The sequence below is a fragment of the Mycobacterium sp. DBP42 genome (assembly GCF_005924235.1).
GTDB classification, from domain to species: Bacteria; Actinomycetota; Actinomycetes; order Mycobacteriales; family Mycobacteriaceae; genus Mycobacterium; species Mycobacterium syngnathidarum.
The window spans coordinates 1-55897 of sequence record NZ_VCMY01000010.1 but is presented as its reverse complement, the minus strand read 5'-3'; the positions used below and the strand labels follow the sequence as shown (position 1 = coordinate 55897).

The following is a 55897-nucleotide window of genomic DNA, read 5'->3' as shown; positions in this document are numbered from 1 at the left end:
CGCTCATGTTCGTCGAAACGCCGGCCATCACCGCTGTGACGTCAGCGGTGGTGCAGTTGGGCGGTGCGGCCGAGGCGGTGGCCGCTGCTCCGAGCGCCGTCGCCGTCGCTCCCAGTACGGCGGCGACCCGACAAAGCGAATGCGTAATAGGCGTCACGGGACTCCTCAATCATCGGATTCGGATTACGAGCAGCGTGGTACGTGATTGCCCGCAACCATAACGCGGGTGAGGATAAAATACGGGACTTATGGCAGACCAGCGGGTCAAGGGTTGCCGTGACTATGCTTTGGCCAAAAGGAGAGGACTCTCGCAAATGTTGCAGCTGCGTAAGATTCTGATCGGGAGTGCTGTGTTGGTCGGTACGGCAGCCGCACTGTTGGGCGCGCCGAGCGCCATGGCGGACCCCTCGCTGTTGCCCCACTGTGAGGTGACGGGGGGAAGTTCGATCGCCGGCGGACAGACCACGGATTGCGCGTCTGAGGGAAACACTCAGATCGACGCCACTCCGGGGGTCTATCCGGGTGAGGAAGAGTTCTACGGCTTCCCGGGGTTCGGCTTCATCTGATCTGGTTCCAGCAGGCCAATCCTGTTGGAATTCACTGATTTCGCGCAACGGTCGGGTGCGGCGGAAGGATGATTGGTGTGCTGATCAGGCGATGCGTCGGGTTGGCAGCGGTCGCGATTGTCCTATCGTGGCTGGCCGTTGCGCCGGTAGTGGCGGCGAGCGCATCGGCCCAGCCGGTGCCCCCGCCCGAGCCGGACGGCACGGCGCAACCGGTGAGCGTCGCGGTTCATCCGTTGGACCCATTCGTGATGCGGACCAGCAGTGGGGAATTCACCGGGTTCAGTGTCGACCTGTGGGATGAGATCGCCCAACGAGCCGGATGGACCAGTGACTACCTGGTCACCGATGATGTGCGGGGACAGCTGGCGGCGGTCGCCGACGGACGCGCGGACGTTGCGGTCGGCGGTATCTCGCTGACCTCGGAGCGAGAGCGGGTGTTCGACTTCTCCCAGCCGACCCTGGACGCGGGTCTGCAGATCATCGTTCCGGTTCAGGACACGCGGCCCGCCGTACCCGGGTTGGGTGGTTACCTGGACTTGCTGCTCTCGCGCACCATGCTGGTCTGGCTCAGTGCCGCCGTGGTGATCAGTGTTCTGCCTGCCCACATCTTCTGGCTCGTGGAGCGGCGCAGTGCCCGCCCAGAGGTGTCACGGGCGTACTTTCCCGGCATATTTCAGGCGTTCGGCTGGGGCATCGGTTCTCTGGTGGGGCGCCAGAGCTCTACGGCAACTCAGACGATCACCAAAGTGCTGGCGATTCTGTGGGGCTTTGCCGCCATCGTGTTCGTGTCGTTCTATTCGGCCAGCCTCAGCGCCACGTTGACCGTGGCGAAGTTGGACGCGAAGATCAACGGCCCCGCCGATCTCTACGAGAAGTCCGTGGCCACCGTGGCCGGGACGACAGCAGCGGAGTTCCTCCGCTCCATGGGTATTGAGGCCACGGAGACCTCCACCATCGAGGGGTCCTACCACCTACTGCGCGAAGAAGGCTATGACGCTGTCGTTTTCGATGCACCGGTGCTGCGTTACTACGTCGCTCACCGTGGCGAAGGAGTCGCTGTCACAGCCGGGCCGGTATTCCAAGACGAGAACCAGGGCTTTGTGCTCAGCACCAACAGCGCGCTACGTAAACCGATCAACCAAGCCCTGTTTCGCATGCGTGAAGACGGCACCTACAACCTGATCAAAGAAAAATGGTTCGGTGACGACGCCGCGACCGCGGCGGGTGCGGGCTAGTCCAGCCAACCCATCTCCATCGGAAACTGGCCTTCGACCAGGTGCCGTTTCAAGACCTTGCCGGTGGCGGTGCGGGGCAGCTGATCCACGAACGTCACATCGCGTGGGATGGAGAAGCGGCTGAGGCGGTTGCGGACGTAGTTCTTGACGGTGTCTTCGTCTATCGAGGCCCCTTCGGTGCGGACGACGAACGCCGCGAGCCGCTGGCCGAACTCTGGATCGGGAACGCCCACCACGGCCACATCCGCAACCTGGGGCAACACGGCGATGGCTTCTTCGACCGGGCGTGGAAAAACGTTCTCACCGCCCGAGATGATCATGTCGTCGTCGCGACCGGCCACGAACAGGCGGCCACTGCCGTCGATGTAGCCGAGATCTCCGGTGTTCATCAGCTTGTCTTCGACGGCAGGTGATTTGGCATTCGTATAGCCCTCGAACAGCATGTCGTTGCCGACGAAGATGCGACCGACGGCACCGGCCGGCGCGACGCGGCCGGCCTCGTCCAGGATGGCGATGCGGGTGCCCAGCGGTGGCCGGCCAGCGGTGGTGGGGGCGACGCTCAGGTCGGCGGGGTCGGCGATCGTCGCCCACGACACTTCGGTGGATCCGTAGAAGTTGTAGAGGACATCGCCGAAGATTTCGATGAATTTGGTGACGGCGGCGCCCGGAATCGGTGACCCGCTGCTGGCGACCACCTTCAGCGACGATGTGTCGTATTGCTTGACCACCGCGGCGGGCAGTTCGAGGATGCGCTGCAACATCACCGGAACCAGGATCACGACGGTGCAGCGTTGGCGCTCAATTGTTTTGAGACATTCTTCGGCATCGAACCGCTCCATCAGCACCACCGTCGCGAGCAGCGGCGTGCTCACCTGCAGCGCAGCCAGCCCCCAGGTGTGGAACAGCGGCGCGCACAGCAGCATCACCTCGCCGTGCCGCAGCGGCATACGCGACAACATCGCTGCGATGGCGCCGAAACCGGGTGGCGTGGGCCGTCGGGCACCTTTGGGGGTGCCGGTGGTACCTGAGGTGAGCGCTACCAGTTTGCCGGGTTGTTTCGGTGGCGGTACCGGTGTGGCGCCGGTACCGGTGGAAATCAGATCCTCCATCGAACGCCGTTGCGGTACAGACGAATTGGGATGTATCGAGATTCGCGGGATGTCCGCGGCGACGTAGCGCACCTCGGGTTCGAAGCCGTTGTCGACGAATATGGCGTCGATGCGGTGCCGGTTGACGATCTCTTCGATCGCGCGAGCGGCCAGCCCGGTGTTGAGTAACACCAGGTCAGCGCCCAGCTTGCTGGTCGCCACCATGCATTCGACCATCGCGGAATGGTTGCGGGCCAGGACCGCGAACGTGCTGCTGCTGGTGAAACCGATGACCGCGAGGCCGGCTGCCAATCGGGTGGTGCGGTCGGCCATGTCCCCGTACGTCGAGGTCCCGTAGTTGTCGATCGACGCGGTGGTGCGTGGTGATCGCGCGGCGGCCGCCGCGAGTCCACCGGCCAGCGTGAACCCCCATTTGGCGAGCGAATTGAGTTGGCGAAGGCCGCGATCGGGGCGTGATGCGCGCACCACACCGCTGGTGATCATGGTCTTGAGGACGTTGAGTTGCAGCGATCGCCCGTCGCCCATGTTGACCAGCTGTGAGGTGGGGTTGCCTTCGAGATAGTCCGAGATTCGTTGCAGCCCTTCGCGGATCCAGCCCTCGACGGCGTTGTCGCCGGCTTTTGCGATGTCGGGGTGCAGCGTGCCGATCGCGAAGATCCTCAATGCGATCCGAGCGCTCCGGCCCTCGGGCGTCAGACGAATTGAGGCAAAACAGCGGCCTGTCTGTGTGGCGTCGAGGCGCAACTCCATGCCGGTGAGGCGCACCGTCCGGCGCATCTGGTGGACGACGACGGCACCGCGGGAGGTCGACAGCCGTACCTCGAAGAGCTGAGGGTCGCCGGCGGCCTGTTCGCACGAACCGACGCCGCGGAAGAACCGCGGGTACAGATGTGGTGCCTCCAGGATGGGCCAGATGTCCGGGCATGGGTGATCGAGCGTCGTGTCGACGGCGATCACGTCTCGTGCCACGGTGGTTTCTGCCAGGGGTTGGTAGTTAGCTGTGACTAACCATTGTGGTCCATTCGCCCCCGGTACGTGCCGGTTTTGCCGACGCAGGCGGATGTGACCGTTCCCCGAGCAACGTTCAGCGCTGAGCAGAGCCGAGCGGGTCCAGCTGGCGGGCGGTGGCATCGTCGGCGGCGGTGGACAAGCTGAGGGCTTCCCACCGTTCGTCGGCGGCGAGCAGGTCTCGCCCGGCTGCGGTGGCGTAGCGGTAGGCATCGGGTCCCACCAGCAGGCGGGTCGGCGGCTCGGGCATCTCGACGATTTCGAGCACCAGCGCGGCCACCTTGGCGGGGTCGCTCGCTCCGAGGTTGTCCGGACTGCTCATCGCGGCGGCCGCGCCTACCGTGGCGGCGTACTCGTCGCGCACGGGCGCGATACGCATCGAGGAACCGGCCCAGTCGGTGCGCATGCCGCCGGGTTCCAGCACCGTGACGTTGATTCCCAGCGGCGCGACCTCCTGCGCCAGGACGCCGGAGAAGCCGGTGACAGCCCACTTCGAGGATTGATAGGCAGACAGGCCCGGGCGCACCAGCCGTCCGCCCACCGACGAGACCTGGATGATGTGTCCGCTGCGCTGGGCGCGCAGAACCGGCAACGCAGCGCGGGTCAGGCGCACCACGCCGAGGAAGTTGGTGTCGACCTGGGCCAGGAAGTCGTCGAAGTCGACGTCCTCGATGGCGCTCATGTTGGCGTAGCCGGCGTTGTTGACCAGGACGTCGAGCCTCCCGAACCGATCGACGGTCGTATCGACGGCGGCGCGGACGGCGTTGTTGTCGGTGACGTCGAGTTCGACCACGGCGAGGTGATCAGGGTGCGCGCCGGTGAGGTCGTCGAGTGCCGAGGTCGAGCGGACGCCGGCGACGACGCGGTGTCCGGCATCCAGGGCGGCTTCGGTGATCGCCCGGCCAAGGCCGCGTGAGGCGCCGGAGACGAGGAAGACATGTGAGGGAGTCATGCCATCCATCAGAGTCCTCGATTATCATCGAGTGCAACGATTAGATTCAATAGATCCCATCTATCAGATAGATGAATCGGTCCGGTGGAATCGCGGCCATGCCGAGGGCTACGCTTCGGTCCGTGACGGGAGCCGCTTCACGGCGCGATGTCCTCAGGTACGCGGCGCTATTCGCCCCGGTGCTGGCCGCACCGGGCGCACTGGCCGCGACCACCGGAACCAAGGCGGCGTCGGCAGAGGGACTACAGCTCGTCGATTTCGCTGACCGGCTGGTCCAGCCTGAGCAGCTCAAGTCCGCGGGTTTCGGTGGGGCACTGGTCTATGTCTCCGAACTGCGGCCCGGGGCCACATTCGATTTCAAGCCCGTCACCCGTGATTACGCGGACCGGCTGCGGGCAGCGGGCCTGCAGGTCGTCAGCTGTTACCAGTTCGGCAAGCCGGGATGGCCGACGCCGTCGGATTTCACCCGCGGCTATGACGGCGGAGTGTCCGATGCCCGGACGGCGCTGCATCTTCATGGTGCCGCCGGCGGCCCGGCATCGGCTCCGATCTTCTTCAGCGTCGATGAGGACATCGATGCGTCAACCTGGAAAAGCCAGGCTGTTCAGTGGTTTAGGGGGATCAACTCGGTACTGGGGGTGGGTCGCACCGGAATCTACGGCGGTCGACGCCAGTGTGGCTGGGCCATCGGCGACGGCGTCGTCGGCGCCTCGACGAGTCGGGGCCATCGGTGGGCCTGGCAGACCAAGGCCTGGTCCCAGGGTGAGCGGGAGCCGGCCGCCGTGCTGTTTCAGCGGGAAGTGGTCACCGCGTCCGATCCGGGTTTCGTGATCGACGGCATCCACGTCGATGTGAATGATGTTCTCGCACCGGATTTCGGCCAGTGGGATCTGGCGAGATGATGCACCCACAGCCCTGGCGGCCACGCACCGGCAGGACCGCCTGAACCCGCGCTGACCCGCTGGATACCCTGGGCGTTGACATGCACCGGCCAGGAGGAACCATGACCAACACCGACATGCTGGGCGCCGTCGCCGACGGCGGAGCGGCGATGGAGCAGGCCGTCGCCATCTTCATGCTGCATCCGGAAAACTTCGCCGCCAGTATTGCTGCCGGCTATGAGAACCCGCTGGCCGGCTATGTGGCCGGCCGCGGCGGCGTGCTGGGCGAGGCCAGTGGCGCGACCGTCGGCGCGGTATTCGCGGTGTTCGAGCCCAGCGGGCTCGCGGCGATGTGGGACGAGGGCATTGCGGTGCGCGGTGCTGCCGGTGCCGCACAACAGTATTGGGCCCAGGCTGCGGACTTCGGACGCAAGTACCTGGCCGGAGTCCAGGGGCTGGATCGCCTTGCCGCATTGGGGGAGAAGGTGATCACCGCAACGCCGACCGCCGGATTGCCGTTGTTCGCCGGATGGCGGGAGATGCCATTGGCCGACGACGCTGCCGCCCGGGCCCTGCAGGTGATGTTCGTGTTGCGCGAACTGCGCGCGGGCGTGCACTTCAACGCGCTCACCATCTCCGGGATCACCCCGGTCGAAGCCCACATGCTCAACAAGGGCCATGACTACACCACGATGTTCGGCTGGCCCGAACCGTTCGCCGACGGGGCCGACAAGGCGGATCGCTACGCCGAGATCGAACAGGCGACCAACCGGCGGATGACGGAAGTCTTCACGGCCGCTCTTGATCCGGCCGAGGTCGAGGAAATCGCCCGACTCGGTGCGGAGGCGCTGAGCGCGTTGAAGGCCAACGTCCCCAGCTGACCGGCGCGAGCATGCGGTTGAGGCCGGAGGAACGCGAGCAGGTGTTCGCGGCGGTGGCCGGCGAGCGGAGGTCGATCGCCGATCTGATCGCCGGGCTGGATGCCGACCAGCTGGCCACGCCGAGCCTGTGCGCCGGTTGGGACGTCAAAACCGTTGCGGCACATCTGGTCAGCGATTTCGTCGACGGTTTCTGGGGTTTTCTGGCCAGCGGTGTTCGGCACGGGGGCATCGACCGCGGCATCGACGCACTGGCCCGTCGCCGTGCGCAAGCATCCGCGTCCGAGATCGCCCGCACTCTGCGTGAGCGGGCGGACCATCGACTCAGCCCGCCCGTCACCGGACCGCTGTCGGGGCTCACCGATGTTCTGGTGCACGGTGCCGATATTCGGATTCCCCTTGGGCTACCGCATGATCCGGACCCTCAGTATGTCGCGCGGGTGCTCGATTTCCTCACCAGCCGAACACAAGTCGGGTTCTTTCCGCACCGGCGCCTGCGGGGCATCCAGTTGCACGACGAGGTCACCGGGCGAACCTGGGGTCAGGGAGAGATGGTCACCGGGCCCGGCGATGCCGTGCTGTTGGCGGTGTGCGGGCGGACCGTCGCTCTGGACGGTCTGGCTGGGCCGGGGCTGCCTGTGCTGCGCTCGCGGCTTCTCAGCTGAAGCGGACGTTCATGGTGGCCAGCCCGAAGATCTTCTTGCCGTCGGCCTTCGCGGCGACGATGACGACACCGGTACGGGTCTCGGGGTCCAGCGACTTGACCTTGCCGCTGAACTCGATGTCGGCACCTTCCTTGGCCGACACGATGGCCGGCTGGGACAGCCGCACCGCGTAGCGCGTGACCGCACCGGGATCACCCGTCCATGTCGAGACGAATCCGGCGCCCAGACCCATGGTCAGCATGCCGTGCGCGATGACGTCGGGCAGCCCGGCCAGCTTGGCAATGTCCTCGTCCCAGTGGATCGGGTTGGCGTCACCGGCCACGCCGGCGTAATTCACCAGGTCGCCGCGGGACAGCCGGGTGTGGTGCACCCCGAGTTCGTCGCCGACCTTCACGTCGTCGAAGGACGGCGTGCCCGGCGTGCGGGTGGTGCCGCCGTCGGCGATCCGGATCTCACCTTCGGGACGCACCGTCTTCTGGTACTCGTCGTCGCCGACTCCGAAGATGTCGACGTCGTGCATCATTGCGCGCTGCACGGCGGTCTTGATCTCGGGGTTGAGGTCCTCGGCGGTCACACCGACGACGGTGGTGTGCAGGGTGTGCACCCGCTCGCCTGCGGTGTCGGTGAAGGTGTTGGTGACGGTGATCATGTCGCGCCCGGCGATCCGGCGCACCGAGGTCAGTTCGACGTCGACGTGCAGCTCGTCTCCGGCCACGATGGGGCGGTGCTGCTCGAAGACTTCTTCGGTCTGCAGGTAGGTGTCGTAGCCGACGACGATCGATTCGAACATGCGCCGGTTGCACGCCATGGCCGGGGTCGAGGTGAAGGTCAGCGGCGCGACCAGGCCCGAATAGCCCAGCTTCGCGGCGGCGTCGACGTCCCAGTGTGCGGGGTGGTAGTCCTGCACGGCACGGGCGTATTCGCGCACCTTCTCGCGGCCGACCAGGTAGAGGCTGTCGGCCTCGTAGTAGTGGCCGACACGGGCTTCGAGCGCCGATGCTTCTGGTGCTGCGGTCATGAATTTGCTCAACTTTTCTATCGGCCTGTTCGCTGAAGCCGACCAAAGCACACTAACGTCTGGCCGGAGCTACGCGTGCAACCGGCAGCGTTCGACGGGAGTCCACTACCCGAATATCTGCACGCAGGCCGATAGGGTTCGGCCAGGTTCAGCCGTCCGTTCGCTGTGCTGGCGTGGGGTACCGGTGTTCAGCGCCTGGGTCACCGAGCCACAGGACACCGTGGTCAACGAGGCCGGGCCGCCGCGGCCAGTCGCTGTTCGATGACCGCCAGCGCCAGGCCGGCCCAGTCGGCATTCTCTTCCTCGAACCGGATTCCGCGCAGCAAGGTCAGATACGGGCCGATGCGCTCGGCCTCGGCCAGGTATGCGGCTTCGGTGCGCCCGGCCAGTAGGTGCTCCTGCGTGCGCCGATAGCGCGCGAGCTTGGCGGTTGCCCACTGCAGGCGCTCGGCCAGCGCGTCGCGGACTGCCGCGATGTTGCCGGAATCCACGGCCTGGACCTGTACCAACAGGTCTTCTCGGATCGCCCCCGGTTTTGGCGGTGTCGCGGTGAATTCGAGCAGTGCCTGCCGGCCCGCTTCGGTCAGTGAGTAGAGGCGCTTGTTCGGTCGCCGGTCCTGTTCGACGAGCCGAGCCTCGATCAGTCCGTCTGCGGCCATGCGGTCGAGTTCGCGGTACAGCTGCTGGGGTGTGGCCATCCAGAAGTTGGCGACCGACGCGTCGAATCCCTTCGCCAGGTCATAGCCGGATGCTTCCCCGTCCAGGAGTGCGGCCAGGACTGCGTCGCGTAACGCCATGAGCCGATGCTAGCAGCGAAGTGATTAATCAAAATGTTGACTAGGTCATCGCGTCGCGCATAGCATCGCCGCTAGCCGATGAATCGAGTGAGGAAGGTGTCGCATGCACCCGTTCCGCGAGGCAGTGGAGGCCCGTGACGAGGCCGCGATCGAAGCACTGCTGGCCGACAATGTCGTGTTCACCAGCCCGGTCGCCTTCAAGCCGTATCCGGGCAAGCCGATCACCGCGGCGATCCTGCGCGGAGTCATGCGGGTGTTCAAGGACTTCCGCTACCTCCGCGAGATCGCCGATGCCGAGGGTCGCGACCATGCGCTGGTCTTCGAGGCCACGGTAGACGGTAAGAAGATCACCGGATGCGACTTCCTGCACCACGATGACGACGGCAAGATCGATGACTTCATGGTGATGGTCAGGCCGCTGTCCGGCGCGACCGCGCTGGCCGAGGCCATGGCCGCGCAATTCGATCGGATCAAACAGGAAGCCTCGGAAGAGATTCAGCGGCAAGCCGCTACTGCTTGATCATGGCCTGATCAACGTCCCCGCGTCCGACGCCGCCTTCTGCAGTTCCGGAATGGTCATATCGGCATAGTCGGCGTTGACCGGACCCGATGCGTTTCCCAGCCACGGCACTACGCCGGGGTCCGGGTTGACGCCCAGGTGGTAGGCCTGGATGCCGGGCAGGTGGTACTGCAGGAAGTTGACCGCGATGTCCACGACGAAGATTGCGGCGCCGATCGGCCCGGTGCTCAGCAGGGCCGCCGAGTTCATCAGCGGGTAGGCGGCTTCGGGATTACCGATCATCACGATCGACCCGTAGTGCGGCTTGGTTCCTCCGCCCGGCACGTACTCCGGCACGAATGGCTGGAGGCCGGGCAGGTCGGTGGAGAAATAGGCCGCGGTGTCGCCATAGGTCAGGATGTTGACGAAACCCGAGTCTGCGCCGTTGCCGGGCACCGTGCTGTTGAGGCCGGGGCTCTCAAATCCGATGCCGCCCACGCCCGTTTGTTGGGCGACATATGACGCTTCCCAGCCACCGAGTGAATGTCCGGTGACGAAGATGTCCTCCCTGCGGTAGCCCTGCTCGATGGCCGCAGCCTCGACCTCCTGCTGGAAGGCCACGGCGTCGGTGAATGCCTGCGGGGTGGTGTCGGTGAAGATCACCTGGGTGTCGGTTACCACCTGGGAAACCAGGATCAGTGGATTGTGGAGCAGATTCGTCCCCCCGGTGGTGCCCTGATAGGCGATGATGATCTGCCCCTCGGGCGTCACCCAGGCCTTGCCTGACATGCCGGTCAGCACATTGGTGGATTCCATCTGTTTGCCGTCGACGACGAACGGTTTCAGGTCGCCAGGGGTGCTGCCCCACGTGTACGCGGCGGTCGCGGCGTTGAGGAATTGCGACACCGTCGGGGTCTTGCCGGTGGTCGGGCCGTTGTAGGTCATGGCCGGCGGAACCGGTTGCACGTCAGGTGTTTTTGTGAGTCCCAGCTTGCCTTCGATCTCACGGAACGCCGCGAATACCGCGTCGTTGATCGGCGCGAAGTTGATCGGGCTCGTCGGGCCATTGGCCGAAACGGTGATGTCGAGAACCTGCAACACCGTGTTGACGATGCGGCCGGGCAGCTCGGCGATCTTGGCGATCGGCGACAACGGCTGTGGGGGCTCCGGCGTCGTCTTGGTGGTGGTGACCGCCGCGACCTTGGCGGTGGCCGGGACGGTGTTCGGGGCCGTTTCCGGGGCGGTCTGGTGGACCGCGATGAGCTGCGGAAGCGCGGGCGTGCTCGCCGGTGGCTCGATCTTGCGCGTCGGCGCCGCTATGGCCGAACGGATCTCATTGGTTTCGGTTTCGGGCGCCGCGGACGGGGCAACCGCTACAAGCCTCTTCGCTGTGTTCCGGTGCGAGAAGTCGGACTTGGCCGGCTTGGTGTCGCGGAGCTTTTCGCGCACGGCCTGCACGATTGATTCCTGCTGCGGCGCTGCCGAATTCGGCAGCGTGGTGGGGGAATCGTCACCGTCGTCCGCGGCGGTGTCGGGAGCTGTCTTGCCGGCTTTGCCGGCGGTGTCGGACGCGCTGGTCTTCGTCGGTGGTGAAGGCCGCTTCGGTCCTGTTCCACGCCGGTCAGCCGGCTTCTTGGGTCCGCGGCTGGTTCCCGCACTCGAGCGATTCGATGTCTGCCCCGATGAGGCCGACGACGTCGATGAACCAGACGACGTCGACGAACCGGTGGCGCCGGGATCCGCCCACGCCACCGGGTGCGCACTGGCGCCGGCGATGCCGATACCGATGGCGACGACCGACAGCGCGTACCGCAGCGGCAGACGTCTGGCGTTCTCCGGACAACGTGAACTGTGCGCCATTACCGATGTCCCCCTTGACATTCCCCGACGCTGTGAGCACCCGACGGTGATGGGGACACCGCCCGCAGCGAACACATGCCGGGTCAATATATGACATCGGCCGATGTCATTCAGGCGTTTTGCCCAGCCCGGTGAATGCTGCGAATTTCCGGTCCGGACCCACCTCAACCCGTCGTAGGGTCGGGTATGCGTTCGCTCAAGGGTCTGGCCGCGGTAATTGTCGGCGTCGCGCTGGTCGTCGGGTGCAGCACGACCACAGGAACGCCCGTGGCGCAAACCACCAGCGCCACAGCGTCCTCGCCGGATGCGTCCGAACCGACTCGCACGACAACCGAGTCGCCCACGGCGGCGGAGCCGACCGGCGCGCCGGTCGGTACGGCGGTAATGAGGGTCACCGGCGGCACCGCCCCCGTGACGATTCGCTACCGGATCAACGGCGGCGAGGAGCAGACCGAGTCGAGTGTGATGCTGCCCTGGGAGAAGCAGTACTCCGTCTACGAGAAGCTGGAGTCCGAAGTGGCCGCCGACGGCGGGAGTGAACCACTCGGCTGCTCGATCATCATGGACGGCGACAAACTGGTGTCGTTCAAGACCGAGGTCAAGCCGGTGTGCAGCTTCTCCTATTGGGGATAGCGATCTCGATTTGCCGACGCCGTCCGCCGCGGCCGTGGGATGGCTGCCAGACCGTTGCGGCGCACCGTCGTCATGAGGCTGAGCCACCACGGTCGGTCTGGATTGGGGTTGAGGCCGTTGGCGATCCGATGGATCTGGTCGGTATGCCACTGCACAATGAGCAACGCGTCGGCGCAGCCATGCAGGCCGCGATCAACTCTTGACAACATACAACCGATCGGTTGTATGTTGGACCTGTGACCGAGAGTGACGAGGACCGGGCGGACGCCCTGTTCCACGCGCTCGCCGATCGGACCAGGCGGGACATCATGCGCCGGGTGTTGGCGGGCGAGCACTCGGTTTCAGTGCTCGCGGCGAAGTACGACATGAGCTTCGCGGCAGTGCAGAAGCATGTCGCCGTGCTGGAGAAGGCCGGGCTGATCACCAAGCGACGCAATGGTCGTGAGCAGCTGGCCAGCGGTGACATGGAGGCGGTGCGGTCGGTGGCGTCCATGTTGACTGAGCTGGAGCAGGTTTGGCGTGGCCGCATCGCACGCATCGATGAACTGATCGCAACAGATCCCAAGGAGGACTGAACCATGCCCGTGACCGACGTTCAACACGATCTCGACAACCTCACGCTGACCATCACCGCTGACTTTGCCGCGCCGGTGCAGCGCATCTGGCAGGTGTATGCCGACCCGCGTCAGCTGGAGAAGGTGTGGGGCCCGCCGACATTCCCGGCGACGGTGGTCGACCACAGCTTGGCCCCGGGCGGACGCATGACGTACTTCATGACCGGCCCGGAGGGCGAGAAGTACGCCGGGTACTGGGATGTCACGGCGGTCGACGAGCCGACGAGCTTCGCATTCGATGACGGTTTCGCCGACGAGGATTTCAACCCGAACCCGGATATGCCGGTGTCCAAGAACGTCTACACCTTCACCGAGCACAACGGCGGCACCCGCGCGGTCTACGTGAGCACCTACGAGTCCGCCGAAGCGCTTCAGCAGGTGCTGGACATGGGTGTGGTCGAGGGCGCCTCGTCGGCGATCAATCAGATCGACGCGCTGATCGCCTAGCGGTGCGAGGGCTAGCGGTGCCGGCCGACCGGCGCCGCCACGGGGCGTGACTCGGCTTCGTCCTGCTCGGAGCTGCGATCGGGATCAGGCGCCAGCATCACGGCAGTGATCGGGACGCCGAGCGCGAGCAGGCCGATCACGAAGACCGGGAACAGGAACGAGAACACCTCGGGCCCACTGGGAACCGGCATCGTGTGATCGACGTTCACCCGCACCGCGGCCATACCGGTGTAATGCATGCCGGTGACGGCCACGCCCATCACCAGGCCGGCCACGAACCGCAGGCCGCGCGATTCGAGGACCAGGGTGAACCACAACGCCGCAGTAGCCGCGACCACGGCGATCACGAACGAGAGGACGACCAGGGTGGTGTCGTAGGTCATCGTGCCCTGCATCTGGACGGCCCACATGCCGGTGTAGTGCATGACCGCGACCGCCAGCCCGGTGATCACGCCGCCGGCCAGCAGCCGACGCAGCTCGAACTCGCGGCCGATGGTGATCAGCCCGACGAAGACCGCGACGATCGCGATGACCGCCGACGCGATCGTCCAGCCGAGGTGATACCGGACCGTACTGTTCGGGATCGTGAAGCCGAGCATCGCGATGAAGTGCATGAGCCAGATACCAACCCCGCCAATGGCGACCGAGGCCATGACCAGCCAACGGAGCCGATCGCGTCCGTTGGTTGCCCTGGCACCGCACCGGGTGCAGGCCAGCCCGACGACCGAGCCGGTGACCGAGACAACGTACGCCAGGAACAGCAGCCAGAGGCCCATGTCGAAGTGATGTACTTGGTGGTTCATGACAGGTTTCCTCGAGACTGTGAGACTGACGGGCGGTTGGATCTAGAAAGCGGAGGACGGAAGTCGTTCCAGCGCGAACGACGTGATGGCGATCAAGGCATTCTTGGCGGAATCGCGTTGCCGTGCATCGACGGTGATGATGGGCACGTTCGGGGACACCGAGAGTGCCTCACGCAGCTCCTCGATGTTGTAGCTCGGGGAGTCGTCGAACTCGTTGACAGCGATCAGGAAGGGCAGGCTGCGGGCCTCGAAGAAGTCGACGGCCGCGAAGCTGTCTTCGAGCCTGCGGGTGTCGACGAGCACCACGGCGCCGATCGCGCCATGGACCAGGTCGTCCCACATGAACCAGAACCGCCGTTGCCCGGGTGTCCCGAACAGGTACAGCACCAGGTCGTCGGCGATCGTGATGCGGCCGAAATCCATGGCGACCGTGGTGGTCTCCTTGCCGGGGATCGCCTCGAGGTCGTCGTGGCCCTGCGAGGCGTTCGTGACGAGGGCCTCGGTGCGCAGCGGCACGATCTCCGACACGGCGCCGACGAACGTGGTCTTGCCGACACCGAAGCCGCCGGCAATCACGATCTTCGTCGAAGACACCGTGGGGCCGGAGTCAGAGTGCGCGTAAGCCACTGAGGGTCCTTTCGATCAGTAGGCGCCGTTCTGCAACGGTCGAGCGGTCGGTCAGGGTGGCGTGTACACGAAGGTGACCGCTGTCCACCAGATCGCTCACCAGCACCCGGGTCACGCCGATGGGCAGGCCGGCATATGCCGAGATCTCAGCGATCGACGGACGGTTGTCGCACAACCGGACGATGACGGCCGGGATGTCGCCGGGCGCGCAGTCGAGCTCACCGGCCGGCAGCAGGGCCTCCACCGGAGCCTCGATCGGCACCTCGACCCGCGCGCGGGTTCGTCCGCCGGTCAGGGTGTACGGGCGCGCGCGACTGGCGGCCCGCTTCTGCTCGGGTCTGTCCATGCTCAGGGTCATCGAGCCCCATGCGTGCCGCGCGGCGTCGCCTCGACGGTCTTGCCCACCCGGTCGACCAGCAACGCCATTTCGTAGCCGACCTGCCCGATATCGCATGAGATCGAGGCCAGGGTGGCCAGATACGAGCCGTTGCCGACACCCATCAACAACAGGAACCCGTCGTCCATCTCGACGATCGACTGACGGACGTTGCCGGCCTCGAACAACCGCGCGGCGCCCGTCGACAAACTTGCCAAACCTGAGGTGACCGCGGCCAGTTGCTCGGCACGATCGGACGGAAGGTGAGAGTTCGAGGCCATCAGCAGACCATCGGCCGACACCAGGATCGCGTGAGATACACCCGGTACGTCGCGGACGAAGTTGGACACGAACCAGTCGAGGGTGCCGGAGGTCCCGGACGGTGTTGCAGCAGACCCCGCGGACCGTTCATGTGGTTGCGTGCCGGTGTTCATCGATCTCCTTCGATTCGGCTGTGTGCTGCGTCGGTTTCGGCTCGGCCCCTGCGTACGCCGGCCAACTGTCGGCTCAGGATGTCGCGGATGGCTGCGGGGTCGTTGGGCCCTTCGGCCCTGGCCTGCGATCCCGATCTTGCCTCATCCGGAACCAGGCGCGCTCCGCGTTCGCGAATCGGCAGCCCAGACGCGGTGTGCCGCTTGGGTTCCTGCTCGACGGCCTTCGCCGCGGCCGTCCAGCCGGCGTCGGCGGCGCTGGCCCACACGCGGTTTCGGTATTCCGGAGTGGTCGGATCCATCAGCCATTCCGAGGTCATCCGCTCGAAGATCGGTGCGCTCTCCAAACTGTCCGCCTCGATCGGCCATTGCTCGGATTCGGTAGCTTGGGCGGGTTCCGATGCCGGCGGCTTGGGGTTGCCAGAATGGGAATTGCCCGAGGTGAAGTAGGAGAGCGGATTTCCGCGCTGTGGACGCTCGGGTTCTTCAGGAGCTGCGGCCGGTGTCGGGGCGGTCAGCCCGTTCGGCGGTGCCGGGATGCCGGTTACACCGCTGGCGCCGGGCGAGCGTTTCGGCAGTCCGCTGGCAGTCGACCGGGCCGGGGCGTCCGGCCCACGTTCGGGCCGCTCCGACGCGGTGTGCGAGCCGTTGGTCGCGGCGAGTGCGGCGGTTCCGGCGGTGGTGTCCGCGGCCCGCCCGTTGGAGGCGGACCGTTGCGATGATTCGGTGAACGAGCCGTTGCGCAGATCGTCCAGCGTTTCGCCCACACCGAGGGGCGTGACCAGGGTGCCCGGCAGGTGCACGCTGGCGGTGACGCCGGGTCGCTCGGTCAACGCCGAGGTGGTCCGCAGCCGCACCGTGGCCTCGTGACGTCGGGCCAATCGGCCGACCACGAATAGGCCCATTCGCTTCGCGGTTTCGGAGGTCACCTCGCCACCGAGCGCCAGGCGCTCGTTCGCGGCGGTCAGGTCGTCCTTGGACATGCCCAGGCCACGGTCGGCCACCTCGACGAGCAGGCCGGCGTCGACGGCACGCCCCACCGTCACCATGACCGGTGAGTCCGGCGGCGAATAGCGCAGGGCATTGTCGAGCAGCTCGGCGATCAGGTGGCCGATATCGCCCGCGGCCGAGCCGGCGATCGAGACATCGGCCATGTGCCCGACCTGCACGCGGCGATACTCTTCGACCTCGGACATCGCGGCACGCAGCATGTCGGGGAGTGCGACGGGCGCCGAGGCACGGTGGCGTTCCACCGTGTCGGCGAGCACCAGCAGGTTGTCGCCGTTGCGGCGCATGCGCGTCGCAAGGTGGTCGAGGCGGAAGAGGTGGTCGAGCCGGGCCGGATCTTCCTCGTCGAGCTCGAGGGTCTCGATCAGGGCCAGCTGTTCTTCGACCAGTGACCGGCTTCGCCGGGACAGGGTCTCGAACATGTCGCCGATCTGCAGGCGGACACCGTGCTCGCCGGCCAGGTGAACGGCCTGGGAGTGGATGTCGTCGATCGCGCGCGCGAGCTGGCCGACCTCTTCATTCGTCCGGAACGGCAGCGCCTGGATCTCGGGCATGCGCCCGCCCTTGCTGAGACGTTGGATCTCTTCGGGGAGCTGGACTTGAGCGACCTGTAGAGCTCCCTGGCGAAGCCGGCCGATAGACCGGATCAGTGAGCGGCCGACCGCGAGGGCAAACACGAGGGCGGCCAGAACCGCACCGAGGATGATCGCGGTGTCGCGCAGGGCGTCGGACCGCAGCACGTTGGCTCGATGGTGCAGCGTGCCGTCGAGGTCGGCGGACAGGCGCTGCGTCATCGCGCGGTATTTGTCCACGCTGGCGCGCATGGCCTCGGTGAACGCGGGCGCGTGCACGCTGTCGCTGGACGGTTGCGTGTAGGTGTCGCGACGGATGTCGGAATCCTTGGACAACGCCGCGGCCTCGTCCGTGCCGGTCAGTCTGGCGAGGCGGTCGATGGCCGCCGCCTCTGCGCCTGCCGCGTCGGCCACCTCGGTACGCAGCTCGTCGGAATCGGCGAAATCGGGGGCGGCGATCAACACCCGCTGTGTCGTCAGCGCGCGTTGTGCCTCGAGGGTGTCCACGAGCTGGTCGGCAATTGGTCGTACGACGCGGTCATCGACCGTTGCCGTGGTCGTCGCGATCGCGGAGATTACTCCGGACGCCACGTCGGACGCTCGATCGGCGATCACCCGCTGCGGCAGAGGTCCTGCTTGGAGGTCGTCGCGCATCGTCTTGGCCGTCGAGGATGCCGTGGTGAGCCGTGCAGCGGCGGTCCCGTCGAACTCGGCGGACGTGATCAGGTTGTCGAGGGTCTTCGAGGCTTCGTCGAACTGTCCGAGTGGTTCCGCGAGCGGTGCGCCGGTTGCGGCCGCGTAGGCCAGCCCGTCGAGCCGGTCGACCAGCTCCACAGCGGGCACCACGATCACCGCGTTGTCGGAGGCGAGGTTCAATCGCGAGGCGGCCGACAACTCGCTGTAGATGCGGACAGCGCCGAATGTGGCCGCCAGCAGGATCGGCAACACCAAGGTCGCCGCGACCTTCCACCGCAGCGGCCAGCTCTCGATCGATGCGCGGGACGCCCGAGTCATGGTCGGACGCGCATGTTCTCCGACGCTCGGATCATGTGCATCCACAGCCGTACCACCCTTCACCGAGCTAATTGACGTTCCAGCAGGGAGCTCGGCCACGGGACAGGCTAAATGATAGGTAACGATTCCGCATCGACGGGGCTAACGGCGGCGCGTTCGCTGGCGTGCGCTCTTACTTTATGCGTGCTTCCCACGTGCGGGTTTCTTGCGAATGTAAGAAGATGCTGCGATTCTGGCCGCGCCATCAGGCGGGTTCTCCGCTTGGCCCCGGCGCGGGGGCCGAACTTCGGTAGCTGGCAGCGAAAGCGGCGATGATCTTGATCATTCGATCAGTTCGGCAGGTTCGCCCAAACAGCAAACATCGCCGCGAAAAATGTCAAATCCGTGAGTGTGAAATGCGTCTCTGTCGCGGTTCTTTCGGTGTGTAAAAGGTCATTAAGAGGGATCCTTAATGTGTCCACGGCCAACTCGATGCATTACCTCAGCTTGGCCGAGCACGCTTGGCACTGAACAGAAGTGCCGTGAAGCTCCACCGGAGGTCAGTGAAAATGGCGACAAAAGCTGCCGGTTCGACGGTCATCGAGCTGGCGACGCATCCGCTCTGGTGTTCGTCGCAGCGCTATTCGCGCGAGCTGGCCGCGGCCAAGCGCAGGCATCCCTCGTCCTACCGGGCCGAGTCTGACGACGACGCGCGCGATGCGGAATCTCAGCGCCCGCTGCAGTCAGGTCCGCGCACCAACGCTCTGGCGACTCCGCTGTCCTGCGCGCGGGTCCTCAAGTTGCTCGACGCCGTGGCTGAACCGTGATGAACGCTTGACCGAATTGTCTACGTGTGACTACACATTCGGACAGCTGCGGGCCCATACCATGATTACGTTCAAGATCATGGGGGCATCGCAGAGGGATCCAATTGAAGCGCGCGGTTTTTCAGGGTGTTCTGGTATTGGTCGTGGTCGTCATGACCTACTTCTCCGGCGGTGCCGATAGCGTCGACACGGCGGCGGTGAGCTTGCCGTTGACGTCGACCATCGAATCGGTCGCGCCGGCCCAAGGCGCCGTGGTCGGTGTGGGCCATCCCGTGGTGGTGACGTTCAAGAAGCCGATCACCAACCGGCCCTCTGTCGAACGCGCCCTCGGGCTGAAGTCGACGCCCGCGCGCACGGGAACCTATGAGTGGCTCGACACCAAGGTCGTGTCGTGGACCCCGGCACAGTTCTGGCCGGCGCACAGCACGGTGATGCTGTCGGTCGGCGGGCTGCGCACGGAATTCCAAACCGGCCCAGCTGTTATCGGCGTTGCCGACATCTCCGATCACACCTTCACCGTGACCATCGACGGACTCGGTGAAGACCCACCGATCGCGCTGCCGGCGCCTCACCACCTGCCGCATGCCGGCGAACCGGGCGTACTGCTGGCCTCCCTGGGGCGTCCCGAATACCCGACCCCGGTCGGCACGTACACGGTTCTCGGGAAAGACCGCACGGTACGGATGGATTCGAGCAGTGTCGGCATTCCTGTCGACGCCCCTGACGGTTATCTGCTCGATGTGGACTACGCGGTGCGCTTCACCCACCGTGGCCTGTTCGTGCACTCGGCGCCGTGGGCGGTCCCGTCGATGGGGCTGGACAACACCAGCCACGGTTGCGTCAGCCTTGTCCCGGCTGCCGCCGAGTGGTACTTCAACACGGTCAACATCGGCGATCCGGTCATCGTGCAGGAATAGTCGGGGGAACGAAAAGGCGCCCGGCTCGTGAGCCGGGCGCCTTTGTGGCGTCAAGTGGTGGGATTCGGGTCAGTTGCTCGCCGCATCTGCGGGACCGGGCAGTGTGGGCGTCCCGGCCACCGGGCCGCCTCCGGGTGAAACGGTCGGCACACCCTTTCCCGTCCCTGCCGCGGTCGCCACCGGAGCGGCCGCGGGGGCGGGCGCCGCCGCGGGAACGATGGGCGCGGCCGCCGGCACGACCGGCACAGGGGGCGCCAGGGGTACCGGCGGCGGCGCCAGGGGTACCGGAGGGGCAGCCACCGGAGGAGGCGCAAGTGGCACCGGCGGCACGGCTGCGGGCGCCGCAGCGGGAACCACCCCTGCGGCTTCGACGGCGGGAGCCGCACACGGAACGCCGGGCGCCGCACCGGCGGCCGCATCGACGCACTTGTACCCGCCTGTCTTGAGTTGCAGCGCTGCCGCGGCGTGCGGGCTCAGCGCCAGCGCAGCCACCGCTGCGGTCATGCACAATCCAGTGCTGACAACCGTTTTGACCGTAAAGTGAGCAAAGGTGGCCATCCCCGATCAGCTCCCTTGATTCGTGTGGAAAATTACATCGATGAAAATTGTGCCGAGCGCAACCGTAGAACCGTCGGGAATCGGTGTCCATACAGGTATTCAGATGGATGCGGGGTTGTCATGGGAGCGATTCGGAGTCGTGACCGCATCGTTTCCAACCGGGGGCGGGCGCCGTGATATCGATGCGCGGCAGCACCGCACCGTTGAGCGGCAAACTGTGATTCTCGCAAACATCACTGGCCGAGCTGCATCCGAATCCCCTTGGCCACAAGCTGTTCGAAGCTGTAACTGAACTCGCCGCGACGCCCGACGGACAACACGTAGCGATCCTCGCCTTCGGTCAACGGCACGCTGAACGTGAAGACGCAGCTGGCTGCGCTGCCCTTACCGGTCCCGAGTGTGGTGGTGGCCAGCACGTCGCCCCTGCCGTTCTTGACGATGACGATGGTGCCGGGGTTGACGTCGGAGTATCCGTTTGCGCCTTGGCATGTCGTTCCGTCGGACATGATCGCCTCCAGCCCGGCGTGGTCTGAAAGCGCGAAAGTACCTGTCACCGTGGTCTTCTCCAGTACACGGAAGCCCTTCGAGAAATTCGGGCAGAACATGTCGACGGCAATCTTGTCGGCCGGCAGCCCCTGCTGCGCCCCGCCGTCTTCCAGCTGACGACACACTCGGCGGGCGTGGGCGACGGCGTTGGCCTCGGAATTGAACTGATCGCTGAGTCCGGCGTCCCTCAGAGCGGCAAGGTATCCGGGTTCCGGTGGGGGCGGTGGCCTACGGCCCGCCACCAACAGGACCCACACCACCGCCGCGGTCATCACGATGATGGCGGCCGCCGCGGTGGTCCCCAGCCAGGTGGACCGGACGCCCGAGGTCTTCAACTCGAGGTAGTCGGGCAGCATCCGTCCCCCGGCGGGATCGGTCGAAACCTTCCTGCCGTCACGTACCCGGTTTGTCGGACGGCCGGTGACGAAGTAGCGGCCTTCATGGCGAGCGGTGGGGTCCGGCCGCCATCCGGTCGGTGTGGACGAGTGGATCTGCCCGCAGCGGCTGCAGGTGTCGGTTTCGTCGAGCGGGGATCCGCAGTACGGACAGGCCATCACTACCCGTTATATGCCGGTCAGGCCGTCTGCACAGCAACCCGTGCAGATTGCCCGCTGAGCAGTTGCACCAACCCCGCCGGTGCGCCGCCACGGATCCGACGTATAGCCTGCTGGCCATGACACGGGTGACGGTGATCACAGGCGGCGCAGGGGGCATGGGACTGGCGACGGCCAAGGTCGTCGGCCACGACCAGGCGGTGGTGCTGTGCGACGTGCGACAGGACCGGCTCGACTCCGCTGCGAGCACCCTGAGTGATCTGGGTATCGCGGCCACGATCGTCAATGCCGATGTCACCGATCGGGAAGCCGTCGATCGGCTGATGGCAACCGCGACCGGACTGGGCGACGTCGGCGCGGTCATACACGCGGCCGGGGTCAGCCCCAGCATGGGTGACGCCGAATACGTCATGAGAACGAATGCGCTGGGCACGCTGCATGTCAACGAGTCCTTTTTTGCCTCGGCAGCACAGGGCACGGCAATCGTCAACGTGGCATCGATGGCGGCACACCTGCTGCCCGAAGAAGTCGTTCCCGCGCAGTATTTTCCGCTGGCTATGCAGGACCAGGACCGTTTTCTGACCGAGATGCTGGCGGCGTGCGGCATGGCCCCGGAAGACATGAGGTCAGGCTTCTCCTATGCCATCAGCAAGGCATTTGTGAAGTGGTACAGCTCGGCGCAGGCCGAGCGGTTCAACACCCGAGGTATCCGGATCCTGTCGGTGTCACCGGGCTCCGTCGACACGGAGATGGGCCGGCTCGAAGAGCAAGCCGGAGCCGGGGCGATGGTGGCCGATGCCGCGATCCCGCGGTGGGGCAAGCCGGAGGAGATGGCGGATCTGCTGGCCTACTGTGCCAGCGAGCGGGCCGGTTATCTCACCGGTACCGACATCCTCAACGACGGCGGTGTCGTCGCCTCGATGCGTGAACGCGCCCGGGTGGCCGCCGGCAGCGGCTAGTCAGCCGAACTCGAGCAGCGTGTAGGCGCCGCGAAACTGCTTGGTGGGCTTGAACTGCCAGAACGCCGGGAAAACGGTGCCGAAAAACCATCCGCGGCCGTTGGGCATCGGCAGGTCGTGTACGGCCGTGATACCGGGCACGGTATCGGCCAGAGTTGCCAATTGCGCGGGTGAGAGGCTGAACGGCATCGGTGGCACGCGGTAGTGCCGCGAAGACCGCATGCCTTTCGGCGCGAACTTCTTCACCAGCACCGGCGGCAGGTCGAAGACCATCTGGCCACCGGGAAAGCGTTTGGCGCACTCGGCGATCAGATCCAGGGCTTCTTCGGGTTGCAGATACATCAGCAACCCCTCGGCAGTGATGAAGACTCCGCCGGCGGGGTCCACCGCGTCCATCCAGCTGTAGTCCAATGCCGATTGTGCCCGGGCGGCGATGCGATCGGTTGCGGGCAGAAGACGTTCGCGCAGCTCGATGATCGGCGCGAAATCGACGGTGAGCCAACGGAACTGCGCGCCGGGCAGTGCCGCATTGAGTCGCCAGAAACTGGTCTGCAGGCCTTCGGCCAGTGCGACCACGGTTGCCGACGGGTGCTCATCGAGGTAACGCCGGGCGGCCTCGTCGAAGGCCAGTGAGCGCAAGGCCATCTCCTGGCCCTTGCGCCGACCGAATTTGTCGAAGTCGAAGGCGATCGAATCCGCGAGCTCGACGGCCATGGGATCGTCGATGATGGCGTGGGGATGCCGCGCTTGATGGGCCCGGCCGTTGAGCGTCAGCAGTGCGGTTTCCGAAACCCCGGTCAAGCTGCCGGCGTCGACCCTGCCACCTTCTGGGAGTTCCACCACCGCAACCTACCCGCCGTCATCCGGCCATGGTCTGCGGATGGCGTCGCAGTGGTCCACGTGGTTGGTGCCGATCGAGCTGGGGTCATGGGCCTCCAGCAGGCTTTTGGTGTGCGCCACGATCCGGTCCTGCCCGCGCCCGTAGGGTGTCCGGGGGCCCCATGGATCGGCGATGCGGTCAGTCACCGTGAACAGGTACCCGTCGCCGGGGAGCTCAAACCACAGCGCCGTGCCGTGCAGTCGGTGTCCGCGTCGGGTACACCTCGAGTGGTGGGCACGTTGACCTCTCGCAGCATCCGTCAGTGCCGATGTTGGATACGAAATCTTAAGGAAGCCAGGTTGTTTGGTAGTTCGGTGCAGCACATCAGGCAGGCCGCGCATGGTCGGTTGGCCCGTCGGGCGGCGTTCAAGGTCCCGCTGGTCATGACGGCCGCCGCGGCCTTGGGCAGGGTGCCGTCGGCGCACGCGAAAATCGATGGCCACGGGGCCCGATGGTCACCCGAGCGGGCGCACCGCTGGTACGCAGCCCAGGGTTGGCTGGTCGGTGCCAACTTCATCCCGTCCAACGCGGGCAACCAGCTCGAGATGTTCCAGCCCGAAACCTACGATCCGCAGCGGATCGACACCGAGTTGCGCCTTGCTCGGCTGGCCGGGTTCAACACGGTGCGGGTTTTCCTGCACGACCAGCTGTGGGCTCAGGGCCACGTGGGTTTTCAGAATCGGCTGGCTCAATTCGTTGCCCTGGCATCCAGCCACGGCATCAAACCGTTGTTCGTGTTGTTCGACTCCTGCTGGGACCCGTTTCCTCGGTTGGGGCGTCAGCGACGGCCGCGGCCCGGGATACACAATTCGGTGTGGGTGCAGAGCCCGGGCGCGCAGAGACTCGACGATCACCGGTACCGGCGAACGTTGCGTGAGTATGTCGTCGGCGTGATCAGCCAGTTCCGTCACGATGACCGGGTTCTGGGGTGGGATCTGTGGAACGAACCGGACAATCCCGCAGCCACCTACCGTGAGGTGGAACGGCAGGACAAGATCAGCTTGATCGAAGAACTGTTGCCGCAGGTTTTCGCCTGGGCCCGCTCGGCCGACCCCGTGCAGCCGTTGACCAGCGGGGTATGGGACGGGGCCTGGGCTGACCCGAAGCTGCGGAGCGCGATGGCGACCATTCAGCTCGACCACTCGGATGTGCTGACCTTCCACAGCTACGACCACCCGGCCGGGTTCGAGGCCAGGATCGGCGAACTGGCACCCATGGGACGCCCGATCATGTGCACCGAATACCTGGCACGAGGTGAGGGCAGCACGGTCGAGGGTGTCTTGCCGATCGCGAAACGGCACAATGTCGGGGCCTACACCTGGGGCTTGGTGGCAGGCAAGACGCAGACTTATCTGCCCTGGGATTCCTGGGACCACCCCTACAAGGCGCCCCCGCGGGAGTGGTTCCACGACTTGTTCCACGAGGACGGGCGTCCGTACCGAGACGGCGAGATCCGCACGATCCGGAAGCTGACCGGACGGCCGTATCCCTGAGACGTCATCGCGTGCTCATGCGGCTGACGTCGGCGATCGCGGCAGCGAACCGTTCGGGTGCCTCCTGTGGCACGTTGTGTCCGATGCCGTCCAGCACGCGGTGCTCGTAGGGTCCGGTGTAGAGCGCGCGATAGCCCGCACCGTCTTTGGCCGCACCGTCGAAGTCGGATCCGATCGTGATGGTCGCGACCGTGACGGGCGGTCTGCCGGCCAGCCGTGCCTCGTCGGCTGAGGAAGCCGAAGTTCCTTCTGCTCGGGCTGGTGGTCTCCATCCCACCCGCACCGGGCCATCAAGTCCAACGATTGGAACTGATGGACATCATCCATCAGATAGATAAGGTGGCTCCGTGGAGTTACGGCAGATCGAACACTTCATCGCCGTGGCAGGCGAGATGAGTTTCACCCGGGCCGCTGAGCGGGCGCATGTCGTGCAATCGGCGTTGTCGACCTCGATCGCGAAGCTGGAACGTGAGCTCGGGGTGGAACTGTTCGACCGGTCGCGGCAGCGGATCAGCTTGACCGCCGCGGGCGAGGCCTTCCAGGTTCGCGCCCACGACGTGCTGCACGCGGCTCGCGCGGCAGCCGAGTCAGCGGGGCAGTTCCGTGGATCTCTCATGGGCACTGTCGAATTCGGGTCCCTGATCTCCTACGGCCCGGTCGACGTCGGCGGTGCCCTCGGTGACTTTCACCGGGCCCACCCGCATGTCCGGTTGCGGTTGAGGCTCAGCCAGTCCGGCGCATCGGCCTATCTGGCCGCACTGCTGGAGGGCTCGCTGGATCTGGCCCTGGTGTCGCTGCCCAATCGATTCCCGCCGCAGCTTGAGATGAAGCTGCTCTTCGAGGAGCCGATGTCGTTCGTCTGCCGTGCGGACCATGCCTTTGCCCGGCGCCGCCGCCTCGACCTGGCGGACCTGGCCGACGAGGATCTGGTCGGCTTCCCGCCGGAATTCGGTCTGCGCCGCCTGATGGACGAGGCGTTCCATCTTGCCGGGGTGGAGGCGCACACGCAGTACGAAGTTCCGGCCGGGTTCGCCGCGATCGCCGAACTGGTCGGCAACGGTCTGGGCACCGCCTTCATGCCGGCGTCGGAGGCGCGCCGCTTCAGCGAGCTGCGGACCGTTCCGTTGCGCGAACCGGCGGTGTGGCAGGTCTACCTCGCCGCACCACCGATGGAGCGGATGACCCCGGCTGCAGCGCGTCTGGCCGAAACCTTGCTCGCCGCAGCGGCTTCGGCCTCCGGCTAGCGCGCCAGCGGTTTGTAGAACACCAGGCCGTTGCCCTTGTTGTCGTAGACCACGGCGCGGCGCTCGTGAGCGTCGTCGTAAGGCTGTTTGATGATCCCGCCGCCGCTCTCCTCGATGGCCTTGGCCGCCCCGTCCACGTCGTCGGTTTTGATGCCGACCACGACCTGGCCGGGAATCGGGTGGTCAACCGAGGTGGCGAGGGCCAGCGTGAGGGATCCACCGTCGAGGGCGGCGAAGTGCGCGCCGTCGCGGAACTTCAGCGGCATTCCCAACGTCTCGGTGTAGAAGCGGATCGACTCATCCAGGTCGTCGGTGGACAGGATGATCATCCGGACATCGTGGTCGGGCATCGAATTCCTCCTAGGTGCGCACACGTTCAGACTAGGACAGACCCGCCCCGCCCGAACAGAGCCTGAATCTCTACTGGTATAGAGACTTGGAAACCTTGTCCGGACCCCCCGAATCCCAGGAGACACCGACGATGACGCTGCAATTCGACCTGTCGCACCGCCGGGTGTTGATCACCGGCGCCGGACAAGGGGTGGGCCGCGGTCTTGCCGATGCCTTCGCCGCGGCCGATGCCACCCTGCTGGTCAACGACCTTCGACGGGAGCGAGCCGAGGCGGTGGCCGCAGAACTGAGGGATGCCGGCGGTGACGCGTTGGCCGTGCCGTTCGATGTCACGGACTACCCGGCCGTCACCGAGGCGATCACACAGGCCGGGCCCGTCGACATCCTGGTCAACAATGCGGGCAACGCCGGGGCCGAGGGCTTCGCCGCCCGGATGCCGTTCGCCGAAAGCACCCCCGCGGATTGGGATCCCTTCCTGCAGGTGAATCTGTATGGCGTACTGCACTGCACCCGGGCGGCACTGCCGGCGATGGTGGAACGGCAATGGGGCAGGGTCGTGACGATCGTCTCGGACGCCGGCCGGACGGGCGACGCCAGCGGAGCCGTGTACGCGGCGGCCAAGGCCGGTGCCGCCGGCCTGACCCGGTCGATCGCGCTGGAGAACGGCCGGTACGGAATCACCGCGAACAACATCGCGCTGGGCACCATGCGCACACCGCTCACCGAACCGCTGTGGGCTGAGATGGCGGATTCGCCGCAGGCCAAAGCCATCCTGTCGCGGTACCCGATCCGCAGGCCCGGTCTCCCCGAGGATCTCGCCTACCTGGCGGTGCTGCTGGCCAGTGACCACGGCTCCTGGATCACCGGTCAGACGCTACCGGTCAACGGCGGCTACTCCTTCGCGATGTGAGGTGGCCGGAGCCGCCGCGACGATCGCGGTGATGATGTCGCGGAGCTGTTCACAGGAATTGATCGTGCGGTCGCCGCGGGCCAGCGCCAGCATCAGACCACTGATGAAAGTCAGCAGCACATAGGCTTTTTCGTCGACCAAGCCAGGGTCGGTGTCGGCCGGACAGAGGGCGACCACGACGTTGCGGTGCAGTTCGAAGAGCCGCTGCCGATTGTGGCTGAACGCCTCGGCAAGCCCGGGGTCGCGGCTGGATGGCATGGCGAGCTCGAAGCGGGCCTTGCTGCGCACCAGGCGGGCCCCGGATCCGGATCGGATCACCAGCCGGGCCAGGCCGCCCACATCACCGCGGGTCCCCGAGCCGGTGGCCGCGGTCAGGTCGGCCAGGTCGAGATCGGCGATGCGGTTGGCTGCGGCCCGGATCAAGGCCGAGCTGGTGCGGAAGTAGAACGACGTGGTGCCGTCGGGAACACCGGCCTTGCGGTCCACCTTCAGGTGAGTGACGCCTTTGACGCCCTCGCGGGCCAGCAGAGCTATTGCCGCATCGCACAATTCGCGTCGACGTTGTTCGGGGTTCTGTTTGCCGGCCACGTGAGCACCTAACGGCGGGCCGGCACGGGGACGTGCTCCGGACGCACCCCGGTGCCCACCAGGTAGGCCGGGATCGCGGTGAGCTGGGGCAGCCGGCGCACAAGGCTCACCAGAGCCCCAGGTGGGTTGATGTCGGCACCGGCCATCACCGGCGCCATCACCTGGCGATGCAGGATGCGTTGCAGGCCTTGGGTAATGGTGGTCGGCAGGGCGCGCTGGCGCTGCACCGCGGCCAGGTCGGACTCGGTGACCCGGTGCTCGCGCAGCGGCTGGTACAGCAGTCGTGCCGCCGCGGCCGCGTCCTGGATCGCGACGTTGATTCCCACCCCGCCCACCGGTGACATGGCATGGGCGGCATCGCCTATGCACAGCAGGCCGTCGCGATGCCACCGAGGTAGCCGGTTGAGCTGCACATCGAGGTGTTTGACGTCGTCCAAGGAGGTGAGCGTGTCCACGTCGGCCTCGGGGATCAGCTCGCCCAGCTCGGCATGGAACGCATCCAGGCCGCGCGCCCGCAACTCGGCATCGCTGCCTTTCGGGATCAGGTAGGCCACCTGGAAGTAGCCGGTGCGGGGAATCATGATCAGCGCCCGGCCGGGTGCGGTCCGCGGGATCAGCGAGTACTGGCCATCCTCGGTGCGCGGCAGCCGAAACCACCACACGTCGAAGGGCACCGGGTATTCCCGCGGGGTGAAGCCCGCCTCCCGCCGGACCAGCGAGGCGCGTCCGTCGCAGGCCACGGTGAGTTCGGCGCGCAGCTCACCGTCGCCGTCGGGGCCGGTGTAGCGCACCCCGGCGATGCGGTCGCCCTCACGCAGCAGCCCGGTCACCTCGGTCCGCATCAGCAAGGTGAAATTGGGTTCGTCGCGGCCCGCGTCGGCCAACAGATCGAGGAAGTCCCACTGCGGCACCATCGCCACGTACCGGTGGCGCTGGCGCAGCCGTCGGAAGTCCACGAAGGTCACGGGCCTGCCGTCGACCGGAAATTCGGCCTTTTCCACCAAGCTGTGGCCGATCTTGTTGAACTCGGCGAACAGGCCCAGCTCATCGAGCATGCCCATGGTGCTCGGATGCACTGTGTCACCACGGAAATCGCGCAGGAAGTCGGCGTGCTTCTCCATGACGGTGACAGATACACCGCACCGGGCCAGGAGCAGCCCGAGCATCATCCCGGCGGGGCCGCCGCCCACGATCGCACACGTGGTGTCAGACACGGGCAAGTCCGCCCAGTGCGTCGGGCAAGGGTTCGGTGTGTAGCACGCCGAGGCGCTGGGTCGCGCGGGTGAGGGCCACGTACAACTCGGCGGCACCGCGGTCACCATCGGCCAGGATGTGCGCGGGCTCAACGACGAGCACGGCGTCGAACTCCAGGCCCTTCGTTTCCGACGGGGCCACCGCCCCGGGCACCTCGGGTGGTCCGATCACCACACATGTGCCCTCACGGTTGGCCTCTTCGCGCACGAATTCTTCGACAGCAGCAGGGACTTCGTCGGCAGTCGACCGCCGCGCCCACGGCGCCACACCGCAAGACCGCACCGACTCGGGCGGCTGTACCCCCGGGGCGAACTCGGCCAGCAGCGCACCGGCCACCGCCATGATCTCGGCCGGGGTGCGGTAGTTCACCGACAGTGTTCGGTAGATCCACCGGCCCGGCACGTACGGCTCCAGCACCGTGCCCCAGGACCGTGCCCCGGCCGCCGACCGGCGCTGGGCCAGATCGCCGACCACCGTGAAGGATCTGCGTGGGCAACGACGCATCAGCACCCGCCAGTCCATTTCGGACAGTTCCTGGGCCTCGTCCACCACAACATGACCGTAGGTCCAGTCTCGGTCGGCCGCAGCACGTTCGGCGAGTTCGCGGGTGTCGCGTTCGAGGAACCGGTCGGCCAGGTCCTCGGCGTCGATCAGGTCACTGGCCAGCAGGTGATCCTCGTCGTCCATCAGATCCTCGCGGGCAACCATCAGGTCGAGAACCCCCGCGGCGTATGCGGCTTCCTCGCGTCGTTCGCGTTCGGCGGCTTCGTCGGCGGCTTTGTCCCGGCCCAGCAGGTCGACCAACTCGTCGAGCAACGGCACGTCCGAGATGGTCCAGGCACTGCCTTCGGTACGGAAGAAGCCGGGGTCGGCGCCGGCTGCCTGCAGCCGATCGGGCGAGGAATAGAGCGTGTCCAGCAGGGTTTCCGGGGTGAGGATCGGCCAGAGCGTATCGAGCGCTTCGGCGAACGCGGCGTTGTCGTCGAGTTCGCTGACCACGCTGGCCCGCAGTTCTTCCCACGCGGCCTTGTCCTGACGGCTCAGCCAGCCCTTGCCGATACGCGCCACGGCCCGTTCGGTGAGGACGTAGGTGACGATGTCGCGGAAGGTCGCACGGGCCTCGTTGTGCGGGAGCCCGGTCTCGCGCGCCTCCTCGACGGCCCACTGCGCGGTTTCGGCGTCGATGCGGACGGTGACATCGGGCAGGTCGATGTAGATCGGCTCGTCCGGGACTTCCTGGCGGTCGGCCACCGCGGCGGCCAACACGTCGAGGATCTTCAACGAGCCCTTGAGCGCGGCCACCTCTGGTGCGTCCTCGGCGGTGACGTGCAGGCCCGGAACCAAGTCTCCGGGCGTCATGAACACCGCATCGGATTCACCCAGCGAGGGCAGCACCCGGCCGATGTGGTTCAGGAACGCCTCGTTGGGGCCGACCACCAGAACGCCATGCCGTTCGATCCGCTCGCGGTGGGTGTAGAGCAGATAGGCCACCCGGTGCAGCGCCACCACGGTCTTGCCGGTGCCGGGGCCGCCCTCGACCACGAGCACCCCGGTGTGCTCGTTGCGGATCACCTCGTCCTGCTCGACCTGGATCGTCGCGACGATGTCGCGCATCCCTTCCCCGCGCGGGGCGCTCACCGCTGCCAGCAGTGCGGCATCGCCTTCGTCGCCCTCGGTGGGCCGGCCGAGCACCTCGTCGGTGAAATCGAGTATGCGGCGGCCGAGGGTGCGGAACTGGCGGCGCCGGCGCATGTTCTCCGGGTTGGCCCCGGTCGCGGTGTAGAACGGTCGCGCCAATGGTGCCCGCCAGTCGAGCAGCAACGGCTCGAAGTCGTTCTCGCGGTCGAAGATGCCCAGGCGGCCGACGTAGAGGTGCTCTCCGGCAACGGTTTCCAGCCGTCCGAAACACAGACCGTTGTCGGCTACATCGAGCCGGTTGCCCTCTTTGGCCAATGCACGCACCTCGGCGTCGCGTTCCACCGCGGAGCCGCCGTGCTCGCGCAGCGCCGTGCGGTACCGCTCACGCACTCGGATGCGCTCGGCGTCCAGGCGGGTGTAGAGCCCGTCGACATAGCTCTGTTCGGACTGCACTTCGACGTCGTGATCGTCAGCTGGCACGTGCTCCCTGTTCATCCGTGGCTTACTTCGGCCAGCGATTGTGCGCCATCACCCGGGCCTTGCCGCAAGGCCCCCAGGTCGCGATAAAATCAGGGTCAGCAACTGCTCATCCCATGCGGCCGACATCCACGATACGCAGCATCGCGGCGCCTTCCTCGTCGCTGGCGGCCAGGTCGACTTCCACGTCGAAGCCCCAATCGTGATCCCCGGCAGGATCTTCGAGGATCTGTCGAACACGCCACACCTGCGGTTGCCGGTCGAAGATCAGCAACGCCGGGCCGCGCGCGTCGGCCCCGGTACCCACCTCGGCGTGCTCGTCGAAGTACGCCTCGCCGGCCTCGGCCCAGCGCTCGGCCGTCCAGCCGGACGTGGCATCGAGTGCCCCCAGCTCGTCCCAGCGGGCCCGGGCGAACAGCTCCACCCGGCGGAACAGCGCGTTGCGCACCATGGCGGTGAACGCCCGTTCGTTGCCGGTCAGCGGGCGCGGCCGGGCCGGTACCGCCACCGGAACATCGTGAGGTTGGTCCGGGCTGGTGAGCTGCTCCCACTCGTCGAGCAGGCTGGAATCGACCTGGCGGACGAGTTCACCCAACCACTCCACGATGTCGGCCAGTTGTTCGGTTCGGGCTGCCACCGGTACGCCCGAGCGCAACGCCTTGAACGCGTCCGACAGGTACCGCAGTACGGCTCCTTCGGAGCGCGTCAGCCCGTAGAGGCTGATGTACTCGCGGAAGGTGAGCGCGCGCTCCCACATCTCACGTACCACGGACTTGGGGGACAGGTGTCCGTCGGCGGCCCACGGGTTGGTCTGCCGGTACACCTCGTAGGTGTGCTCGAGCAGTTCTTGCAACGGTTTGGGATAGCTGACCTCGTCGAGCAGTTCGATGCGCTCGTCGTACTCGATCCCGTCGGCCTTCATCTGGGCCACCGCCTCGCCCCTCGCCTTGTTCAGCTGGGCGGCCAGGATCTGGCGGGGATCTTCCAGAGTGGCCTCGATCACCGAAACCACGTCTAAGGCAAAGGTTTCCGATTCGGTATCCAGTACGTCGACGGCGGCCAGCGCGAAGGTGGACAGGGGTTGGTTGAGGGCGAAATCGGGCGGCAGGTCGACGGTCAGCCGGTAGCGGCGACCATCGGCCTCGGGTTGGTCGAGACGTTCCACCACGCCGGCCTGTAGCAGGGAGCGAGCGATGCCGACGGCCTCGCGGATGTGCTTGAGCTGGCGTTTGCGCGGCTCGTGGTTGTCGGTCAGCAGGCGGCGCATCGCCGCGAAGGGATCGCCTGGCCGGTCCACCACATCGAGGATCATGGCCGTCGACACCCGCATGTTGCTGGTCAGTGCTTCGGGGGCGGCGTCGATCAGCCGGGTCATGGTGTTCTCACCCCACGGCACCATGCCCTCGGGGGCCTTGCGACGCACCAGTTTTCGGCGCTTCTTCGGATCGTCGGCCACTTTGGCGAACTGCTTGATGTTCTCCACCTCGTGGTCGGGTGCCTGCACCACGACCGTGCCGACGGTGTCGTATCCGGCGCGCCCGGCCCGTCCGGCGATCTGGTGGAACTCGCGGGCATTGAGCAACCGCATCCGGGTGCCGTCGTACTTCGACAGGGCGGAGAACACGACGGTGCGGATCGGGACGTTGATGCCGACGCCGAGCGTGTCGGTGCCGCAGATCACCTTGAGCAGCCCGGCCTGGGCCAGCTGTTCCACCAGCCGTCGGTACTTGGGCAGCATGCCGGCATGGTGGACGCCGATGCCGTGCCGGACCAACCGGGACAGCGTGGACCCGAACGTCGTCGAGAAACGAAACTGGCCGATGTGTTCGGCGATCGCGGCCTTCTCCTGCTTGGTGCACACGTTGACGCTCATCAGCGCCTGCGCCCGCTCCAATGCCGAGGCCTGGGTGAAGTGCACGACGTAGATCGGCGCCTGCTTGGTCTCGAGCAGGTCGGCGATCGTCTCGTGCATCGGCGTGGTGGCATACGAGTAGAACAACGGCACCGGTCGCTGCGCGCCGGCCACCAGCGCCGTCTCCCGCCCCGTGCGCCGGGTCAGATCCTTGCGCAGGAACGTGACGTCGCCCAGCGTCGCCGACATCAGCAGGAACTGGGCCTTGGGGAGTTCGAGCAGCGGAACCTGCCACGCCCAGCCGCGATCCGGGTCGCCGTAGAAGTGGAACTCGTCCATCACCACCAGACCGATGTCGGCGCCGGCCCCTTCCCTCAGCGCCAGGTTGGCCAGGATCTCGGCCGTGCAGGCGATGATCGGCGCGTCGGCATTCACCGAGGCATCCCCGGTGAGCATGCCGACATTGGCTGCGCCGAAGACGTCGCACAGCGCGAAGAACTTCTCGCTCACCAGCGCCTTGATGGGCGCGGTATAGAAGCTGCACCGATCGGTGGCCAGCGCGGCAAAGATGGCCCCGGTGGCCACCAGCGACTTACCCGATCCGGTCGGCGTCGCGAGGATCACGTTCGCCCCGCTGACCAGCTCGATCAGGGCCTCCTCCTGCGCCGGGTACAGCGTGGTGCCGTTGGCCTCGGCCCAGGCGGCGAAGTCGGTGAACAGGGTGTCGGCGTCGTCGCCCTTGGCGCGCAGCGCCGACAGGTCGTTCGGGTCGTCGAGCAGGGGAGTGGTCATGTTGGTAACCAGCGTGCCAGTTGGCCTGCACCGCCGATCGCCCGGTCGGCCACCCCCCTGCTCTGCGGCGTCAGCCGCTATCCGAACTGCCCCGGCTGGTAGTCCCCGGCGGGCATCTCGACGATCACGTTCAGGCGGTTGACGGTGTTCATGAAGGCGATCAGGCAGACCAGTGCGGCCAGCTGATCCTCGTCGTAGTGCTTAACCGCGTTCGCCCACACCTCGTCGCTGACCCCGCCCTGCGCGTCGGCGATCCGGGTGCCCTGCTCGGTGAGTTCCAGGGCCGCGCGTTCGGCCTCGGTGAACACCGTCGCCTCGCGCCACGCCGCGACCAGGTGGAGGCGCTGCTGGCTCTCCCCGGCGACCGCGGCGTCCTTGGTGTGCATGTCGGTGCAGAAGGCGCAGCCGTTGATCTGGCTGGCGCGCAAGGCAACCAACTGTTGCGTGGCACTGGGTAGGGCCGAGTCCGTGATCACCTTGCCCGCCGAGGTGATGTATTTGAGCATCTTGGTGGCGGTCCGGTTCTCGAACAGGTTCAAACGAGCGTCCATGGTGTACTCCCAGTCGAAAGTTGACGGTGACGGTGACTTGCATCCTCGAGACACCGCGGCTCGCCGAAATGTGACATGCGGCGATAATCAGCGGGTGCCGATGCCGTCCACGCTTGAAACCGTCCTGTTGGTGGTTGTCGTCGTGCTGTTCGCGGCGTTCGTCACTTTTCTGGTGCTGTTCATCGTGAGCAGGCGCCAGCTGACGAGGGCCCGCCGTGAGATCGAACGCATGAAACTCGACGACGAGGATCGCCGCCGCAAGCGCCGGCGCGGCGTCGCGCCGTTGGCGATCAAGACCGTGTTTCAGACCGCGGACATGCTGATCAACAAAGGGCTGGGTGCGACGGTTCGCAACTCGATCGAGGATCTGGCCGGGTGGGCGCAGGTGGAACGGCCGGATCTGGCCCGGCTGACCGCTGACGGGCGCGTCGTGATCGTGTTTTCCGACATCGAGGGCTCGACCGAGTACAACGCCTCGATGGGCGATCGGGCATGGGTGAAGCTGCTGGAGAAGCACAACAAACTTGTTCAGTCCTGTGTCGACAAACATGGCGGTCACGTCGTCAAAACTCAGGGCGACGGTTTCATGATCGCGTTCGCCGATCCGAAGAACGCAGTGCGGTTCGCCACGGATGTGCAGCGGGCGCTGGCCGAGAATCCGCAGCGCTGGCAGGCGATCCGGGTGCGCATCGGCGTGCACATGGGCACCTCGGTGCGCCGCGGCGACGACCTGTTCGGGCTCGACGTCGCGATGGCAGCCCGGGTCGCGGGTCAGGCCGACGGCGGCGAGGTCCTGGTCAGCGAACCGGTGGGCGAGGCGGTCAGGCCGTTCGGCGACGTCGTGCTGGGCGCGCCGAGGGAAGTCGAGCTCAAAGGACTTCCGGGAAGCCACGTGCTCTACCCGGTGCTGGCCGAACGTGAGGCCGGCGTGTGAGCTGAGCCCGTGTGGGTACTCGGCACACATGTGTTCACCAAACCTGGCCTTCGCGCAGCGGCACGGTGAGTGCCGATGACCCGGACGTTGCGGCGGTTGACGCGCTGGACCGAGAAGCCGGCGCGAGGCGTCGAGACCGCTTCGCCCCGCAATGTCAACGTGGTTCGCGGCTTGCTGGCACGGGCCACCACACCGCTGTTGCCCGACGACTATCTCAAGCTCTTGAACCCGCTGTGGTCGGCACGGGAACTACGTGGCGAGGTCGTCGATGTCCGCAAGGAGACATCGGACTCGGCCACCGTGACGATCAAGCCGGGTTGGGGATTCTCCGGTGACTACAAACCGGGCCAGTACGTGGGCATCGGGCTGCACATCGACGGGCGCTGGCATTGGCGGTCGTACTCGCTGACGTCGGTGCCGCGCCGCAAGGCGGAGTTGATCTCGATCACGGTCAAAGCCACCCCCGAGGGGTTTCTGTCCACGCACCTGGTCAACGGGGTGAAACCGGGCACCATCGTGCGGCTGGCCTCGCCACGCGGCGACTTCGCGCTACCCGACCCGCCGCCGGCCAAGGTGTTGTTGGTGTCGGCCGGCAGTGGCATCACGCCGATCATGGCGATGCTCAGGTCGTTGAAACACCGCGGGCACAACCCCGACATCGTGCACATTCACTCCGCGCCGGATACCGGCAGCGTGATCTTCTACGACGAGCTGCGAAACCTCGACCAGACGCTGTCGGGCTACCGACTGCATCTGCACCTGACCGAGGATCGGGGACACCTCGACTTCGGTGCTGCGCTGGCCGAGATCGCCCCGGACTGGGCGCAGCGCCCGGCCTGGGCCTGTGGCCCGCCGGAGATGCTCGACACCATCGAGGCCATCTGGGCGGATGCGGGACAGACCGAAAACCTGCACACCGAGCGGTTCGTCATCGCCAGGACCGACCGCGGCGGAGAGGGCGGGACCGTGACGTTCGCCTTCTCCGACAAGAGCATCGAGATCGACGGCGCCACATCACTTCTGGAAGCAGGTGAGCGGGTGGGAATCCAGATGCCCTTCGGTTGCCGGATGGGCATCTGTCAGACCTGCGTCCTGCCACTGGAATCCGGGCACGTCCGGGATTTCCGATCCGGTGCCGAGCACGGGGCGGGCGACCGGATCAACACCTGCATCTCCACCGCTTCGGGGGACTGCACGCTCAACGTTTGAGGACGTCTTCGACAACCGCAAGGAGGAACATGGCCATCGCCGACATCAAGCGGTACGCGCACCTGACCGAGGAAGATGTCGAGGCACTTGCCGCTGAACTCGACACGATCCGCGCCGACGTGGAGGAATCCCGTGGGCAACGCGACGCGCGCTACATCAGACGGGCCATCCAGCTGCAGCGCGCCCTCGCCGCAGGCGGTCGAATCGCCTTGTTTGCCAGTGGAAACCGGATCGCCCGCTACGCCGGCATCGGGATGCTGGCCACCGCCAAGATCATCGAGAACATGGAGCTCGGCCACAACATCATCCACGGCCAGTGGGACTGGATGAACGACCCCGAGATTCACTCCACGGAATGGGAATGGGACACCACCGCGCCCAGCGTGCACTGGAAGAAGTCCCACAATTTCATCCACCACAAGTACACGAACGTCGTCGGGCTCGACGACGACATCGGGTACGGCATCATGCGATTGACGCGCGACCAGCGGTGGGAGCGGTGGATGATCGGCAACCCGATCTACAACCTGCTACTCCGGCACACTGTTCGAATGGGGAGTGGCCGCCCACGGTCTGGAGACCACCAGATTCCGTAAGGGTGAGAAGTCGATGGCCGAGGTGCGTAAGGACCTACGGGTGATCGGCAAGAAGGTCGGCAAGCAGGCGGGCAAGGACTACCTGGTCTACCCGGCCCTGTCGGGACCGAACTGGAAGCACACCCTGAAGGCCAATTTCATCGCGAACCTGATCCGGAATTACTGGGCCTACGTCGTCATCTTCTGTGGGCATTTCCCCGACGGTGCGGAGAAATTCACCCGAGAGGAGTTCGAACGAGAGACGCCGGGTGAGTGGTACCTGCGCCAGATGCTCGCGTCGGCCAACTTTCACGCCGGGCCGCTGATGGCGTTCATGAGCGGCAATCTGTGCTACCAGATCGAGCATCATCTGTTTCCGGATCTGCCCAGCAACCGGTACGCCGAGATCAGTCAGAAGGTGCGGGCGCTGTGCGACAAGTACGACCTGCCATATACGACAGGATCGCTTCCCCGCCAATACTTCCAGTCGTTCTGGACCATCCTGAAGTTGGCACTGCCCGACAAGCTGCTGAAGGCCACTTCCGACGACGCGCCGGAAACCCATTCGGAGCTCAGGTTCCGGGTGCGGGAGGGGATGCGCGAGAGCTTCGGGGTGGATCCTCGCACCGGTAGGCGCCGAGGTCTGCGAACGGCGTTGCGTGAGCTGGAGACCGGCTCGATCACCGTCGAGCAGCGGGCGCCGCGGGCGGCTGGACGTGACGTGTGACCCATTGCGCGGCAAGCTTGATCAGGCCTGATCTCGGATAGCTGATGTGCGCATTCCAGTCTCGGCCGAGCGAACAGATCGGGTCATTGGTGTTGCACAGGTCGGCGGTCCTGGCGCCGAAGGCCGGGCTCATCCGGGTGAGCGGCTGACCGAGGCGCGCCGAGGGATTCCCGAACACCACGACCGAGGCGACACGTGGGACGACGGCGGCCGGGAGCGGTGCGTTGTAGCCGAGCCCGCCGACGGGGGAGGTGGCGACGACGTCGACGACGGCCGCCCCCTGCGAATAGCCGCCCATCACGATCTTGGTCTTGGGGCAGCGGGCCGCGGTGGCCTGGACGCGCTTGCTCATGTCGGTGGCTCCGGCCGCGGCTTTCCAGAAATCCCATGACGCGGGGTACTGCACCGCGTAGGTGCCCACCGACGCGCCTTTGACCATCGGGCGCAGCGTGTCGACGAAGGCCTTGCCGACATTGCCGATGCCTGCGGGTTCGTCGGTACCTCGGGCGAAGACGACCTCGATGTCGGGACAATCCGGGGCGGCCCAGGCCGAGGGGGCGTCGACGGCCGTCACGATCGTGGCCACGGCGGCGGACGCAGTCACCGCTGCGACGCCCGCGAGGGCCGAGACCTTACGGACACCCACGAATCACTTTTACCACTGTTTTAACAGCGATGCCCAGGCATACCAGGTTCGGGTAATGGGTATCACCAAGCGGTGACCAGCCCAGTTCTCGACGAACTCCTGCACATCGAGCGTGCCGGGTGGGATTCGTTGTGTGAGTCGACCGGCGCGGATTTCTACGGCGACCTGATGCTGCCCGACGCGGTCATGGTGCTCGCCAACGGCATGGTGATGGACCGCAACACCGTCGTCAGCGCACTGGCGCAATCGCCGCCTTGGCGGGCCTATGAGATCAGCGGTGTTCGGCTGATCTCCCTCGACGAGGACAACGCGGCCCTGGTCTACACGGGTACGGCCTACCGCGACGACGACGAGCCCGCGTTCGTCGGTGCCATGGCCAGCGTGTACCACCGGGTCCAGGGTGTCTGGAAGCTCGCGCTGTACCAGCAGACCCGCAAGCCGGACCAGTGAGCGACGTGCGCATATGGTCGAGCGGTGACGATCGCTTATGACGAAGCCCTGCGCGCCCGCATCGGCACGCATCTGGCGGGGTATCAGCGCCGCGCCGTGACCGACCCGACGAAGCGGCACGCGGCCGTCGCGGTGGTCCTCGTCGATTCCGAGCTCGGTGAAGACCGCGTGGACCCGGCTCCGGTCGATGAGTGGATCGACGGCCGGCCGATGCCGGAACCCGGGCTTGACGGTCGTATGGTCGACGTGTCCGGTGGTGCTGCTTTCCTGTTGTGCCGCAGGGCTTCTCGATTGTCTTCGCACGCCGCACAATGGGCGCTGCCCGGTGGCCGGCTGGATCCGGGGGAAAATGCCGTCGACGCCGCGCTGCGGGAACTGGATGAAGAGGTCGGGGTCAGCCTGCCCGACTCGGCGGTGTTGGGGCTGCTCGACGACTATCCGACCCGCTCCGGTTATGTGATCACCCCGGTGGTGATCTGGGGCGGTGGCCGGCTCGAGCTGCGGCCGTCCCCCGACGAGGTGGTGGCGGCCTACCGAGTGGGCCTGCATCAATTGCAGCGCGAGGATTCGCCGCGGTTCATCACGATTCCGGAGAGCCCGCGCCCTGTCGTGCAGATCCCGCTGGGCAACGATCTGATCCATGCGCCGACGGGCGCGGTGCTGCTGCAGTTGCGCTGGCTGGCCCTGGAAGGCCGCACCGATCCGGTCGACGAACTCGAACAGCCGGTCTTCGCCTGGAAGTAGCGCTCAGGCGTCGTGGCCGGGTGGCAGATCGGCCACGTCGGTGAGGCTGACCCACGGCCGCGGTTCGTCGGGGGCGTGGCCGTCGACCGGATTCAACAGGTAGCCGACGTGGTCGCCGAGATCGAACCGGTCGACGATGGCGCCCACGAACCAGGCCGGGGCCGCATCGAGGATCGGTGTCTGCGCGGTGCCGGCATGCCACTCACACTCGGCGAACTTGTCGACCTCGTCACCGGTCTGCCCGCCGAACCAGCGGGCCAGCGCCAGGTCGCCGCGCGCCAGCAGGTGTACCGCCAGATGCGTGGCGGCTTCCGCGGTGGTGAAGGTGTGGTTCTTCTTGGAGATACCGACGAGGAAGCGGGGTGGGTCGATGCTGGCCTGCGTGGTGAAGCCGACCAGGCAGCCCGCCGGCCCGCCTTCGGCCCGCGCGGTCACGATGAACATCGGATAGTCGATCAGGCCGACGAATGCGTCGAAACCTTCCCAGCTGTGCGCCACCCGACCATTGTCGGCCACCGCGGCGCCGGTCTGGCGCAGCCCTGTCGGGGTAGCCCCTCCTGCCGCCGGATTCGCGGTGCGGCGCTAGCCGCCCCGGGTGCGGCGCCCACGGCGGACGGCGGTGGTGGTGGGAGCGCTCGGGCGCGGTGGTGTCACGGGTGGGTCCAGGCTCTGAAAAGACGCGAGGATGCGTGCTCGGTCGCCGCCCAGTCCGACCAGCAGATTCGTGATGTGCGGTGCCAGCACCGTGGCGACGCCTGCCCCCTCGGTGCCGAAAACGCCGATGATCTCGGCGAGTACATAACCGTGCATCATGGTCCAGATCTGGGCGGCAACCGCGATCGGGTCACCGTTGTCGATGGCGCCGACATCCATGCAGCGCCGTACGAAGGCGGGGATCTGGGCGTACACGGAATTGATCTCGGACAGGGCCGCCGGGGTCCCGTCGACCGTGACGTCACGGCCGATCGGCAGTGTGATGGTCGGAGAGGTGATTCCGAACATCAGCCGGTACCGCTGCGGGTAGGTCAGGGCGTACTCGCGGTAAGCGAGTCCGGAGGCGAGCAGGTCGGCCACCGGATCGTCGCTGTCGGGACGCCGGCGCAGGTGTTCGCCGAAGCGGATGTAGGACTCACGCACCAGGGCCTCGTAGAGGCCGGGCATGCCGTCGAAGTGGGTGTAGACCGCCATCGTGGAGGCGCCGATCCGCTTGGCCAGCATGCGTGCGTTGAGCGCCTCCGGTCCGCTTTCCTCCAGGACCTGCAGGCTCTCTTCGATCAGGCTTTCGCGAACTCCCATGGTGGACATCGTCCTGGACATGCTGCCATAACAATGTTATACCTGCCAATAACATTGTTATGGATGGGTGGGGACCGATGTTTCTGGAGAAGATTGGGCGAACGGCGAGCAGATGCGCCCTGCTGGTCGCGGGGATCTGGGTCATGCTGGCCGGCGTCGGCAATATCGCTGTGCCCCAGCTCGAACACGTCGTCAAGGAACAGTCCCGGGCGTTCTTCCCCAGCGATTCCGGCGCCACCCGGGCAGCCCAACGGATGGGGACGCTTTTCGGGGATTCCGACAGCAACAACATCGCCTACGTCGTCCTCGAGGCCGACCGGACGCTGGGGGAGCCCGATCGCCGCTATTACCGCGCCTTGGCCGAGGCGCTGCGTACCGAAACTCCCGGTGTCGAGTCGGTGATGGACCTGTGGGACGACCCTGCTGCCGCCGCCGTCTTCGAAAGCCAAGATCACCAGGCGGCCTACCTGATGGCCAGGTTGTCCGGCCAACTGGGCAGCAGCACCGCAACCGACGCTGTGGCCGCCCTGCGCGCGGCGGTCGACGCCGCCGGCCCGCCCGAGGGGCTCCGTACCCACGTCACCGGTCCAGGTCCCAGCCTGGTCGACGAATTCGAGGCTCTGGACGCGCAATTGGCGCGGATCACGGTGCTGACCGTCGGCATGATCGCCGCCCTGCTGCTGGTCGTGTACCGGTCGCCGATCACCGCGGCCGTACCGCTGGCATCGGTGGGGCTGGCGCTGGCGGTCGCGCGCCCGGTGGTTGCCCTGCTCGGCGAGCACGGGTTGGTCGAGGTCTCGGTGTTCTCGGTGGCATTGATGTCGGCGATGGTGCTCGGTGCCGGGACCGACTACGGCATCTTCCTGCTGGGTCGCTACCACGAAAACCGGCGTGCCGGCCTGCCACCACCGGATGCGCTGGCCGACGCCTACCGCCGGGTGGCGCCGGTGATCGCCGGGTCGTCCGCCACCATCGCCACGGCGTTGTTCTGCCTGACCTTCGCCAAGGTGAGCTTTCTGCGCAGCGCCGGGATACCCAGTGGCATAGGTGTTCTCGCAGCAATGATGGGTGCGCTGACATTGACCCCCGCGATGATCGGCTGGTTCAGCCGGCGCAGACTGGTCGAGCCGCGGGCCACGCGGATCAACCGCCGGTGGCGCCGGATCGGCACCGCCGTCGCGCGGTGGCCGGGGCCGGTTCTGGTCACCGCCGTGACCGCGTTGATCGTCTGCACGGTCCCGCTGCTCGGTGCCAACGTCAGCTTCGCGGAGTTGTCCGCACAACCCTCCGGCACCGAATCCAGTCGGGGCTACCAAGCGGTGCACGGCAGGTTTCCGGACAACCGGTTGCTGCCCGAGATCGTGTCGATCCAAGCCGACCGCGATCTGCGGACCCCAGCCGGACTGATCACCATCGAGCGGGTCACCAAAAGGATCCTGGAGGTGCGCGGGGTACGCACCGTGCAGTCGGCCAGCAGGCCCGCCGGCACCCCGGTGCGTCAGGGCACGCTGACCTATCAGGCCGGCCAGATCGGCGAACAGCTCGACGGCACAGCACAATCCGCGCTCGACGGGATGGACTCGATGGACACCGTGGTGGCCACCATCGGACAACTCGACACTGCGCTCAACGGCATGCAACGGGGGCTGTCGGGCGCCGTCGACGGCCTGAACCGGGTCGGGGCCGGCTCGCAGGACATCGGTGCAGGTATGTCCGGATTGCAGGGAAACCTGCAGCAGGTCTCCGGATACGCCGATCCGCTGCGCCAGTTCGTCAACGACAACCCCGACTGTGCGGCCAATCCGATCTGCGCCGCGGTGCAGAAAATCGTCAAGCCCCTCGACGATGCGGTCAGTGCGACAGGCACCCTGGCCGGCGGGGCCGGGGCGCTCGAAGAGGGCGCCAGCAGTGCCACCAACTCACTCGACGGTGCGGCCAGGGGCGTGGCGACGATGCGCGCCGCGTTGTCCCAGCTGCGTGGTCTCACTTCCACGTTGCGCGCCAGCCTGGGCAGTGTCGGGCCGCAGATGCAGCAGATGACGGGGTACCTTTCCCAGCTCAGCGCCGACTTCGACGGCAGTTCCGAGGGCGGGTTCTATCTGCCGCCAAGGACTTTCGAGGATCCCGAATACCGGCGGGTGATGACCATGATGTTCTCCCCGGACGGCCACGCCACCCGGATGCTCGTCTACGGCGACGGTGAGTCCTGGGGGCGCGATGGTGCGGACCGTTCCTACGAGATTCGCATCGCCGCTGCCGAGGCGCTCAAAGACACCCCGCTGGCTGCCGGCGGCACCGTCGACCTCACCGGTGTGGGAACGGCCACCGCGGAACTCATTTCCTACGTGCAGCACGATTTCACCCTGCTGGTCATCGCCACCCTGGTGCTCATCTTCGTGATCGTGGCCGGCATGCTGCGCAGCCCCGTCGCCGGGATCGTGGTGTTGACCACCGTGACGATCTCCTACGCATCGGCATTGGGCGCCAGCGTGGCCATCTGGCAGTTCGGATTCGGTCAGGCCCTGCACTGGGCGGTACCGGCACTGGCGTTCATCGCTTTGGTCGCCGTGGGCGCCGATTACAACCTGCTGCTGGCCATGCGCCTGCGTGACGAGGCCCGGGCCGGGATTCGGACCGCGACCATCCGGGCCTTCGCCGGCACCGGCAGCGTCGTCACCGTGGCAGGCATCGTGTTCGGGCTGACCATGTTCGCCATGCTGGGCGCCAGCGTCGTGACGATCGCCCAGGTGGGCTCCACGATCGGTATCGGGCTCCTCCTCGACACCTTGGTGGTGCGGACCTTCGTGGTTCCGCCGATCGCCGTGCTGCTGGGCCGGTGGTTCTGGTGGCCGCGGCGGGTACCGGCGACAGCGGGCCCGGGCAGCAGGGCATGGGATGAGCAAAGTCTGGGTACATCGACTGGGTCTGGGAAGGGGGACGGCCGACCGGAGAGGATTCATGACCGCACCGCGATTGCACGCTGACCAACGCGATGCCGCCGAGGCGCAGCGCATTGTCGGGGCGGTGACCTCGGCATTCAGCACCCGGGTGGTAGGGCAGGAACACCTGCGCGAATCGATGCTGCTGGCGTTGCTCGCCGGCGGGCACCTGCTGCTGGAGAGCGTGCCCGGCCTGGCCAAGACCACCGCGGCCCGCGTGGTGGCCGAGTCCATCGACGGCAGCTTCCGCCGTATCCAGTGCACACCTGACCTGTTGCCCAGCGACATCATCGGCACCCAGATCTACGAAGCGGCAAGCAACTCGTTCAGCACCCAGCTGGGCCCGGTGCACGCCAACATCGTGCTGCTCGACGAGATCAACCGATCCAGCGCCAAGACTCAGAGCGCGATGCTGGAGGCGATGGAGGAACGCCAGACCACGATCGCGGGCGTCGAATACCCCATCCCCGAACCGTTTCTCGTCATCGCCACCCAGAACCCGGTCGATCAGGAAGGCACCTATCCGCTGTCGGAGGCGCAGACCGACCGCTTCATGCTCAAGGAGATCGTGGGCTACCCGTCGATCGACGACGAGGTCGAGATCGCCGCCCGGATGGACGCCGGCCTCTACGACCGCGGTCATCGCGCGGCGCCCGTGGTCACCATCGACGACGTGCGTCGCGTGCAGGACATCGTGTGCACCGTGTACCTGGACCGCACCCTCGTCGAGTACGCCGGCCGGCTGGTGGCCGTCACCCGCGAGCCCGGGCATCACCTGCCGGCCAACCTGGCGCGGGTGATCGAGTACGGGGCCAGCCCCCGCGCCACCCTGGCGTTCTGCCGCACGGCGCGCGCCCTGGCCGTACTGCGGGGCCGCGACCACGTGGTGCCCGACGACATCGCCCGGCTGGCCCACCGAGTGCTGAGGCACCGGCTGATCCTCGGCTTCGAGGCTGCCACCGCGCGAATCACCCCCGACGTGGTCGTCGACGCGGTGCTGCGCGCGGTGCAGGTCCCGTGAGGCCGCGATGGGCAGGTACCTGGACTCCGCCAAGGCGTACGCCGGCCGCGACATCGGGGGGTTACTCGAAGGCGGCCGTTACGCCCTGATACACACCCGCAGCCTGGAATTCGACGAGCTGCGCCCCTATGTCCCCGGCGATGACGTCCGCGACATCGACTGGAAGGCCACCGCACGATCCGGACACACCCTGATCAAACGGTTCGTCTCCGAAAAACATCACAAGGTTCTGGTGGTCGCCGACGCCGGACTCAACAGCTGCGCAGTGGCGCCGTCGGGCGAGTTGAAAAGGACGGTGGCTCAGCACCTCATCGGCGCGATCGGGCTGATGACGCTACCTCGATCCGACGAGATCGCCATGGTGCTCGGTGACCACCGCGGCAATGTGGACATCCGGCTGCGCCGCGGCGAGACCCACATCGAGAGCCTGCTGCACCGGTTCCACCACCACGCCACCGATGACCCCGGCCCGAGCGACATTCTGGTCCAGCTCGAGTGGGTGGCCCGCCACTACCGGCACCGGCTGCTGATCTTCGTGGTTTCCGACGAGCCGGAGATCAGTGACCGGCTGGCCGAGGTGCTGGGATCCCTGACCGCCCGCCACGACGTGTTGTGGGCCCTGGTCAGCGACATGCCTGCGGTCAGCGCACACCGGGACACCGGGCGCAGCTACGAGGTGGCCGACGGACGGCCCATCCTGACCGGTCTGGACCAGAGTGTGATCGAGGACTACCGACGCGCCGAAGCGCAACGGCGCGAGCAGCTTTCCGAGTTTCTGACCCTGCAGCGAGTGCCGCATGCCCGGGTCACCGGCAGCGTGCGGATCAGGGCCGCCTTGACCGCGATGACCGGGGTGTACGCCCGTGCCGGATGACCTGTTGCAGCACGTGATCGGCCCCACGCCCTACTCGTCGGTGTGGCTGTGGACGGCGATCGGCCTGACCCTGCTGTTGGGTGCCTGGTACGCGGGCGTCTTCGTGCTGACCTCACCGCGACGTCCGGTACGTGAGCTACCAGTCCTCGGCGCTGCGCGGGCCGAGTTGCTGCGGCGCCGGTCAGCCCGCGCGGTCCGCGCCATCGGAAACCGCTACCGGGCCGGCGATCTCACTGCGGCCGACGCCGGTGCCGCGCTGAGCGTCGAGCTACGGGGATTCCTGCAAGCCGCGACGGGGGTGCCTGCGCGGTACATGCAGGTCGACGCGATCGCAGACAGTGCCGCCGCACCGGCCGTGCCGATCCTGGCCGACATCACCGACATTCAGTTCAACCACCGTTCGACGCTCGATGCCGGTGTGGCCAGTGCCACGGCCGAGGAGTTGATCCGCGAATGGACCTGATCTGGTGGGCGGTGGCGATGGCCGGTTGCCTCGCACTTGCCGGGTGTGTGGGTCTGGCCCTGCTGCCCACGCAGTCGGTCGACAAAGACGAATTCCTACCCCTGGCCAACACCGCGCGGCTGACCCGGTTGCCCGCATACGTGCGGACCGCGCGCCGGCGAACGGTGTCGGCCGTCGTCGCCATGGCGATGCTGACGGTCGCTTTCGGGGCGTCGGCACTGGTCGCGGCGCGCCCCACCGGCCTGCCCGCGTGGGGTCGCGCCGCCGAGGTCGCGACCCCCGAGGACATCATGGTGTGCGTCGGCGGCCCGCTCACCGATCCTGCGGTCAGCACTACGCTGCGGTACTTCGCCGAGCGCGCCGACTCCTTCGGCACGGAACGGATCGGGCTCTCCTCGGCGAACCGCCGGGTCGTCCCACTCACCCGTGACTACCAATACGCCGCAGCACAATTCGCCGCCTTCGGGCGGCAGGAGGGTTCTCGCCCGTTCGTCGCCCCCGTCTCCTACGTCGACTACGCCGCCAACGTCGAGGACGTGCTGGCCATGTGTTTGACCGGCTTCCCGTCCTTTTCGGAACCGTCCGCGCAGCGGCGGTCGATGATCTACGTCGGCCCCGAATTCCTGCCGCGTCCCGGTGACGTGACCCCGCTGTTCCGTACGGATCGGCTCCGGGAACTCGCAGTGACCGCAGGGGTCCAGGTCAACGCGATCACCCCCGGTTCCGGCGGCGGGCCCGCGGACGGGCTCACCCGCAGCACCGGCGGGCGATGGTTCGGATCGGCCGACGTGGCTGCACATCTGACCGAGATCCGGGAACACCCGCCGCGAGCCGGCTCCACCGGCGAGTCCACTGAAGTCCGATCTGCCGAAACCCCAGGGATTCCGGTGTTGCTCGCGCTGCTGGCCATCGGGGTGCTGTGGTGGTGGCCGGTGGTGATGCGGTCATGAGGCTCGAACCGGTCCTGCCGCCTCTGCTCGTCGCGGCGCTTGCGGTGGTGCTGCTCGTGGCACGCACGATCACCTTCGGCCGGGTCCGGGCACAAGGCGGCGGCTGGCCGGCGGTGTGGCGCTGGTCGGCCCTGACCACGGCAGGGTTGTTGCTGCTCGTCGCCGCGCTCGGCCCGATCGCCGGGAGCACCCGTGACACCGTGCCCCGGCCGGCCGGCGATCGTGACCCCAACGTCTTTGTGATCCTTGATCGTTCGCCGGACATGTCGGGGCCCGGCACCGACGGTCGGTCCCGGATCGCCACCGCCCGCGACGACATCGCGGCCCTGATGGAACGGTATCCGCAGGCCCGCGTCGCCCTGATCGGCTTCACCGACCGACCGTCCGTGGACTGGCCGCTGTCGGCCGATACCTGGAGCCTGCGACCGGTGGTGACCTCCATGACCGCGCACGCGGCGGTGGGGGATGCCCCGGATGCCAACGTCGGCGCGGCCGCCAGCGTTCTGCGCTATCAGCTGATCAGCGCGATGCAGCAGTTTCCGCGCGCCCAGAACCTGGTGTTCTATCTCGGCGCGGGAGCTCCGGGATCGCAAGCGCCGCAACGTGAATTCCTGCTGCCCGAGAATTCTGTGGACGGCGGCGCGGTACTCGGGTACGACGACGCCGGGGCGAAGGCGCTTCGCGGGGTGGCCGACCAGATCGGGGTGCCGTTCGTGCCGCGCACCGCTGCGAAGCCGCTGGCCGAGGCCCTTCCCGGCGGTCAAAGCCAGGCCCAGGAACCCGCGGCCGTCGCGATGGCCGGCACCGTCGAGCTGTACTGGTTGTTCGCTGCGGTGGCCGCATTGCTCATTGTGGTGGAGCTCTATCTTGTGCTGCGCGAGTTCCGTCGCACCCAACCGCTCGACCTGGGACCGCGATCATGAGCACGCTGCGTCGCCGGTTACTGGTGTACTCGGCCCCGGTGGCGCTGGTGCTCGTCATCGCGATCGTCAAGCTGTTCTCGGTCGTGGTGATCGGCAACTCGGCAGCCGCCAGCTTTGCCGACCGTGACACCGAGGCTTTGGCGGGCGAGGTCGGGCGGCTCGAGCTGTTCAACGTCGTCGACCCGGGCAAGGCAACCTTTGCCGAGGGCACCCTCGCCGTTCTGGAGGACCGGCTGGCCGACGCCGAGCGGAACTTCGCTGACGCGGCGGCCCGCCTGGGTGCGGCTGAATCATGTTCGGCGATGGTCAATCTGGAGCTGGTCCGCGAGACACTCGGCGACCGCGCGAACGCGGCGTCCGACAGCCGCGGCGCTCTGGGTCACTACCTGGCGGCACGAGATGTGGTGCAGCACGCCCCCGACGGTTGCTTTGCCGGCAACGCCGACGCCGATCCGGATCGGCGCGACATCCGCAACCACGCGCAGGCGCGGCTGGACCGCAAGATCTCATCGGCCGGGGCCACCGTGGCGCCCAACGCACCGCCGCCGCCTCCGGCCGCGCAGGCGCCGCCACCGGGGTCGGCAGGCACGGCACCCACGCGATCGCCCGACCGGCTCGACCCCGCATCCGGGGATCCGCTGGACCGGCTGCAACAGATCTTGCGTGATGCGGCCAGGGGATAGATTCGAGTCAGGCAAGACGTTGAGTCGGTTCGTTTGTCTCGAGATTCAAGCGGAGGAAGTGGGATGGCGGTGGCGGACGGGCTGTCTGCGCGGGAGGCGAAGCGCCTACAGACGCGTGAGCGGTTGATGGGTGCGGCGATCGCCGAGTTCAAGCGCGCCGGCATGGCCGACGCGGATGTGGGCACGATCGTCACCGCGGCGGGCGTCGCGCACGGCACGTTCTTCTTTCATTTCCCCACCAAGGAGCATGTGCTGCTGGAACTGGAGCAGCGTGAAGAGGTACGGATCGCCAAGCAGTACGGCCAGTTTCTCAAGAAGCCGCACAGCTTGGAGGAAGGTTTGCGCGAAGCCATGCGGCTGGTGGTCGGGCTGGAGCGAAGGCTCGGCGGCATGCTGTTCAAAGACTTTCTGGCCCTGCACTTCTCACAGACCCGGCCCCCTGTCCCGGACAGTCAGGAACATCCGGTGATCTCCGGGGTGGCCCGCGAGATCGAAGCGGCACAGCAGCAGGGTGAGGTCGCCGCCGACGTGAACCCGTGGAACAGCGCGGTGTTCTTTCTGCTCGGCTTCTACGCGCTGTTGATCACGACCAACGATTGGCCCACCCGCGACGCCCTGCTCGACGACTACGTCGTCAGGACCATGCGCAGCCTGGCACCATAGACCGACGCTTCGACCGCAGTCCGTCGGCGGCGCCGACGGGCTCACCGGCGGATGCGGTTGTGTTGCGGGGATCTAACGATTCGGTGGTGTCCCGGGGTTGCCGCTGCGGTGAGCAGCAAACCCGTGGTTCAGTGGTAACCGATGACTGATGCCTGGTCCCTGCGTCGCTGTCTCACCGCTGCGGTGACGGCGGGTGTCACGTTGCTCGCGGTGGGCGCCCCGTCGGCCTCGGCTGCGCCGTCCAGCGATGCCCGGGGGTATGTCGACTCCACAGCCCGGTGCGCCAGTGCGGACGCGACCGTACTGTTCGGCAGCACCGACGCGTCACGAGTGGCGATCTGTTCGGTGTCGGGCGGCAAGTACGAGTACCGAGGGGTGCGGCTGCGCGACGGCGCCAAGCTGATCGTGCCCGCGACCCGCAACGACGACGGCGCGTTTCGCGTCGAGAACGCCGGCATCGAATACCTGGTGACCTCGAAGTCGCTGGTACTGAGCGCGGGGGAGAAAGTGATCCGCGAGGAGGCGATGGTCGACTTCCACCGCCCGGGAGCGTCCGCCCCCGCGGCGACGCCCACACCCACCACGCCGTTGCCGCCGCCGCTTGCCGCCGAGGTCGGCGGTAGCGGCGTCCGCCGCTGACCCGCTGCCCCCCTGAGCAGGGCACTCGCGCGCGCAGTTGAGCGGGTGAGTTGAAAATGATAATCATTAACGGTATGGATCTCGACCGATTGCGCCGGGGCACGACTTTCCTCACGGTTCCGCTCGTCGACGGCGTCATCCAGGTGGGCATCGGTGGTGACTTCCCGACCACCACCCTCGCCGTCGCGGTGTCGGCGTCGTCGGTGCGGGTGCGCAGGCTCGACGGCAGGCGCCTACAGGTCCACATCGTCGAGAACTGGCAGGACGCGACCGATCCCGGCGTGGCAACCCCGGTGTTCCACGAGCCGGTCGAAGAGCTGACGCTCGAGCGTCGCGGCGAATCCTGGGTCCCGCGCTCCGTCGCGCGCGGCCGGGGCGCCGCCCTCGAGCGGTTTGTCGGCACGCTCACCCGCTTCGCCCTGGCAAAGCAGCGACGCGCCGTCGATCAGGACGTGGGTGCGGCGTAAGCCTGCAGATACTGCGTCAGCGCCCGCTCGCCCTCGGTAAGGATCGCCCGGTCTCGCTCCCGCCCGGCGTGGAAAGCCATCTCCAGCAGGCGATCGCCCATCTCGACCGCCACCATCGTCACCAAGGGGTCGGTGCCCTCGGGTAGCAGACCCCAGTTCAGCAGCCTGGCGTGCATGGCGTTGGCGAACTCGGCTCGGCGCGCCCTCGGGTCGGCGATCAGGCCGCTGGCCAGGCTGGTGTAGTGCAGGTTCACCAGGTGCGGATGGTTGCGCAGATGCTCGTAGTGAAATTCGAAGATGCCGTGGGTGACCTCGGCCAGGCTGGTCGGTGTCAGCGTGGCCAGAAACGCCGCCCCATCTGCGTCACGCCGGTCGAGGTGGTCGGTGACGATCTCCTGCAGGATCGCGTCGCGGTTGGGGAAGAACTGATAGACCGTCGCGACAGGCACTTCGGCTCGATGTGCGATGGCCCGGGTGGTGACGGCGTCTACGCCCTGGGTCTCGAGGAGCTCGAGCGCTGCGGCCCGGATGCGTTCGACGCGGCGTCGGCTGCGTTCCTGGACGGGCTGTCGGCGCCGCAGTGGCTTGTGGGAGACCACCTCTGAATCGTCGCACACCGCTGACGTGAGCCATGTTCATGTTTCGCCCTCGCCGGCGCCATTTCCAGGGGTTTTCCGACGCCGATTCGCGGTCGAAGTGGCCGGATTCACATCATCGGGCCGGTAAACGAAGTCGCCGGGCCTCGCCGCTATCCAGGCAACGAAATCCTGATACGCCGTGGAGAGTCCCGAATCTGGTGAGAACTGTTGGCGCCCAGCACAATTCCCACATCGCCCGGCTATTGGCTCGTAATTCGTACCGGTCCCTGCCGGTGATGATCGCGATAACCTCGACTCGGTTGAGCACACAGCCGGTCGCATGGTCGAGGTTCACCTCGCCCCTCCCGTTGCAAGGCGATGGAGTGCCATCATGACTGCTACTCACTATTACCCCGACTGGCTGCGACCGGTTCGGTCGACCGATACCACCGTCATCGACTGCGCCGGAGCGCGGGTGTCGGCGCATGTCCGGGGCCCGGCCACGGTGCTGGTGGTCGAAGGCGAAATCGACATCTGCAACTCGGGCCGGCTGGTAGCGGCGATCCGCCGTCTCGTCCACACCGGAACCCCCTTCGTCCTGGACCTGCGCGCGGTCGACTTCATGGCGGTCAGCGGATTCCGTGACCTGATGACGGCGTACGAAGACCTGGATTTCACGAGCGCGGACCTCGGCGCAACCGAGGACTTCCTGGCGCGCGCCTACACGAAGATGTCCATCGGCCGGGCGCGTGATGAGCTCCCGGCTACACGCATCGTCCGAAAGTGGTTGGGGCCGGTCAGTTTCGATGAAGTCAACCTCGCTCGTCGCCTCGACCAGCGCCTCGATGCTGGCGGCGGCCGTGGTGGCCACCATGCCGACCAACGCCGGGCTGGAACCCGGCCCGACCGATCGGCGCGATGCCAAACCGGTGCTGTTGCGCCGAGCCATCGCCTACATCGAAGCCAACGCCGACGCCGATATCGCCCTCGCCGACATCGCAGAAGCCGTCTATGTCACGCCACGAGCGCTGCAATACATGTTCCGCCGCCACCTCGGGGACTCGCCGATGGGCTACCTGCGCCGCGTTCGCCTCGACCACGCCCGTCAAGAGCTGCTCAACGCCGATCCGGCCACGACGACCGTGCAGGCCGTCGCCGCTCGCTGGGGATTCGCCCATACCGGGCGTTTCGCCGCTGCCTACCGCCACATGTTCGGTGAGAATCCTTCAGACACCCTCAATTGACCTTGCAGTCCCCGACCGCGCATCCGAAGGAAACCGTGTCCATACTGTCCACACCGATACTGGCCGACGCCCTGGCACGGTTTTTCTCGGCGGCCGTCAACCCGGCGCCCAAACCGGGCGTGCGATTCCCCGAAATCCCGGGCCGCACAACGCTGACCGACATCCCGACCCGGCACGGTGACGTCGCCGCCACGGTGTACCACCCGCCGTCAGGTGCGGCGAAACCGGCTGTGTACGTGAACGTGCACGGCGGCGGCTTCGTCGTCGGACACCGTGCACAGGACGACCCGTGGTGCCGTTATCTCGCCGCCAACGCGAATGTCGTTGTGGTCAATGTCGATTACCTGTTGGCACCGCGACACAGGTTTCCCACCCCGGTCGATCAGATCTATGACGTGTTGAGCTGGGTCTCGGCGCCCGAGCGGGATTGGGACGGCAGCCGGTTGTGCCTCGGCGGCCAGAGCGCGGGCGGCAGCCTCTGTGCGGCGGCTTCCCGGCTGGCGCTCGAGAATGGCGGGCCCCCGATCGCATTGCAGGTTCTGCACTACCCGCCACTGGATCTGGTCACCGCGACGAAGGACAAGCACTCTCCACTGGGTGCCAAGGCGGTGATGAAGCCCTGGATGGGTGAGGTGTTCGACACCGCCTACATTCCCGAGCGGGCTCGGCGCAGCGACCGCCTGGCCTCACCGGCCTGGGGTACCAACGCCGACGGAATCGAAGGCATCGCCCCGGCACTGATCGTCACCGCCGAGTACGACCGGCTGCGCGACGAGGCCTGGCGGTACGCCCAGAAGCTCGACGCGGTCGGCTCCCTCGCCGAGTATCACGAAGTGCCCGACGTCGACCACGGCTACAACATCATGAGTGACAACGTCGACGTCACCCGCAGGGTCTACGAACACATCTCCGGGCACGTCCGCCGCGCGACGGGTTCTTAGCCCAACGAACCGTGCACGGCGAGCGTCGCGGCGACGGCGTTGGCCGCCTCGGCGCCCTTCTTCACGAAATGCTTCGTGAAGTAGTCGACATGCTCGTCGTGCTCGTGGAAATGGTGCGGAGTGAGCACGACGGAGAACACCGGAACATCGGTGTCGAGTTGCACGCGCATCAGCCCGTCGATCACCGCGGTGGCCACGAAGTCGTGGCGGTAGATGCCGCCGTCGACGACGAGCCCGGCCGCGACGATCGCCCGGTAGCGCCCGGTAAGCGCCAGACGCTTTGCGGTGAGCGGGATTTCAAAGGCGCCGGGTACTTCGAAGAACTCCAGGGCCGCATCGGCGAATCCGTGGCTGCCGATCTGCTCGGTGAACCCCTCGCGCGCCTTGTCGACGATGTTGCGATGCCAGGTGGCCTGCACGAACGCGATCTGAGTGGCTGAGTCAGACATGTGGTGACGCTATCGCACGTCGAGGTAGGCGTCGGCCCATGCGCCGATGATCCTGCCGGCGCGTTGGGCCTGCCCGGGCCTGGTGAGCAGGTGCTCGGAGCCTTCCAGCGAGACGAAGCTGCGTGGATGGCGGGCGGCCCAGAAGATGTCGCTCGCGTTCTTGATGCCCACGGTGTTGTCGGTCGGAGAATGCAGGATGAGCAACGGCAACTTGAGGCCTTCGATCTTGTCCAGTAGCTCGGCGGCCCGGACGTCCTCGACGAATGCCCTCTTGAGGGTCAGCGTCCTCCCGCCCACCATCCACTCGCCGCTGCCTTCGGCGCAGACCTGATCGATCACGGCGTCGTATTGGCGTTCGACGTGCGTGGGGTCGAACGGCGCACCGACGGTCACCACGGCCCGCACGCCGGGGGATCGTCGGGCCGCTGCGATCACTGCCGCACCGCCCCACGAGTGTCCGATCAAGAGGTCGGCAGGCGTGCCGCGGTCGGCCATGAACGTACAGGCCGCAATGACGTCGTTGGTCTTGACAGTGAAGGAGCCATCGCCCCAGTCCCCCGCGGAATCACCCAGGCCCAACGCGTCGAAGCGCAACATCCCGATGCCGTCGGCGGCCAGCTGCTTGCAGATACGGGAGGCGGCGGGCGAATCCTTGCCGAGGGTGAAGCCGTGCGCGAACACGCCCCAGCCCCGCACCGGCCCGTCCGGCCGATCGATCACGCCCGCCAGCGCAGGCCCGGTCGAACTGGGGAATGTGACGCGCTCAGCCATGCAGGTGGTCTACCACGAAGCTGCAGCCGCAGCGGAATGTGCGCCACGGCACTTCCTGACGCCGTATGGGTAACCAGCCCGCCACCTCCGAGGCCGCGATACGTAGTCTGGACAGCATCGTCTGCTGCTGGTCAGTGCCGCCCGGCATGCTGCGACTGAACGCAATGAGATGTGGAGCAAGTCCGTGCCCCTGAACACCATCGCGCTGGAACTCGTCCCGCCGAACCTGGAACGTGGCCTGCAATATCCCGTGGACGAGGCGCGGAAAGTGCTGGCTTTGGCCGCCGAGACCGGGATCGAAGGCCGCATCGGACACGTCATGATCCCCGGGATGATCGACGAGGACGATGACCGTCCGATCGAGATGAAGCCGCGGATGGATGTCCTGGATTACTGGAACATCCTCCGGCCCGAGCTGGCCGGTATGCGTGGTCTGTGCACGCAGGTCACGTCGTTCCTGAGCCAGGAGGCGCTGGGCAAGCGCCTGACCGACCTCAGCGGCGCCGGTTTCGACGGCATCGCCTTTGTCGGCGTGCCGCGGACCATGAAGGACGGCGAGGGCGAGGGTGTCGCACCCACGGATGCCCTCTCGATCTATGAGCAGCTGGTGCCCAACCGGGGAGCCATCTTGATCCCGACCCGCGACGGTGAGCAGGGCCGGTTCAACTTCAAATGCGAGCAGGGCGCGACGTACGGCATGACCCAGCTGCTGTACTCGGATGCCATCGTCGGGTACCTCAAAGAATTCGCCGAGACCACCGAGCACCGGCCCGAGATCCTGCTGTCGTTCGGCTTCGTGCCGAAGATGGAGTCCAGGGTCGGCCTGATCAACTGGCTGATCCAGGATCCGGGCAACCAGGCCGTGGCCGCTGAGCAGGAGTTCGTCAGCCAGCTCGCCGAACGGGATTCCGATGAGAAGCGCAAGCTGATGCTCGATCTGTACAAGCGGGTGATCGACGGGGTGGCCGAGCTCGGCTTCCCGCTGAGCATCCACTTCGAGGCGGCCTACGGGGTGTCGAAGCCGGCCTTCGAGACGTTCGCCGAGATGCTTGCCTACTGGGCGCCCGACCGAATCGGCTAGCACTTCGCACGGCCGCACTTGTCGGTGGTCGAATGTATGTTCGAATTATGCAGGCGGGTGCGGTTCAGGCGGTGGCCGGGTTGCGGGCCGCCTTCGACGTGTTCGCCGCGTGTGACTTCGCTTCGCTGAACCGCGGTGAGCTGCTGGCGGTGCTCGACGAGTACGAGACCCTGACCTGCCAACTACCTTCCCCGCTGCATCGGCTGCTGGCCCAGTTGCAGGCCGACACCACACCCCGGGAGATGGGCGCCAAATCGTGGAACGAGG

Annotated in this window: 59 protein-coding genes and 4 pseudogenes (1 of these 63 cut by a window edge); 35 read left to right on the top strand and 28 right to left on the bottom strand. The window is 66.7% G+C overall.

The genetic code is table 11. From position 1 onward, the window contains the following. Positions 1-148, bottom strand: partial view of a heme-binding protein gene (locus E0T84_RS12805; protein ID WP_171055014.1) — the beginning only. 206 nt of this gene lie to the left of the window's left edge; only the first 148 of its 354 coding nucleotides appear in the window; its start codon is at positions 146-148; its stop codon lies off the left edge, out of view. A gap of 166 nt (positions 149-314) precedes the next feature. Between E0T84_RS12805 and E0T84_RS12800 the strand changes: the two genes are divergently transcribed. Together E0T84_RS12800 and E0T84_RS12795 are read left to right on the top strand one after the other, a co-directional pair. Next, positions 315-566: a hypothetical protein gene (locus E0T84_RS12800; RefSeq protein WP_070186178.1), complete on the top strand. Its 252-nt coding sequence runs from the start codon at positions 315-317 to the stop codon at positions 564-566. Positions 567-643: 77 nt separating this feature from the next. After that, positions 644-1801, top strand: a complete 1158-nt coding sequence (locus E0T84_RS12795; protein ID WP_239252561.1) for a transporter substrate-binding domain-containing protein — start codon at positions 644-646, stop codon at positions 1799-1801. Here the strand turns inward: E0T84_RS12795 and E0T84_RS12790 are convergent. Further along, positions 1798-3879 carry an AMP-binding protein gene (locus tag E0T84_RS12790; RefSeq protein WP_138744623.1) on the bottom strand — a complete coding sequence of 694 codons (2082 nt, stop codon included), beginning with the start codon at positions 3877-3879 and terminating at the stop codon, positions 1798-1800. The genes E0T84_RS12795 and E0T84_RS12790 overlap by 4 nt on opposite strands. 115 nt (positions 3880-3994) lie before the next feature. Beyond that, on the bottom strand, positions 3995-4870 hold the full coding sequence (locus E0T84_RS12785) for an SDR family NAD(P)-dependent oxidoreductase (RefSeq protein WP_249383627.1): 876 nt from the start codon (positions 4868-4870) through the stop codon (positions 3995-3997). Between the two features lie 98 nt (positions 4871-4968). Here E0T84_RS12785 and E0T84_RS12780 point away from each other — a divergent pair, with 98 nt between their 5' ends. The 3 genes from E0T84_RS12780 to E0T84_RS12770 all read left to right on the top strand — a co-directional run bounded on the left by E0T84_RS12780 (position 4969) and on the right by E0T84_RS12770 (position 7294). Next, on the top strand, positions 4969-5772 hold the full coding sequence (locus E0T84_RS12780; protein ID WP_138744621.1) for a DUF1906 domain-containing protein: 804 nt from the start codon (positions 4969-4971) through the stop codon (positions 5770-5772). A 101-nt stretch (positions 5773-5873) separates the two neighbouring features. Continuing rightward, on the top strand, positions 5874-6632 hold the full coding sequence (locus E0T84_RS12775; protein ID WP_110764980.1) for an evbL: 759 nt from the start codon (positions 5874-5876) through the stop codon (positions 6630-6632). Between the two features lie 11 nt (positions 6633-6643). After that, on the top strand, positions 6644-7294 hold the full coding sequence (locus E0T84_RS12770; protein WP_070945623.1) for a maleylpyruvate isomerase family mycothiol-dependent enzyme: 651 nt from the start codon (positions 6644-6646) through the stop codon (positions 7292-7294). On the opposite strand, the gene E0T84_RS12765 is transcribed toward E0T84_RS12770, so the two are convergent. Continuing rightward, positions 7287-8312: a fused (3R)-hydroxyacyl-ACP dehydratase subunits HadA/HadB gene (locus tag E0T84_RS12765; protein WP_075910451.1), complete on the bottom strand. Its 1026-nt coding sequence runs from the start codon at positions 8310-8312 to the stop codon at positions 7287-7289. The genes E0T84_RS12770 and E0T84_RS12765 overlap by 8 nt on opposite strands. 224 nt (positions 8313-8536) lie before the next feature. After that, positions 8537-9109 (bottom strand): PadR family transcriptional regulator, encoded by a 573-nt coding sequence (locus tag E0T84_RS12760; RefSeq protein WP_138744620.1) that lies wholly within the window; start codon positions 9107-9109, stop codon positions 8537-8539. Positions 9110-9212: 103 nt separating this feature from the next. Here E0T84_RS12760 and E0T84_RS12755 point away from each other — a divergent pair, with 103 nt between their 5' ends. After that, positions 9213-9629, top strand: a complete 417-nt coding sequence (locus tag E0T84_RS12755; protein ID WP_138744619.1) for a nuclear transport factor 2 family protein — start codon at positions 9213-9215, stop codon at positions 9627-9629. On the opposite strand, the gene E0T84_RS12750 is transcribed toward E0T84_RS12755, so the two are convergent. Further along, entirely contained in the window at positions 9630-11468 is a 1839-nt protein-coding gene (locus E0T84_RS12750; RefSeq protein WP_138744618.1) for a hypothetical protein, read from the bottom strand. A gap of 186 nt (positions 11469-11654) precedes the next feature. Between E0T84_RS12750 and E0T84_RS12745 the strand changes: the two genes are divergently transcribed. The 3 genes from E0T84_RS12745 (at position 11655) to E0T84_RS12735 (ending at position 13162) form a co-directional block, all read left to right on the top strand. After that, the gene (locus E0T84_RS12745) at positions 11655-12101 is read left to right on the top strand and encodes a hypothetical protein (protein ID WP_070186168.1); all 447 of its coding nucleotides are present in this window, start codon (positions 11655-11657) and stop codon (positions 12099-12101) included. A 236-nt stretch (positions 12102-12337) separates the two neighbouring features. Beyond that, positions 12338-12676: a helix-turn-helix transcriptional regulator gene (locus E0T84_RS12740; RefSeq protein WP_075910447.1), complete on the top strand. Its 339-nt coding sequence runs from the start codon at positions 12338-12340 to the stop codon at positions 12674-12676. A 3-nt stretch (positions 12677-12679) separates the two neighbouring features. Next, positions 12680-13162, top strand: a complete 483-nt coding sequence (locus tag E0T84_RS12735) for an SRPBCC domain-containing protein (RefSeq protein ID WP_070186166.1) — start codon at positions 12680-12682, stop codon at positions 13160-13162. An 11-nt stretch (positions 13163-13173) separates the two neighbouring features. Here the strand turns inward: E0T84_RS12735 and E0T84_RS12730 are convergent, their stop codons facing one another. Genes E0T84_RS12730 through E0T84_RS12710 form a run of 5 tightly spaced genes read right to left on the bottom strand, consistent with a single transcriptional unit; the run spans position 13174 to position 17993 of the window. Continuing rightward, positions 13174-13965 (bottom strand): MHYT domain-containing protein, encoded by a 792-nt coding sequence (locus E0T84_RS12730; protein WP_075910446.1) that lies wholly within the window; start codon positions 13963-13965, stop codon positions 13174-13176. A gap of 42 nt (positions 13966-14007) precedes the next feature. Continuing rightward, complete coding sequence (locus tag E0T84_RS12725; RefSeq protein WP_138744617.1) at positions 14008-14592, bottom strand: ATP/GTP-binding protein; 585 nt, start codon at positions 14590-14592, stop codon at positions 14008-14010. Continuing rightward, complete coding sequence (locus E0T84_RS12720) at positions 14573-14938, bottom strand: DUF742 domain-containing protein (protein ID WP_070945666.1); 366 nt, start codon at positions 14936-14938, stop codon at positions 14573-14575. Before E0T84_RS12720 ends, E0T84_RS12725 begins: the two co-directional genes overlap by 20 nt. 8 nt (positions 14939-14946) lie before the next feature. Beyond that, entirely contained in the window at positions 14947-15402 is a 456-nt protein-coding gene (locus E0T84_RS12715; RefSeq protein WP_234793395.1) for a roadblock/LC7 domain-containing protein, read from the bottom strand. Continuing rightward, a complete protein-coding gene (locus E0T84_RS12710) occupies positions 15399-17993 on the bottom strand; it encodes an ATP-binding protein (protein WP_212757709.1) in 2595 nt (864 codons plus the stop codon). Before E0T84_RS12710 ends, E0T84_RS12715 begins: the two co-directional genes overlap by 4 nt. 548 nt (positions 17994-18541) lie before the next feature. On the opposite strand from E0T84_RS12710, the gene E0T84_RS12705 reads away from it, so the two are divergent. Both E0T84_RS12705 and E0T84_RS12700 read left to right on the top strand, forming a co-directional pair. Beyond that, positions 18542-18799 carry a hypothetical protein gene (locus E0T84_RS12705; RefSeq protein WP_131823119.1) on the top strand — a complete coding sequence of 86 codons (258 nt, stop codon included), beginning with the start codon at positions 18542-18544 and terminating at the stop codon, positions 18797-18799. Between the two features lie 152 nt (positions 18800-18951). Then, positions 18952-19716, top strand: coding sequence for a L,D-transpeptidase (locus tag E0T84_RS12700; RefSeq protein WP_070186196.1), 765 nt, complete (start codon positions 18952-18954; stop codon positions 19714-19716). 69 nt (positions 19717-19785) lie between these two features. Here E0T84_RS12700 and E0T84_RS12695 read toward each other — a convergent pair whose 3' ends face one another. After that, complete coding sequence (locus tag E0T84_RS12695; RefSeq protein WP_239253122.1) at positions 19786-20220, bottom strand: hypothetical protein; 435 nt, start codon at positions 20218-20220, stop codon at positions 19786-19788. A 287-nt stretch (positions 20221-20507) separates the two neighbouring features. Then, positions 20508-21374 (bottom strand): DUF732 domain-containing protein, encoded by an 867-nt coding sequence (locus tag E0T84_RS12690; protein ID WP_070186161.1) that lies wholly within the window; start codon positions 21372-21374, stop codon positions 20508-20510. A gap of 119 nt (positions 21375-21493) precedes the next feature. Here E0T84_RS12690 and E0T84_RS12685 point away from each other — a divergent pair, with 119 nt between their 5' ends. Beyond that, positions 21494-22333 (top strand): SDR family oxidoreductase, encoded by an 840-nt coding sequence (locus tag E0T84_RS12685; protein ID WP_070186160.1) that lies wholly within the window; start codon positions 21494-21496, stop codon positions 22331-22333. On the opposite strand, the gene E0T84_RS12680 is transcribed toward E0T84_RS12685, so the two are convergent. Together E0T84_RS12680 and E0T84_RS31815 are read right to left on the bottom strand one after the other, a co-directional pair. Further along, positions 22334-23173, bottom strand: coding sequence for a class I SAM-dependent methyltransferase (locus tag E0T84_RS12680; RefSeq protein WP_083284118.1), 840 nt, complete (start codon positions 23171-23173; stop codon positions 22334-22336). 9 nt (positions 23174-23182) lie between these two features. After that, complete coding sequence (locus tag E0T84_RS31815) at positions 23183-23359, bottom strand: hypothetical protein (RefSeq protein ID WP_159437522.1); 177 nt, start codon at positions 23357-23359, stop codon at positions 23183-23185. 201 nt (positions 23360-23560) lie between these two features. Here E0T84_RS31815 and E0T84_RS12675 point away from each other — a divergent pair, with 201 nt between their 5' ends. After that, positions 23561-24706 carry a 1,4-beta-xylanase gene (locus tag E0T84_RS12675; protein WP_070186194.1) on the top strand — a complete coding sequence of 382 codons (1146 nt, stop codon included), beginning with the start codon at positions 23561-23563 and terminating at the stop codon, positions 24704-24706. Between the two features lie 4 nt (positions 24707-24710). Here E0T84_RS12675 and E0T84_RS12670 read toward each other — a convergent pair. Next, positions 24711-24959, bottom strand: a pseudogene (locus E0T84_RS12670) (alpha/beta hydrolase); the annotation flags it as partial. 94 nt (positions 24960-25053) lie between these two features. Between E0T84_RS12670 and E0T84_RS12665 the strand changes: the two are divergent. Then, complete coding sequence (locus E0T84_RS12665; protein WP_138744616.1) at positions 25054-25950, top strand: LysR family transcriptional regulator; 897 nt, start codon at positions 25054-25056, stop codon at positions 25948-25950. Here the strand turns inward: E0T84_RS12665 and E0T84_RS12660 are convergent. Then, positions 25947-26300, bottom strand: a complete 354-nt coding sequence (locus E0T84_RS12660) for a VOC family protein (protein WP_070186157.1) — start codon at positions 26298-26300, stop codon at positions 25947-25949. The two genes, E0T84_RS12665 and E0T84_RS12660, sit on opposite strands and share 4 nt — an antisense overlap. Positions 26301-26431: 131 nt before the next feature. Between E0T84_RS12660 and E0T84_RS12655 the strand changes: the two genes are divergently transcribed. Next, positions 26432-27211 carry an SDR family NAD(P)-dependent oxidoreductase gene (locus tag E0T84_RS12655; protein ID WP_070186156.1) on the top strand — a complete coding sequence of 260 codons (780 nt, stop codon included), beginning with the start codon at positions 26432-26434 and terminating at the stop codon, positions 27209-27211. Here E0T84_RS12655 and E0T84_RS12650 read toward each other — a convergent pair. The 5 genes from E0T84_RS12650 to E0T84_RS12630 all read right to left on the bottom strand — a co-directional run bounded on the left by E0T84_RS12650 (position 27176) and on the right by E0T84_RS12630 (position 34363). Continuing rightward, entirely contained in the window at positions 27176-27799 is a 624-nt protein-coding gene (locus E0T84_RS12650; RefSeq protein WP_070186155.1) for a TetR/AcrR family transcriptional regulator, read from the bottom strand. The genes E0T84_RS12655 and E0T84_RS12650 overlap by 36 nt on opposite strands. An 8-nt stretch (positions 27800-27807) precedes the next feature. Beyond that, on the bottom strand, positions 27808-29013 hold the full coding sequence (locus E0T84_RS12645; protein ID WP_256366533.1) for an FAD-dependent oxidoreductase: 1206 nt from the start codon (positions 29011-29013) through the stop codon (positions 27808-27810). Further along, positions 29006-31171, bottom strand: coding sequence for an RNA polymerase recycling motor ATPase HelR (gene helR / locus E0T84_RS12640; protein ID WP_138744614.1), 2166 nt, complete (start codon positions 31169-31171; stop codon positions 29006-29008). Before helR ends, E0T84_RS12645 begins: the two co-directional genes overlap by 8 nt. 106 nt (positions 31172-31277) lie before the next feature. Next, positions 31278-33812 (bottom strand): RNA helicase, encoded by a 2535-nt coding sequence (locus tag E0T84_RS12635; RefSeq protein ID WP_138744613.1) that lies wholly within the window; start codon positions 33810-33812, stop codon positions 31278-31280. Positions 33813-33889: 77 nt separating this feature from the next. Then, positions 33890-34363 carry a carboxymuconolactone decarboxylase family protein gene (locus E0T84_RS12630; RefSeq protein WP_070186152.1) on the bottom strand — a complete coding sequence of 158 codons (474 nt, stop codon included), beginning with the start codon at positions 34361-34363 and terminating at the stop codon, positions 33890-33892. A gap of 100 nt (positions 34364-34463) precedes the next feature. Between E0T84_RS12630 and E0T84_RS12625 the strand changes: the two genes are divergently transcribed. From E0T84_RS12625 to E0T84_RS12615, 3 genes and pseudogenes are all read left to right on the top strand, one after another. Beyond that, positions 34464-35297, top strand: a complete 834-nt coding sequence (locus E0T84_RS12625; protein ID WP_083339309.1) for an adenylate/guanylate cyclase domain-containing protein — start codon at positions 34464-34466, stop codon at positions 35295-35297. Positions 35298-35372: 75 nt separating this feature from the next. Beyond that, complete coding sequence (locus E0T84_RS12620) at positions 35373-36506, top strand: ferredoxin reductase (protein WP_070186151.1); 1134 nt, start codon at positions 35373-35375, stop codon at positions 36504-36506. A 29-nt stretch (positions 36507-36535) separates the two neighbouring features. Next, a pseudogene (locus E0T84_RS12615) lies at positions 36536-37808 on the top strand (fatty acid desaturase). Here the strand turns inward: E0T84_RS12615 and E0T84_RS12610 are convergent. Then, entirely contained in the window at positions 37762-38454 is a 693-nt protein-coding gene (locus E0T84_RS12610; protein WP_075910434.1) for a cutinase family protein, read from the bottom strand. The pseudogene E0T84_RS12615 and the gene E0T84_RS12610 sit on opposite strands and share 47 nt — an antisense overlap. A gap of 72 nt (positions 38455-38526) precedes the next feature. On the opposite strand from E0T84_RS12610, the gene E0T84_RS12605 reads away from it, so the two are divergent. Together E0T84_RS12605 and E0T84_RS12600 are read left to right on the top strand one after the other, a co-directional pair. Continuing rightward, entirely contained in the window at positions 38527-38904 is a 378-nt protein-coding gene (locus tag E0T84_RS12605; protein ID WP_138744612.1) for a nuclear transport factor 2 family protein, read from the top strand. A 24-nt stretch (positions 38905-38928) separates the two neighbouring features. Further along, on the top strand, positions 38929-39648 hold the full coding sequence (locus tag E0T84_RS12600; protein ID WP_070186147.1) for a CoA pyrophosphatase: 720 nt from the start codon (positions 38929-38931) through the stop codon (positions 39646-39648). A 3-nt stretch (positions 39649-39651) separates the two neighbouring features. On the opposite strand, the gene E0T84_RS12595 is transcribed toward E0T84_RS12600, so the two are convergent. Both E0T84_RS12595 and E0T84_RS12590 read right to left on the bottom strand, forming a co-directional pair. Next, entirely contained in the window at positions 39652-40092 is a 441-nt protein-coding gene (locus E0T84_RS12595) for a flavin reductase family protein (RefSeq protein WP_070186191.1), read from the bottom strand. A gap of 138 nt (positions 40093-40230) precedes the next feature. Then, a complete protein-coding gene (locus tag E0T84_RS12590) occupies positions 40231-40944 on the bottom strand; it encodes a TetR/AcrR family transcriptional regulator (protein WP_165688734.1) in 714 nt (237 codons plus the stop codon). Between the two features lie 77 nt (positions 40945-41021). On the opposite strand from E0T84_RS12590, the gene E0T84_RS12585 reads away from it, so the two are divergent. The 10 genes from E0T84_RS12585 (at position 41022) to E0T84_RS12540 (ending at position 50566) form a co-directional block, all read left to right on the top strand. Further along, positions 41022-43928 (top strand): RND family transporter, encoded by a 2907-nt coding sequence (locus E0T84_RS12585; RefSeq protein WP_138744611.1) that lies wholly within the window; start codon positions 41022-41024, stop codon positions 43926-43928. Next, positions 43903-44904 (top strand): MoxR family ATPase, encoded by a 1002-nt coding sequence (locus E0T84_RS12580; RefSeq protein WP_070186144.1) that lies wholly within the window; start codon positions 43903-43905, stop codon positions 44902-44904. Before E0T84_RS12585 ends, E0T84_RS12580 begins: the two co-directional genes overlap by 26 nt. 7 nt (positions 44905-44911) lie before the next feature. After that, positions 44912-45778 carry a DUF58 domain-containing protein gene (locus E0T84_RS12575; RefSeq protein WP_070186143.1) on the top strand — a complete coding sequence of 289 codons (867 nt, stop codon included), beginning with the start codon at positions 44912-44914 and terminating at the stop codon, positions 45776-45778. Then, on the top strand, positions 45768-46241 hold the full coding sequence (locus E0T84_RS12570) for a hypothetical protein (RefSeq protein ID WP_070186142.1): 474 nt from the start codon (positions 45768-45770) through the stop codon (positions 46239-46241). Before E0T84_RS12575 ends, E0T84_RS12570 begins: the two co-directional genes overlap by 11 nt. After that, complete coding sequence (locus E0T84_RS12565; RefSeq protein ID WP_138744610.1) at positions 46232-47191, top strand: hypothetical protein; 960 nt, start codon at positions 46232-46234, stop codon at positions 47189-47191. The genes E0T84_RS12570 and E0T84_RS12565 overlap by 10 nt, the downstream gene beginning before the upstream one ends. Further along, positions 47188-48114, top strand: coding sequence for a VWA domain-containing protein (locus E0T84_RS12560; protein WP_070186190.1), 927 nt, complete (start codon positions 47188-47190; stop codon positions 48112-48114). Before E0T84_RS12565 ends, E0T84_RS12560 begins: the two co-directional genes overlap by 4 nt. Further along, a complete protein-coding gene (locus E0T84_RS12555; protein ID WP_070186140.1) occupies positions 48111-48797 on the top strand; it encodes a hypothetical protein in 687 nt (228 codons plus the stop codon). The genes E0T84_RS12560 and E0T84_RS12555 overlap by 4 nt, the downstream gene beginning before the upstream one ends. A 63-nt stretch (positions 48798-48860) precedes the next feature. Next, on the top strand, positions 48861-49460 hold the full coding sequence (locus E0T84_RS12550; protein ID WP_070186139.1) for a TetR/AcrR family transcriptional regulator: 600 nt from the start codon (positions 48861-48863) through the stop codon (positions 49458-49460). Between the two features lie 141 nt (positions 49461-49601). Next, on the top strand, positions 49602-50099 hold the full coding sequence (locus E0T84_RS12545; protein ID WP_070186138.1) for a hypothetical protein: 498 nt from the start codon (positions 49602-49604) through the stop codon (positions 50097-50099). A 74-nt stretch (positions 50100-50173) separates the two neighbouring features. After that, positions 50174-50566, top strand: coding sequence for a hypothetical protein (locus E0T84_RS12540; RefSeq protein ID WP_070186137.1), 393 nt, complete (start codon positions 50174-50176; stop codon positions 50564-50566). Here E0T84_RS12540 and E0T84_RS12535 read toward each other — a convergent pair. Beyond that, a complete protein-coding gene (locus E0T84_RS12535; protein ID WP_070186189.1) occupies positions 50545-51165 on the bottom strand; it encodes a TetR/AcrR family transcriptional regulator in 621 nt (206 codons plus the stop codon). The two genes, E0T84_RS12540 and E0T84_RS12535, sit on opposite strands and share 22 nt — an antisense overlap. Before the next feature lie 319 nt (positions 51166-51484). Here E0T84_RS12535 and E0T84_RS32720 point away from each other — a divergent pair. From E0T84_RS32720 to E0T84_RS12520, 3 genes and pseudogenes are all read left to right on the top strand, one after another. Next, positions 51485-51757: pseudogene (locus tag E0T84_RS32720) on the top strand (hypothetical protein); the annotation flags it as partial. Between the two features lie 193 nt (positions 51758-51950). Then, entirely contained in the window at positions 51951-52388 is a 438-nt protein-coding gene (locus E0T84_RS12525; RefSeq protein WP_249383625.1) for a helix-turn-helix transcriptional regulator, read from the top strand. Between the two features lie 119 nt (positions 52389-52507). Beyond that, entirely contained in the window at positions 52508-53329 is an 822-nt protein-coding gene (locus E0T84_RS12520; protein ID WP_249383629.1) for an alpha/beta hydrolase, read from the top strand. Here E0T84_RS12520 and E0T84_RS12515 read toward each other — a convergent pair. After that, positions 53326-53778 (bottom strand): 6,7-dimethyl-8-ribityllumazine synthase, encoded by a 453-nt coding sequence (locus tag E0T84_RS12515; protein ID WP_070186136.1) that lies wholly within the window; start codon positions 53776-53778, stop codon positions 53326-53328. The two genes, E0T84_RS12520 and E0T84_RS12515, sit on opposite strands and share 4 nt — an antisense overlap. 9 nt (positions 53779-53787) lie before the next feature. Then, the gene (locus E0T84_RS12510) at positions 53788-54549 is read right to left on the bottom strand and encodes a S9 family peptidase (RefSeq protein WP_138744607.1); all 762 of its coding nucleotides are present in this window, start codon (positions 54547-54549) and stop codon (positions 53788-53790) included. Positions 54550-54733: 184 nt separating this feature from the next. Between E0T84_RS12510 and E0T84_RS12505 the strand changes: the two genes are divergently transcribed. Beyond that, complete coding sequence (locus E0T84_RS12505; RefSeq protein ID WP_212757708.1) at positions 54734-55630, top strand: mycobacterial-type methylenetetrahydrofolate reductase; 897 nt, start codon at positions 54734-54736, stop codon at positions 55628-55630. A gap of 47 nt (positions 55631-55677) precedes the next feature. After that, positions 55678-55897, top strand: a pseudogene (locus E0T84_RS12500) (hypothetical protein); the annotation flags it as partial.

Bases quoted from the DNA above. Each gene is read 5' to 3' on its own strand.
- E0T84_RS12730 (WP_075910446.1), bottom strand. From the start codon at position 13,965: ATGAACCACCAAGTACATCACTTCGACATGGGCCTCTGGCTGCTGTTC.
- E0T84_RS12760 (WP_138744620.1), bottom strand. From the start codon at position 9,109: ATGGCGTTACGCGACGCAGTCCTGGCCGCACTCCTGGACGGGGAAGCA.
- E0T84_RS12685 (WP_070186160.1), top strand. From the start codon at position 21,494: ATGACACGGGTGACGGTGATCACAGGCGGCGCAGGGGGCATGGGACTG.
- E0T84_RS12720 (WP_070945666.1), bottom strand. From the start codon at position 14,938: ATGGACAGACCCGAGCAGAAGCGGGCCGCCAGTCGCGCGCGCCCGTAC.
- E0T84_RS12785 (WP_249383627.1), bottom strand. From the start codon at position 4,870: ATGACTCCCTCACATGTCTTCCTCGTCTCCGGCGCCTCACGCGGCCTT.
- E0T84_RS12620 (WP_070186151.1), top strand. From the start codon at position 35,373: ATGACCCGGACGTTGCGGCGGTTGACGCGCTGGACCGAGAAGCCGGCG.
- E0T84_RS12800 (WP_070186178.1), top strand. From the start codon at position 315: ATGTTGCAGCTGCGTAAGATTCTGATCGGGAGTGCTGTGTTGGTCGGT.
- E0T84_RS12735 (WP_070186166.1), top strand. From the start codon at position 12,680: ATGCCCGTGACCGACGTTCAACACGATCTCGACAACCTCACGCTGACC.
- E0T84_RS12705 (WP_131823119.1), top strand. From the start codon at position 18,542: ATGGCGACAAAAGCTGCCGGTTCGACGGTCATCGAGCTGGCGACGCAT.
- E0T84_RS12745 (WP_070186168.1), top strand. From the start codon at position 11,655: ATGCGTTCGCTCAAGGGTCTGGCCGCGGTAATTGTCGGCGTCGCGCTG.
- E0T84_RS12580 (WP_070186144.1), top strand. From the start codon at position 43,903: ATGACCGCACCGCGATTGCACGCTGACCAACGCGATGCCGCCGAGGCG.
- E0T84_RS12555 (WP_070186140.1), top strand. From the start codon at position 48,111: ATGAGCACGCTGCGTCGCCGGTTACTGGTGTACTCGGCCCCGGTGGCG.
- E0T84_RS12655 (WP_070186156.1), top strand. From the start codon at position 26,432: ATGACGCTGCAATTCGACCTGTCGCACCGCCGGGTGTTGATCACCGGC.
- E0T84_RS12710 (WP_212757709.1), bottom strand. From the start codon at position 17,993: ATGACTCGGGCGTCCCGCGCATCGATCGAGAGCTGGCCGCTGCGGTGG.
- E0T84_RS12700 (WP_070186196.1), top strand. From the start codon at position 18,952: ATGACCTACTTCTCCGGCGGTGCCGATAGCGTCGACACGGCGGCGGTG.
- E0T84_RS12550 (WP_070186139.1), top strand. From the start codon at position 48,861: ATGGCGGTGGCGGACGGGCTGTCTGCGCGGGAGGCGAAGCGCCTACAG.
- E0T84_RS12630 (WP_070186152.1), bottom strand. From the start codon at position 34,363: ATGGACGCTCGTTTGAACCTGTTCGAGAACCGGACCGCCACCAAGATG.
- E0T84_RS12560 (WP_070186190.1), top strand. From the start codon at position 47,188: ATGAGGCTCGAACCGGTCCTGCCGCCTCTGCTCGTCGCGGCGCTTGCG.
- E0T84_RS12780 (WP_138744621.1), top strand. From the start codon at position 4,969: ATGCCGAGGGCTACGCTTCGGTCCGTGACGGGAGCCGCTTCACGGCGC.
- E0T84_RS12540 (WP_070186137.1), top strand. From the start codon at position 50,174: ATGGATCTCGACCGATTGCGCCGGGGCACGACTTTCCTCACGGTTCCG.
- E0T84_RS12635 (WP_138744613.1), bottom strand. From the start codon at position 33,812: ATGACCACTCCCCTGCTCGACGACCCGAACGACCTGTCGGCGCTGCGC.
- E0T84_RS12715 (WP_234793395.1), bottom strand. From the start codon at position 15,402: ATGAACACCGGCACGCAACCACATGAACGGTCCGCGGGGTCTGCTGCA.
- E0T84_RS12750 (WP_138744618.1), bottom strand. From the start codon at position 11,468: ATGGCGCACAGTTCACGTTGTCCGGAGAACGCCAGACGTCTGCCGCTG.
- E0T84_RS12775 (WP_110764980.1), top strand. From the start codon at position 5,874: ATGACCAACACCGACATGCTGGGCGCCGTCGCCGACGGCGGAGCGGCG.
- E0T84_RS12765 (WP_075910451.1), bottom strand. From the start codon at position 8,312: ATGACCGCAGCACCAGAAGCATCGGCGCTCGAAGCCCGTGTCGGCCAC.
- E0T84_RS12515 (WP_070186136.1), bottom strand. From the start codon at position 53,778: ATGTCTGACTCAGCCACTCAGATCGCGTTCGTGCAGGCCACCTGGCAT.
- E0T84_RS12595 (WP_070186191.1), bottom strand. From the start codon at position 40,092: ATGTTCATCGTGACCGCGCGGGCCGAAGGCGGGCCGGCGGGCTGCCTG.
- E0T84_RS12545 (WP_070186138.1), top strand. From the start codon at position 49,602: ATGACTGATGCCTGGTCCCTGCGTCGCTGTCTCACCGCTGCGGTGACG.
- E0T84_RS12575 (WP_070186143.1), top strand. From the start codon at position 44,912: ATGGGCAGGTACCTGGACTCCGCCAAGGCGTACGCCGGCCGCGACATC.
- E0T84_RS12565 (WP_138744610.1), top strand. From the start codon at position 46,232: ATGGACCTGATCTGGTGGGCGGTGGCGATGGCCGGTTGCCTCGCACTT.
- E0T84_RS12625 (WP_083339309.1), top strand. From the start codon at position 34,464: ATGCCGTCCACGCTTGAAACCGTCCTGTTGGTGGTTGTCGTCGTGCTG.
- E0T84_RS12590 (WP_165688734.1), bottom strand. From the start codon at position 40,944: ATGGGAGTTCGCGAAAGCCTGATCGAAGAGAGCCTGCAGGTCCTGGAG.
- E0T84_RS12660 (WP_070186157.1), bottom strand. From the start codon at position 26,300: ATGCCCGACCACGATGTCCGGATGATCATCCTGTCCACCGACGACCTG.
- E0T84_RS12510 (WP_138744607.1), bottom strand. From the start codon at position 54,549: ATGGCTGAGCGCGTCACATTCCCCAGTTCGACCGGGCCTGCGCTGGCG.
- E0T84_RS12690 (WP_070186161.1), bottom strand. From the start codon at position 21,374: ATGGCCTGTCCGTACTGCGGATCCCCGCTCGACGAAACCGACACCTGC.
- E0T84_RS12525 (WP_249383625.1), top strand. From the start codon at position 51,951: ATGAAGTCAACCTCGCTCGTCGCCTCGACCAGCGCCTCGATGCTGGCG.
- E0T84_RS12770 (WP_070945623.1), top strand. From the start codon at position 6,644: ATGCGGTTGAGGCCGGAGGAACGCGAGCAGGTGTTCGCGGCGGTGGCC.
- E0T84_RS12695 (WP_239253122.1), bottom strand. From the start codon at position 20,220: ATGACCGCAGCGGTGGCTGCGCTGGCGCTGAGCCCGCACGCCGCGGCA.
- E0T84_RS12755 (WP_138744619.1), top strand. From the start codon at position 9,213: ATGCACCCGTTCCGCGAGGCAGTGGAGGCCCGTGACGAGGCCGCGATC.
- E0T84_RS12585 (WP_138744611.1), top strand. From the start codon at position 41,022: ATGTTTCTGGAGAAGATTGGGCGAACGGCGAGCAGATGCGCCCTGCTG.